The organism is Vibrio sp. Vb1018 (assembly GCF_033338775.1).
Classification (GTDB): Bacteria; Pseudomonadota; Gammaproteobacteria; order Enterobacterales; family Vibrionaceae; genus Vibrio; species Vibrio alginolyticus.
Map to the genome: position 1 here is coordinate 1 of NZ_JAWOTI010000032.1, position 41,441 is coordinate 41,441.

General features: G+C 44.7%; 36 protein-coding genes and 1 tRNA gene. 28 read left to right on the plus strand and 9 right to left on the minus strand.

All coding sequences use genetic code 11. The annotated features are described in order from the left end of the window. Positions 1-132: 132 nt before the first annotated feature. From R7Z10_RS22265 to R7Z10_RS22315, 11 genes are all read left to right on the plus strand, one after another. Positions 133-209, plus strand: a tRNA-Met gene (locus tag R7Z10_RS22265). 225 nt (positions 210-434) lie between these two features. Further along, a complete protein-coding gene (rimP, locus tag R7Z10_RS22270) occupies positions 435-890 on the plus strand; it encodes a ribosome maturation factor RimP (RefSeq protein ID WP_005386424.1) in 456 nt (151 codons plus the stop codon). A gap of 36 nt (positions 891-926) precedes the next feature. Continuing rightward, on the plus strand, positions 927-2,414 hold the full coding sequence (nusA, locus tag R7Z10_RS22275; protein WP_005380084.1) for a transcription termination factor NusA: 1,488 nt from the start codon (positions 927-929) through the stop codon (positions 2,412-2,414). Positions 2,415-2,436: 22 nt separating this feature from the next. Further along, the gene (infB, locus tag R7Z10_RS22280; protein ID WP_005380086.1) at positions 2,437-5,148 is read left to right on the plus strand and encodes a translation initiation factor IF-2; all 2,712 of its coding nucleotides are present in this window, start codon (positions 2,437-2,439) and stop codon (positions 5,146-5,148) included. A gap of 114 nt (positions 5,149-5,262) precedes the next feature. Then, positions 5,263-5,658, plus strand: coding sequence for a 30S ribosome-binding factor RbfA (rbfA, locus tag R7Z10_RS22285; RefSeq protein ID WP_005380087.1), 396 nt, complete (start codon positions 5,263-5,265; stop codon positions 5,656-5,658). Continuing rightward, the gene (gene truB, locus R7Z10_RS22290) at positions 5,658-6,611 is read left to right on the plus strand and encodes a tRNA pseudouridine(55) synthase TruB (RefSeq protein ID WP_213872700.1); all 954 of its coding nucleotides are present in this window, start codon (positions 5,658-5,660) and stop codon (positions 6,609-6,611) included. The genes rbfA and truB overlap by 1 nt, the downstream gene beginning before the upstream one ends. A 141-nt stretch (positions 6,612-6,752) precedes the next feature. Then, the gene (gene rpsO, locus R7Z10_RS22295) at positions 6,753-7,022 is read left to right on the plus strand and encodes a 30S ribosomal protein S15 (RefSeq protein WP_005380094.1); all 270 of its coding nucleotides are present in this window, start codon (positions 6,753-6,755) and stop codon (positions 7,020-7,022) included. Between the two features lie 292 nt (positions 7,023-7,314). Continuing rightward, positions 7,315-9,450, plus strand: a complete 2,136-nt coding sequence (gene pnp, locus R7Z10_RS22300; protein ID WP_005380098.1) for a polyribonucleotide nucleotidyltransferase — start codon at positions 7,315-7,317, stop codon at positions 9,448-9,450. 178 nt (positions 9,451-9,628) lie between these two features. Next, a complete protein-coding gene (gene nlpI, locus R7Z10_RS22305) occupies positions 9,629-10,549 on the plus strand; it encodes a lipoprotein NlpI (RefSeq protein ID WP_005380101.1) in 921 nt (306 codons plus the stop codon). A 98-nt stretch (positions 10,550-10,647) separates the two neighbouring features. Next, complete coding sequence (locus R7Z10_RS22310; protein ID WP_005380103.1) at positions 10,648-11,070, plus strand: MarR family winged helix-turn-helix transcriptional regulator; 423 nt, start codon at positions 10,648-10,650, stop codon at positions 11,068-11,070. A gap of 124 nt (positions 11,071-11,194) precedes the next feature. After that, entirely contained in the window at positions 11,195-12,541 is a 1,347-nt protein-coding gene (locus R7Z10_RS22315) for an MATE family efflux transporter (RefSeq protein ID WP_115386272.1), read from the plus strand. Positions 12,542-12,592: 51 nt separating this feature from the next. Here R7Z10_RS22315 and R7Z10_RS22320 read toward each other — a convergent pair whose 3' ends face one another. The 3 genes from R7Z10_RS22320 to R7Z10_RS22330 form a co-directional block, all read right to left on the minus strand. After that, positions 12,593-13,471 (minus strand): U32 family peptidase, encoded by an 879-nt coding sequence (locus tag R7Z10_RS22320; RefSeq protein WP_318105981.1) that lies wholly within the window; start codon positions 13,469-13,471, stop codon positions 12,593-12,595. Positions 13,472-13,491: 20 nt separating this feature from the next. Beyond that, positions 13,492-14,505 (minus strand): peptidase U32 family protein, encoded by a 1,014-nt coding sequence (locus tag R7Z10_RS22325; RefSeq protein ID WP_318105970.1) that lies wholly within the window; start codon positions 14,503-14,505, stop codon positions 13,492-13,494. A 133-nt stretch (positions 14,506-14,638) separates the two neighbouring features. Continuing rightward, positions 14,639-16,678: a bifunctional diguanylate cyclase/phosphodiesterase gene (locus R7Z10_RS22330; protein WP_005380112.1), complete on the minus strand. Its 2,040-nt coding sequence runs from the start codon at positions 16,676-16,678 to the stop codon at positions 14,639-14,641. Between the two features lie 363 nt (positions 16,679-17,041). On the opposite strand from R7Z10_RS22330, the gene R7Z10_RS22335 reads away from it, so the two are divergent. Then, entirely contained in the window at positions 17,042-17,569 is a 528-nt protein-coding gene (locus tag R7Z10_RS22335) for an SCP2 domain-containing protein (RefSeq protein ID WP_005394645.1), read from the plus strand. Then, positions 17,553-18,056, plus strand: coding sequence for a GNAT family N-acetyltransferase (locus R7Z10_RS22340; protein WP_005380119.1), 504 nt, complete (start codon positions 17,553-17,555; stop codon positions 18,054-18,056). Before R7Z10_RS22335 ends, R7Z10_RS22340 begins: the two co-directional genes overlap by 17 nt. Positions 18,057-18,118: 62 nt before the next feature. Here R7Z10_RS22340 and R7Z10_RS22345 read toward each other — a convergent pair whose 3' ends face one another. Continuing rightward, the gene (locus tag R7Z10_RS22345; RefSeq protein ID WP_318105975.1) at positions 18,119-18,565 is read right to left on the minus strand and encodes a hypothetical protein; all 447 of its coding nucleotides are present in this window, start codon (positions 18,563-18,565) and stop codon (positions 18,119-18,121) included. Positions 18,566-18,724: 159 nt separating this feature from the next. On the opposite strand from R7Z10_RS22345, the gene R7Z10_RS22350 reads away from it, so the two are divergent. The 6 genes from R7Z10_RS22350 to R7Z10_RS22375 all read left to right on the plus strand — a co-directional run bounded on the left by R7Z10_RS22350 (position 18,725) and on the right by R7Z10_RS22375 (position 24,009). Further along, positions 18,725-19,126: a DNA polymerase III subunit psi gene (locus R7Z10_RS22350; RefSeq protein ID WP_005380121.1), complete on the plus strand. Its 402-nt coding sequence runs from the start codon at positions 18,725-18,727 to the stop codon at positions 19,124-19,126. A 12-nt stretch (positions 19,127-19,138) separates the two neighbouring features. After that, the gene (gene rimI / locus R7Z10_RS22355) at positions 19,139-19,594 is read left to right on the plus strand and encodes a ribosomal protein S18-alanine N-acetyltransferase (protein WP_005380122.1); all 456 of its coding nucleotides are present in this window, start codon (positions 19,139-19,141) and stop codon (positions 19,592-19,594) included. 285 nt (positions 19,595-19,879) lie between these two features. Further along, positions 19,880-21,469: a peptide chain release factor 3 gene (prfC, locus tag R7Z10_RS22360; protein ID WP_005380123.1), complete on the plus strand. Its 1,590-nt coding sequence runs from the start codon at positions 19,880-19,882 to the stop codon at positions 21,467-21,469. Between the two features lie 94 nt (positions 21,470-21,563). Further along, positions 21,564-21,761, plus strand: a complete 198-nt coding sequence (locus R7Z10_RS22365) for a DUF5363 family protein (RefSeq protein WP_005380125.1) — start codon at positions 21,564-21,566, stop codon at positions 21,759-21,761. Further along, positions 21,748-22,521, plus strand: a complete 774-nt coding sequence (locus R7Z10_RS22370; protein ID WP_005380129.1) for a TatD family hydrolase — start codon at positions 21,748-21,750, stop codon at positions 22,519-22,521. Before R7Z10_RS22365 ends, R7Z10_RS22370 begins: the two co-directional genes overlap by 14 nt. Before the next feature lie 204 nt (positions 22,522-22,725). Continuing rightward, the gene (locus R7Z10_RS22375; RefSeq protein WP_005380131.1) at positions 22,726-24,009 is read left to right on the plus strand and encodes a NupC/NupG family nucleoside CNT transporter; all 1,284 of its coding nucleotides are present in this window, start codon (positions 22,726-22,728) and stop codon (positions 24,007-24,009) included. A 358-nt stretch (positions 24,010-24,367) separates the two neighbouring features. On the opposite strand, the gene R7Z10_RS22380 is transcribed toward R7Z10_RS22375, so the two are convergent. Continuing rightward, the gene (locus R7Z10_RS22380) at positions 24,368-24,502 is read right to left on the minus strand and encodes a hypothetical protein (protein ID WP_005391675.1); all 135 of its coding nucleotides are present in this window, start codon (positions 24,500-24,502) and stop codon (positions 24,368-24,370) included. Between the two features lie 90 nt (positions 24,503-24,592). Here R7Z10_RS22380 and deoC point away from each other — a divergent pair, with 90 nt between their 5' ends. The 4 genes from deoC (at position 24,593) to deoD (ending at position 28,947) form a co-directional block, all read left to right on the plus strand. Next, the gene (gene deoC, locus R7Z10_RS22385) at positions 24,593-25,369 is read left to right on the plus strand and encodes a deoxyribose-phosphate aldolase (protein WP_005380133.1); all 777 of its coding nucleotides are present in this window, start codon (positions 24,593-24,595) and stop codon (positions 25,367-25,369) included. 97 nt (positions 25,370-25,466) lie between these two features. After that, positions 25,467-26,795, plus strand: coding sequence for a thymidine phosphorylase (gene deoA, locus R7Z10_RS22390; RefSeq protein WP_025768209.1), 1,329 nt, complete (start codon positions 25,467-25,469; stop codon positions 26,793-26,795). A 68-nt stretch (positions 26,796-26,863) separates the two neighbouring features. Then, positions 26,864-28,084 (plus strand): phosphopentomutase, encoded by a 1,221-nt coding sequence (locus tag R7Z10_RS22395; RefSeq protein ID WP_054700480.1) that lies wholly within the window; start codon positions 26,864-26,866, stop codon positions 28,082-28,084. Between the two features lie 143 nt (positions 28,085-28,227). Next, positions 28,228-28,947, plus strand: coding sequence for a purine-nucleoside phosphorylase (gene deoD / locus R7Z10_RS22400; protein ID WP_005380140.1), 720 nt, complete (start codon positions 28,228-28,230; stop codon positions 28,945-28,947). A gap of 95 nt (positions 28,948-29,042) precedes the next feature. On the opposite strand, the gene R7Z10_RS22405 is transcribed toward deoD, so the two are convergent. Continuing rightward, complete coding sequence (locus R7Z10_RS22405) at positions 29,043-29,648, minus strand: YtjB family periplasmic protein (RefSeq protein WP_005391677.1); 606 nt, start codon at positions 29,646-29,648, stop codon at positions 29,043-29,045. 91 nt (positions 29,649-29,739) lie between these two features. Between R7Z10_RS22405 and serB the strand changes: the two genes are divergently transcribed. After that, the gene (gene serB, locus R7Z10_RS22410; RefSeq protein ID WP_005380142.1) at positions 29,740-30,720 is read left to right on the plus strand and encodes a phosphoserine phosphatase; all 981 of its coding nucleotides are present in this window, start codon (positions 29,740-29,742) and stop codon (positions 30,718-30,720) included. A gap of 63 nt (positions 30,721-30,783) precedes the next feature. On the opposite strand, the gene R7Z10_RS22415 is transcribed toward serB, so the two are convergent. Continuing rightward, positions 30,784-33,132 carry a PilZ domain-containing protein gene (locus R7Z10_RS22415; protein WP_005380143.1) on the minus strand — a complete coding sequence of 783 codons (2,349 nt, stop codon included), beginning with the start codon at positions 33,130-33,132 and terminating at the stop codon, positions 30,784-30,786. A gap of 136 nt (positions 33,133-33,268) precedes the next feature. On the opposite strand from R7Z10_RS22415, the gene radA reads away from it, so the two are divergent. Together radA and fusA are read left to right on the plus strand one after the other, a co-directional pair. After that, positions 33,269-34,648 (plus strand): DNA repair protein RadA, encoded by a 1,380-nt coding sequence (gene radA / locus R7Z10_RS22420; RefSeq protein WP_005386443.1) that lies wholly within the window; start codon positions 33,269-33,271, stop codon positions 34,646-34,648. Between the two features lie 215 nt (positions 34,649-34,863). Further along, positions 34,864-36,954 carry an elongation factor G gene (gene fusA / locus R7Z10_RS22425; protein WP_005386444.1) on the plus strand — a complete coding sequence of 697 codons (2,091 nt, stop codon included), beginning with the start codon at positions 34,864-34,866 and terminating at the stop codon, positions 36,952-36,954. 118 nt (positions 36,955-37,072) lie between these two features. On the opposite strand, the gene R7Z10_RS22430 is transcribed toward fusA, so the two are convergent. Next, positions 37,073-38,020, minus strand: coding sequence for a LysR substrate-binding domain-containing protein (locus R7Z10_RS22430; RefSeq protein WP_054579100.1), 948 nt, complete (start codon positions 38,018-38,020; stop codon positions 37,073-37,075). 106 nt (positions 38,021-38,126) lie between these two features. On the opposite strand from R7Z10_RS22430, the gene R7Z10_RS22435 reads away from it, so the two are divergent. Next, complete coding sequence (locus R7Z10_RS22435) at positions 38,127-38,327, plus strand: DUF1127 domain-containing protein (protein ID WP_224721253.1); 201 nt, start codon at positions 38,127-38,129, stop codon at positions 38,325-38,327. A gap of 68 nt (positions 38,328-38,395) precedes the next feature. Here the strand turns inward: R7Z10_RS22435 and R7Z10_RS22440 are convergent, their stop codons facing one another. Next, entirely contained in the window at positions 38,396-40,087 is a 1,692-nt protein-coding gene (locus R7Z10_RS22440) for an AMP-binding protein (RefSeq protein WP_318105978.1), read from the minus strand. 476 nt (positions 40,088-40,563) lie between these two features. Between R7Z10_RS22440 and R7Z10_RS22445 the strand changes: the two genes are divergently transcribed. Continuing rightward, a partial coding sequence (locus tag R7Z10_RS22445; protein ID WP_225466553.1) for a transporter occupies positions 40,564-41,441 on the plus strand: 878 nt, incomplete at its 3' end.

The window sequence follows — 41,441 nt, forward strand, 5'->3', positions numbered from 1 at the left end:
GGTGAAATTGGTAGACACGCTAGCATGAGGTGCTAGTGCCTTAGGTGTGAGGGTTCGAGTCCCTCTCTCGGCACCATGTATTTACAAACTTGTAAATCACTTGTTTGCGAGTATAATGCTCAGCAAGTCGGACGCGGGGTGGAGCAGCTTGGTAGCTCGTCGGGCTCATAACCCGAAGGTCGTCGGTTCAAATCCGGCCCCCGCAACCAATCTCTTTCCTTAAAAGGAAATCGTAGATTGGCAAGTTTGCGTAGTGCTAACCACACTACGAGTTAAGAAAAGCAATTGTTGGCTATTCTTAACGTATCAGGGTCCAGCAGCATAAAACCCCGACTATCGGGGTTTTTTGTTATCTGAGCTTTTTGAAATAGCTCAGATACTGCTTGGTTTTTTGATTGGGCTCTGAGCCCTTTTTTTGTTTCTGGAGTGGTTAAATGACTGGTTTAGAAAGACAACTTACTGAAATGCTTGACGCGCCAGTAGCGGCATCAGGTTATGAGTTAGTTGGATTAGAATTCATTCGTGCAGGCGCGCACTCAACGTTACGTATCTACATTGACCATGAAAATGGTATTAACGTAGACGACTGTGCAGAAGTTAGCCACCAAGTTAGTGCAGTTTTAGACGTTGAAGATCCAATTTCTGTTGCTTACAGCCTAGAAGTGTCTTCTCCAGGTTTAGAAAGACCACTTTTTAAAGCAGCACATTACGAGCAATTTATTGGTCACGAGGTCAGCATCGTATTGAAAATGGCTGTAGCAAACCGTCGTAAGTGGAAAGGTATTATCCACGGTGTTGATGGCGAAACAGTGACAATTACTGTAGACGGTCAGCAAGAAGAGTTTGCTCTAAGTAACATTTCCAAAGCTAACCTGATCCCTAAATTTTAGTTCCCTAAAAAAGTTTAAGCTTAGAGGCTAAATACAATGAGTAAAGAAATTTTAGCGGTAGCAGAAGCGGTATCGAACGAAAAAGCGGTACCTCGTGAGCGTATCTTTGAGGCTCTTGAGATTGCTCTAGCAACTTCTACAAAGAAAAAATACGAAATCGAAATCGACGTACGTGTTGCCATTGACCGTAAAACCGGTGAGTTTGTCACTTACCGCCGTTGGTTAGTTGTTGATGACGTTGAGAACCCTACAAAAGAGATCTCACTAGAAGCAGCGCAATACGAAGATGACTCAATCGAGCTTGGCGACTACGTAGAAGACGAAATCGAATCAGTAACGTTTGACCGTATTACGACTCAAACTGCTAAACAAGTTATCGTTCAAAAAGTTCGTGAAGCTGAGCGCGCACAAATCGTTGAACAGTTCATCGACAATGAAGGTGATCTAATCACTGGTGTCGTGAAAAAAGTAAACCGTGACACAATCGTGCTTGATCTTGGTAATAACGCTGAAGCGGTAATCCTGCGTGATGACCAACTTCCTCGTGAAAACTTCCGTCCAGGCGACCGCGTACGTGGCCTTCTTTACAAAGTCGCGCCTGAAGCACGTGGTTTCCAATTGTTCATCACTCGTTCTAAGCCAGAAATGTTGGCAGAACTTTTCCGTGTTGAAGTGCCTGAAATCGCAGAAGATATTATCGAGCTGAAAGGCGCTGCACGTGATCCTGGTTCTCGCGCTAAGATCGCTGTCAAAACAAATGACAAACGTATCGACCCTGTAGGTGCGTGTGTTGGTATGCGTGGTGCACGTGTACAAGCTGTTTCTGGCGAACTTGGTGGTGAGCGTATCGATATTGTGCTTTGGGATGATAACCCAGCTCAATTCGTTATCAACGCAATGGCGCCAGCTGATGTTGCTTCTATCATCGTTGATGAGGATGCACACTCAATGGACATCGCAGTTGAAGCTGACAACCTAGCGCAAGCTATCGGTCGTAACGGTCAAAACGTGCGTCTAGCATCTCAACTAACAGGTTGGGAACTGAATGTTATGACAGTTGCTGATCTTCAGAAGAAACACGCTGAAGAATCACAAGCATCTATTGAAAACTTCATGAAGTACCTAGATATTGAAGAAGACTTCGCTCAACTTCTTGTTGAAGAAGGTTTCTCAACGCTAGAAGAAATCGCATACGTGCCAGTTAACGAGCTACTAGAAATCGATGGTTTGAATGAAGAACTAATCGAAGAGCTTCGTGGACGTGCAAAAGATGCACTAACGACGATCGCACTAGCACAAGAAGAGTCTTTTGAAGGTCTAGAACCAGCTGAGGACCTACTTGCACTTGAAGGTCTTGAGCGTGAGATGGCATTTAAATTGGCAGCGAAAGGTGTAGCGACACTGGAAGATCTTGCTGACCAAGGTATTGACGATTTAGAAGGTATCGAAGGCCTGACCGAAGAACGTGCAGGTGAGCTAATTATGGCCGCACGTAACATCTGTTGGTTCGGCGAAGAAGCATAATTTTCGGCAAGGAGGAAGCGGCATGACACAATTAACAGTTAAAGCACTGAGTGATGAGATTGGTACGCCAGTCGACCGCTTGATTGAACAACTTGCTGACGCTGGCATTAAAAAGGCGAGCTCTGACAATGTTACTGATGAAGAGAAGCAGAAGCTTCTCTCTCATTTAAAGAAAGAACACGGTGATAAATCAGGTGATTCAGAGCCGACTCGCCTTACGCTTCAGCGTAAAACTCGTAGTACACTTAGTGTGAACGCGGGTGGTGGTAAGAGTAAGAATGTTCAGGTTGAGGTGCGCAAAAAACGTACATACGTGAAGCGCAGCACAATTGAAGATGAAGCGAAACGTGAAGCTGAAGAAGCAGCACAACGAGAAGCAGAAGAAGCAGCAAAACGTGCAGCAGAAGAAGCTGCAAAACGTGAAGCTGAAGAAGCTGCGAAACGTGAAGCTGAAGAAGCAGCAAAACGTGAAGCGGAAGAAAAAGCGAAACGTGAAGCTGAAGAAAAAGCGAAGCGAGACGTAGATACGAATGCACAACGTAATGCTGAAGAAAAAGCAAAGCGTGATGCTGAAGAGAAAATTAAGCAAGAAGCAGCGCGAAAAGAGGCCGACGAGCTTAAACGTCGTCAGGAAGAAGAAGCTAAGCGTAAGGCTGAAGAGGAAAGTCAGCGCAAGCTTGAAGAAGCTCGCGAATTGGCTGAAAAGAATAAAGAGCGTTGGTCTGCTGCAGAAGAGAAAAAGGGTGATATGGAAGATACAGATTACCATGTAACGACTTCACAATACGCACGTGAAGCCGAAGATGAAGCAGATCGCAAAGTAGAAGGCGGTCGTCGTAAGAAGAAAAAAGCAGCTTCGGGTAAAGACGACCAAGCTCGCGGTGGCCGTAACAACCAACGTGGCGGTAGAGGTCGTAAGGGCAAACTTGCTAAGCCGACTTCAATGCAGCACGGGTTTGATAAGTCAGCAACGGTTGCTAAGCAAGACGTTGTAATTGGCGAAACGATCGTTCTATCAGAACTCGCTAACAAGATGTCGGTTAAAGCGACAGAAGTTATCAAAGTAATGATGAAGATGGGCGCTATGGCGACTATCAACCAAGTGATCGACCAAGAAACAGCACAACTTGTTGCTGAAGAAATGGGCCATAAAGTAGTTCTTCGTAAAGAGAACGAACTGGAAGAAGCGGTACTATCTGACCGTGACACTAACGCGGAAGCAGTTCCACGTGCTCCAGTTGTTACTATCATGGGTCACGTTGACCACGGTAAAACGTCAACACTTGACTACATCCGTCGCACACACGTTGCTTCTGGCGAAGCGGGTGGTATTACTCAGCACATTGGTGCGTACCACGTTGAAACAGACAACGGCATGATCACGTTCCTTGATACTCCTGGACACGCAGCGTTTACTGCAATGCGTGCTCGTGGTGCTCAAGCAACAGATATCGTTGTTCTTGTAGTTGCAGCAGACGATGGCGTAATGCCACAAACAGTAGAAGCGATTCAGCACGCGAAAGCGGCAGGCGTTCCTCTAATTGTTGCTGTGAACAAGATCGATAAAGAAGACGCGAACCCAGATAACGTTAAGAACGAGCTTGCTCAATACGACGTTATTCCTGAAGAGTGGGGCGGTGAGAACATGTTCGTTCACATCTCTGCTAAACAGGGTACAAACATCGATGGTCTTCTAGAAGCAATCCTTCTTCAGTCTGAAGTTCTTGAACTTACAGCTGTAGCTGAAGGCATGGCATCTGGTGTTGTTGTTGAATCTCGCCTAGATAAAGGTCGTGGTCCAGTTGCAACAGTACTTGTTCAATCAGGTACACTAAACAAAGGCGACATCGTTCTTTGTGGTCAAGAATACGGCCGTGTTCGTGCAATGCGTGATGAGCTAGGTAAAGAAATTACTTCGGCTGGCCCATCTATCCCTGTAGAGATCCTAGGTCTTTCAGGTGTACCATCTTCAGGTGATGAAGCAACAGTAGTTCGTGACGAGCGTAAAGCGCGTGAAGTAGCTAACTACCGTGCTGGTAAGTTCCGTGAAGTGAAACTTGCTCGTCAGCAGAAATCTAAACTAGAGAACATGTTCTCTAACATGACTGCTGGTGAAGTTGCTGAACTTAACGTTGTACTTAAAGCAGACGTTCAAGGTTCTGTAGAAGCAATCGCTGACTCATTAGTTAAGCTATCTACTGACGAAGTTAAAGTGAACATCGTTGGTTCTGGTGTAGGTGGTATTACGGAAACTGACGTAGTACTAGCGGAAGCTTCAAACGCAATCATCCTTGGCTTTAACGTTCGTGCAGATGCTTCTGCTCGCCGTGCTGTTGAAGCCGCAGCTGTTGACTTACGTTACTACTCAATCATTTACCAATTGATTGATGAAGTGAAACAAGCAATGGGCGGTATGCTTGCTCCAGAATTCAAGCAAGAGATCATTGGTCTTGCTGAAGTTCGTGACGTGTTTAAGTCACCGAAACTGGGCGCTATCGCTGGTTGTATGGTTACAGAAGGTGTGATCAAGCGTAACAACCCAATCCGTGTACTACGTGATAACGTTGTTATTTACGAAGGTGAACTAGAGTCACTACGTCGTTTCAAAGATGACGTTCAAGAAGTTAAGAATGGCTACGAATGTGGTATCGGCGTTAAGAACTACAATGATGTTCGCGTTGGTGACCAAATCGAAGTCTTCGAAATCGTTGAAATTAAACGTACTCTAGACTAATTGACTAAAATTACTAATATTGTCTTTGAAAGATAAGTAGTAATTGGTTGTTGAATACACCATGGGGGGCTGGCTTTGACCAACCCCCCATTCTTTCTATATAAGAGTAAAGATATGTCAAAAGAATTTAGCCGCACGCAGCGCGTTGCACAGCAGCTGCAAAAAGAACTAGCGATGATCCTTCAACGTGAAGTTCGTGACTCTCGCCTTGGCATGGTGACGATCTCAGACGTAGAAGTCTCTCGTGACCTAGCTTACGCAAAAGTATTTGTGACCTTCCTGTGTGTGGGTGAGCAAACACCAGAATCATGTCTAGCAGCGCTACGTGAGCACGAAGTGCACATTCGCATGATGTTAGGTAAGCGTATTCGTCTACGTTTAACGCCAGAAATCCGCTTCCACTATGACAATACGCTTGTTGAAGGTATGCGTATGTCTAACCTAGTGTCTGAAGTCGTTAGTTCAGACAAACAAAAGCAAAAAGATTCTGGTCGTGAGGACGAAGAATAATGGCTCGTCGTCGTAAAGGTCGTCCAATTAATGGCGTTATACTGTTGGACAAACCAACAGGTATCTCTTCCAATGATGCACTGCAAAAAGTAAAGCGAATCTACTTTGCCGAGAAAGCAGGCCACACTGGAGCCTTGGACCCATTAGCGACAGGCATGCTGCCAATTTGCTTGGGTGAAGCGACAAAATTTTCTCAGTTTCTTCTTGATTCTGATAAACGCTACCGCGTGATCGCAAAGCTGGGTGAACGTACCAATACGTCTGACTCGGATGGTGAAGTTGTAGAGACGCGTCCAGTCGATGTTACGTTAGACAAGCTAGAAGCGTGCATCGATCAGTTCCGTGGTGAATCTGATCAAGTGCCTTCCATGTTCTCTGCGTTGAAGTATCAAGGTAAACCCTTGTATGAATACGCTCGTAAAGGCATCGAAGTTCCGCGTGAATCTCGTAAGATCACGGTATATGAGATTGTTCTTCACCGTTTTGAAGGCGATGAAGTAGAGATGGAAGTGCACTGCTCTAAAGGTACCTATATTCGTACTATCGTTGATGATCTGGGCGAAATGTTAGGTTGTGGTGCGCACGTAACTATGCTTCGTCGTACTGGTGTTGCTAAATACCCATACGAGAATATGGTAACACTTGAGCAACTAAATGAGTTGCTAGAGCAAGCTCACCGCGAGGAACGAGCGCCTCGAGAACTACTGGACCCACTGCTTTTGCCAATGGATACAGCGGTAGAAGACTTACCAGAAGTCAACTTGGTGCCTGAACTGGCGAATATGGTCCAACATGGGCAGCCCGTTCAAGTATTTGGTGCTCCGACTGAGGGCTCACTTCGCCTTACTATGGGTGAAGAACGCTTGTTTATTGGCGTTGGCGAAATGAACGAAGATGGCAAAATCGCTCCTAAGCGATTGGTCGTGTTCCGAGATGACGTTGAATCCAAGTAAATGATTGAAAATACCGACCTGAGTGTCGGTATTTTTATATTGCACGAGATAGGAAATTTCCCTATAATCCGCGCTTCGCGTAGCGGCTGAATCAGAGATTGGCTGCTACAACTTTAAACCTACTCTTATTAGGAGAGAATTATGTCTCTGAATGCAGAAACTAAAGCAGCAATCGTTGCAGAATACGCACAAGGCGAAGGCGACACTGGTTCACCAGAAGTTCAAGTAGCTCTACTTACAGCTTCTATCAACCACCTACAAGGTCACTTCAAAGCGCACAAAGGCGATCACCACAGCCGTCGTGGTCTTCTACGCATGGTTTCTCGTCGTCGTAAGCTTCTAGATTACCTAAAAGGTAAAAACCTAGCTCGCTACCAAGACCTAATCAAACGTCTAGGCCTACGTCGCTAATCAGCGACTGCATAGCAGTTTGTCTAAAAAGGGGCTTTATGCCCCTTTTTTGTTGCCTAAATTTAGCCAAATTAGACTTATGCCGTTATAATACTGGCGGCTAAACCTTGTAAGAGGTTTTCTCAAAAGCTCATAGCATTACAGTCAACCACGTCGACCAAAAGGTCGCGACTATTCAAAAGGAATTTCCGAGTTTCTTTTTACTAGTCGCGATTCGTAATGCCTTGAGTGTCAATTAACACATCTAAGATTTCTTTAAGCACTAAAGGAAGATTAGAAACAAGGAATAACAATGTTCGAAAAACCAGTTGTTAAAACGTTCCAGTACGGTAACCACACAGTTACTTTAGAAACTGGCGTTATTGCACGTCAAGCTACAGCAGCAGTTATGGTCACAATGGATGATACGTCTGTATTCGTATCTGTTGTAGGTAAAAAAGAAGCCGTTGCAGGTCAAGACTTCTTCCCACTAACGGTTAACTACCAAGAGCGTACTTACGCTGCGGGTAAAATCCCAGGCGGCTTCTTCAAACGTGAAGGTCGTCCTTCTGAAGGCGAAACGCTAACAGCTCGTCTAATCGACCGTCCAATCCGTCCGCTCTTCCCAGACGCGTTTAAAAACGAAGTTCAGGTTATCGCGACAGTAATGTCTGTAAACCCAGATGTTCAGCCAGATATCGTTACAATGATCGGTACTTCTGCTGCTCTTGCTATCTCTGGCATTCCATTCAACGGCCCTATCGGTGCGGCGCGTGTTGGTCATATCGATGGTCAGCTTGTACTTAACCCTAGCCAAACTGAACTAGAAACTTCTAAGCTTGACCTTGTTGTTGCAGGTACAGAGTCAGCAGTACTGATGGTTGAGTCAGAAGCGGACAACCTAACTGAAGAAGAAATGCTAGCGGCGGTTGTTTATGGTCATGACCAACAACAAGTTGCTATTCAAGCTATCAACGAATTCAAAGCAGAAGTTGCAACTCCTGCTTGGGATTGGGTTGCTCCTGAAGAGAACACAGCGCTTAAAAATAAGATTGCTGATCTAGCAGAAGCTAAACTTGTTGAAGCTTACCAAATTACTGAGAAAATGGCTCGTTACGACCGCATCCATGAGATCGCTGCGGAAGTAAATGAAGTTCTTCTTGCTGAAGATCCTGAAGCAGACACAAAAGAAATCCACACTATCTTCCATGATCTAGAGAAGACAGTAGTACGTAGCCGTATTATTGCAGGTAACCCTCGTATCGATGGCCGTGAAAAAGACATGGTTCGTGCACTAGATGTACGTACTGGTGTTCTTCCTCGTACTCACGGTAGCGCGCTATTCACTCGTGGTGAAACTCAGGCGATCGTTACGGCAACGCTAGGTACTCAGCGTGATGCTCAAATCATCGATGAGCTAACTGGTGAGCGTAAAGATCACTTCCTACTGCACTACAACTTCCCTCCATACTGTGTAGGTGAAACTGGTTTTGTAGGTTCTCCTAAGCGTCGTGAAATCGGCCACGGTAAACTGGCGAAGCGTGGTATTGCTGCAGTAATGCCTTCTGTTGATGAGTTCCCATACACAGTACGTGTTGTATCGGAAATCACTGAATCTAACGGTTCATCTTCAATGGCTTCAGTATGTGGTACTTCTCTTGCGCTTATGGACGCAGGTGTACCAATCAAAGCATCTGTTGCTGGTATCGCAATGGGTCTTGTTAAAGAAGGTGACGATTTCGTTGTACTTTCTGACATCCTTGGCGATGAAGACCATCTAGGTGACATGGACTTTAAAGTAGCAGGTACTAACACTGGTATCACTGCACTTCAAATGGACATCAAGATCGAAGGCATCACTAAAGAAATCATGCAAATTGCGCTTAACCAAGCTCAAGGCGCACGTAAGCACATCCTATCTGTAATGGATGAAGCAATCTCTGGTGCTCGTGAAGACATCTCTGAATTTGCTCCGCGTATTCACACGATGAAGATCAGCGCTGAGAAGATCAAAGACGTTATCGGTAAAGGTGGTGCAGTTATCCGTGCTCTAACTGAAGAGACTGGTACAACTATCGAAATCGAAGACGACGGTACTATCAAGATTGCGGCAACTGAAGGCACTGCTGCGAAAGAAGCTATCCGCCGTATCGAAGAGATCACTGCTGAAGTTGAAGTGGGCCGTATCTACACAGGTAAAGTTGCACGTCTAGCAGACTTCGGTGCATTCGTAACGGTTCTTCCAGGCAAAGATGGTCTTGTACACATTTCTCAAATCGCAGAAAAACGCGTAGAGAAAGTGTCTGACTACCTAGCTGAAGGTCAAGAAGTTCAAGTTAAAGTTCTTGAAATCGACCGCCAAGGCCGTGTACGTCTAAGCATGAAAGAAGCGGTAGAAAAGCCAGCTGAAGAAGCTGCTGCTGAAGCACCGGCTGCTAAAGACGAGTAAGACAAAATGAGACTTTCAGCCTTTTATTAGATTAAGGGCCTGAAAGCATGTTATAAAAGGGGAGCATTTTCGCTCCCCTTTTTTGGTTTGTTTCGATGTATTAACCTCAAACGAGGTTATCGCCTATATTGCATTAAGAGAAACAAATCTTGAGCGGTCCAAACAGGAGTATCAATTAGTGAAATGGTTTCAAACCGCAATTTTATGTGTTGCTATCGCGCTGACCGGTTGTGCAAATACTTCTCAACAATCAGCACAAAAGTGGTTATATCCACCGATGGCGGTGCCACTTCAGCCTAGTGTTCAACAAGAAGTACAAATCGCGCGTCTCTCGCAGTTGCTACAACGTCCCGACCTTAGTGATGAAGTGCGCGCTAAAATGCATTATGAGCGCGGTAGCTACTACGACAGCGTTGGTTTGCGTGATCTTGCCCGTTTGGACTTTAACCAGTCTTTGCAGTTGAATCCTGCTCAGCCGGACATCTTCAATCTTTTGGGAGTATACTTTACCCAAGTAGGAGAGTTTGATGCGGCATATGAAGCGTTTGACTCGACCATAGAGTTGGCTCCTGATAATACCTATGCTGAGCGCAACCGTGCGATTGCACTGTATTATGGTGGCCGAATCGATCTCGCTTTAGAAGATATGACCAAGCATTATCAAGAAATGCCTACGGATCCTTTTCGTTCATTATGGCTGTACATCATCGAAGCTGAGCAAAATCCAGAGCAAGCAAAAGCCAATCTTCAACAGCGTTATTTACGAGATCGTAGTGAAGAGTGGGGATGGGTTCTTGTTGCTATCATGCTACGAGACGTCTCGGACGAAGACGCGCTTAAAGCAATTATGGATGGAACGAGAGAGAACTATCGCCTAGCTGAACGATTGACGGAAACGTATTTCTACCTTGGAAAGCGTAATCAGCTTGAAGGTGATATCGCAAGTGCCATCTCACTTTATAAGCTCGCGATTTCGTTCAACGTTTACGATTATGTTGAGCATCGCTATTCTTTCTTGGAGCTGGCGCAAATTTACGATCAATTACAGCAAGATAGATTGGCCAAGTTAAAGGCTGCCAAGAAGCTGGAAATTGAATGATTTAGAGCCGCTCGATGAGAGCGGCTTTTTTTATGATTGAACTTGATGAGTGACTCATTTAAATTAGTTAGTCTTGCTAACTAAGTGGTGGTGGCTTTATGGCATTAGAAGAAAGCTTGATTGATTTAGAGCGTTTTTGCGCCAAAGCCTGGCGTGTCTATGCCAAAGAAGATCCATTATCACATCTAAGCTTTAATGAGTTCGATTATTTACGTGTGATTCAGGTTTACCCTGAGGGTGTGCGAATAACCGATCTTGCAGAAGAGCTGCAAGTGACTAAGCCTTCCGCATCGACAATGGTTGTGCGTTTGGAAAAAAAGGGTTTGGTGAAACGCATCGCATGTAATGAGGATGCTCGTGCTAAGCGTGTGTTGCTTACGGAAGAAGTCGCAGAAAAAATGTCTTTGGAGCAGGTAGTGTACAAAGATATCTCTGACCAAATGATGCAACAATTAAATCAGCAAGAAGCTGAACAGTTACAAGCTTTATTGAATAAAGCATTGAGTAATAAGTCATTTTAAACTAAAGCAAAGGCCTCAGCTGTATGGTTTAGTTTTTGTTGTTTCATCTTTCTTTTATTTAATTTAACCATTTAGTTAGTCTTGCTAATTAAATGGTTAGCTTTGCTAACTACTGGTGACAGTCATGCAAAACTCAATTTATAGACAGTTTTGGAAATATACGATTCCAACCGTCGCAGCAATGCTCGTAAACGGTTTGTATCAAATAGTTGATGGCATTTTTATTGGCCGTTATGTTGGCGCTGACGGATTAGCTGGGATCAATGTTGCGTGGCCTATTATCGGTTCGATCCTCGGTATAGGAATGATGATTGGGGTGGGGACTGGCGCGCTGACTTCGATCAAGCAAGGAGAGAACGATCATGAAGGCGCTAAGCGAATCCTAACGACCGGATTGACGTTGTTAGCGGCATTGATGCCGGTCGTTGCTACAATATTGTTCTTGTTTTCGGATGAATTTATTCGCTGGCAAGGTGCGGAAGGGCGAGTGTTTGAACTTGCGCTGCAATATTTGCATATTCTGATTGTCGCGTGCGTATTCACGTTGGGTTCTATCGCAGTTCCGTTTTTATTACGCAATGACGACAGCCCGAACTTAGCAACGATTTTGATGGTCATCGGTGCCGTTATTAACATTGTATTAGACTACGTATTTATTGCTTGGTTGGAGTGGGAGTTAACCGGAGCCGCTATTGCCACTGCACTTGCACAATTAGTGGTCACTGTGCTCGGTATTGGTTACTTCTTTACTTCAAAAGCAACATTACGCCTTCGTATCCGCGACTTCAAAGTTCAGGTTGATGCTGCACCAAAGATTATCATGATAGGTACATCAAGTTTCTTTATGTACGCCTACGGCTCTGTGATGGTGGCACTGCACAACGCGTTATTTGCTCAATACGGAAGTGCAATGTTGATCGGAGCGTACGCCATTTTGGGGTACATCGTGACGGTTTACTATCTGATAGCCGAAGGAATTGCGAATGGTATGCAGCCTTTAGTGAGCTTCAACCACGGTGCACGTAATCAGGAGAACATCAGAAAGTTATTAAAGGTCGCGATGGGGACATCTGTGCTTGGTGGGGTGGCGTTCGTTGTTTTGATGAACCTTTTCCCGTACGAACTGGTTGCGGTGTTTAATAATGCTGACCAACAGTTGATTGATAGCACCGTGATCGGGATTCGTTTACACATGTTTGCGTTGTTCTTAGATGGTTTTTTAGTTGTGGCGGCCGCGTACTATCAATCAGTAAACAAAGGCAGCAAAGCTATGTTTGTAACACTAGGCAACATGCTGGTCCAGTTGCCATTCTTGTTCATTATGCCGAAACTTTTCGGCGTGACAGGTATTTGGTTAGCTTTCCCATTGTCTAACATTGCATTGAGTTTGGTCGTGATCAGTATGTTGTGGCGAGATGTGAAAAAGCTGCTTAATGAGAGTTCTGTCGAACCAAGGGTGCAAGCCTGCTAACAAAAGCTAACAGATAAAAGCGAGGCTAGGCCTCGCTTTTATCTTTAAGGATTAAATGGTTTTTACTTCTAAGCCCGCTAGTTGATGCCAATAGCCATTGCATTGGTGGCTTTCGAGCTTTTCAGGATTATCGCCGTATTCGTTTGAGCGAAAACGCTCTAACTCTGAAAAAGTGTCGATACCAAGAGGGCTTAACCGGACCACATCAACCAGGCCTTGCATACTTGGTAAGTCATTGATCAGGTTATAACAATACCCTGATTGCGTTTGAATGCCGTTAAGGTTAAAGACTTCTTGTCCTTCTTGGCTGCTGACCTGGATACCCGTAGGGTATTTGATACAGCAGGTTTCGCAATCGTCTTTCGCTCGGTTTTCAGCTCGGGCTGTGAAACAGCGAGCGGAATACGCTAAAGGCAAATAACCGTGGCTAAATACCTCAACTTCAAACTTGTTACGAATACCAAGCTCGTCACACTGAACTAAAGTATCGTTTAACCATTCGCGAGATAGTTCGACAGGCATGCACCAACGCATCATACCTTGCTTCAAAAATAAGTTGAGCGTGTGTGCGTTATAAGTATTGATTGCAGGGCCAACGACGAAAGGCACTTTATGCTCTGATGCCAATTGAACAGCAGATACGTCATTTGCTTCAATCGCGAAGTCACCGTTGTCGATGTACTTCTTCATTATGTTTACTTCACTCGGAGCTTCTAGTAGTGCCATTGTTGATAGCACCACTTGCTTGCCAGATGCAGACAGCTCTTTTGCGATTTCAAGCCAATGCGAAGGCTTCATTTCTCGACGTTTTGAACATACGGTTTCCCCAAGATAGATGATGTCCGCGGAGCTTGATTTCGCTTGTTCATAAAACGCTTCGATATCTTGTTTTGGCCAGAAGTACAACAGCGGACCAAGCGCGTATTTCATTGAATTATCCATCTTAACCTCTACTGCCATTTGCGGTGATAAGCACCAAGTGTGGTCTGCGTACCTTCAGACACGTTTGCCAATGCGGCATCCCAAGCCGCTTCGACTTGATAAGCTTCTGGGTTTGCTTGGTAACGGTCAATCGCGGCTCGCCATGTTCGAGTGACTTGTTCTACGTAAGCTGGGCTACGTTGGCGACCTTCAATTTTTACAGACGCCACATTTGCAGCAAATAGTTCTGGCAGCATAGAGAGGGTGTTCAAACTGGTTGGTTCTTCCAGTGCGTGGTAGCGTTTTTTATCGCCTTCGATTTCTGCTTCGAAACGACCTTTACACAAGGTAGGGTAGCCCGCATTTTCACCGGCGCTGTAGCGATCGATCAAAATGTCGTTAAGGCGGGATTCCAGACCATTTTCTGTTTCTTGCCAGCGAACGTACTTAGCTGGAGAGCATGCTCCCACAGTGTTTGGAGACTCGCCTGTCATATATGACGATAGGTAGCAGCGACCTTCAGACATGATGCAAAGGCTACCAAAAGCAAAGACTTCTAACTCGACATCGCTAGTGATGTTGCGTGAAAGCTGTTTGACCTGATGAATCGATAAAACGCGAGGTAATACTACCCGTTTTACGTTGAAGTTTTGTTTGTAAAAATCAATGGCTGCGACGTTGGTCGCTGATGCTTGCACTGAAAGGTGTAGTTCTAGATCGGGATATTTGCGAGCCGCGTACTCCAGCACTGCAATGTCTGCAACAATCAGCGCGTCTACACCCAGTGCCGCTGCATTGTCTACTGCGTTCGTCCAGCGCTCGAAGCCATTGGGATGAGCGAAGGTATTCAACGCGACATGAATTTTTTTATTGCGGTCATGAACGTATTGCACCGCTTTTTCTAACTTTTTGCCGTTAAAGTTGAGGCCAGCAAAGTGACGGGCGTTGGTATCATCTTTGAAACCAATGTAGACGGCATCGGCACCGCAATCAATCGCAGTTTTTAACGCAGGCAGGTTACCCGCGGGACACAAGAGTTCCATATGCTCACAATCATTGAGAATAAAAAGGTGTCCGCATTTTATGAAGAATTATGAATAGCGAAATTGACCTAAGTTAGGTTTAGCTCAATAAAGTCGATATTTACCCCTTGCGAGTAAGGGTATCGGGTCGGGGTTAGTTCTTGTGACGACGATTCTGTACAAACAGCTCTTCAATTTCATGTTTTGGCTGCGGGCGATAAAAATGGAATCCTTGAATCGCATTACATTGAAGGTTAGAGAGCAGGGTCGCTTGCTGGTGGGTTTCCACCCCCTCGGCAACGACAGTTAAGTCGAGCGACTTACCCAGATTAATGATGTTTTCAATCACAGTGACTTGTTTCGGTAGTGTGTCGATATCATTAATAAAAGCGCGGTCGATTTTTAGCTCGTCAATAGGAAAACGCGCTAAGTAGGAAAGAGAAGAGTAGCCGGTACCAAAGTCATCGATAGAGAGAGCGAAGCCAAGCTTTTTAATCGCATTCAACATTTGCAGTGTATGTTCGCTATCACTCATCACGGCACTTTCGGTTAGCTCGAAGGTAATGCAGCTTGGATCAAGCTCGGTAGTGCGAAGCAGCTTTTCCATAAAGTCGATCAGCTGTGGGTTGCCAAATTGCTCGGGAGAGAGGTTGATGGCGACACGGCCTGGCAGTATGCCTTGTTGCTTCCAACGTTTTACCGTATTGAAAACATCACGCATCACGACACGTCCAAGGTGTTCTATTAACCCAGCGCGCTCGGCGACAGGAATGAATGAGCCAGGACTAATGTACCCTTCGACTGGATGCTTCCAACGAACGAGCGCTTCTGCGCCGTTGATACTGAAGTCTCGCGCGTTAACCTTAGGTTGATACCACACTTCCAAACCGTTCTGCTGCAATGCTTTTTGCAGTTCAATTTCAAGCCACAAACGCATACGCGCTTCTTTGTTCATTTGATCGTTAAATTTGATCAGACGATTTCTACCACGATCTTTGGCTTCATACATCGCAGTATCGGCATTTTGTAGTAGGATTCGCGCATCTTGTCCGTCTTCAGGGTATCGAACGCTACCAATTGAACACGCAAGGCGTTTACTGAAGTGGTGCAAGTCGAAAGGTTGGTTGATCAACGAGATAATGCGATCGGACAAAATTTCAGCCATGCGGGTGTTTTCTGGCTCCGGCAGAATGACGCCAAACTCATCGCCACCCAAATGACCAATAATCGCTTGGTTTGGCAGTAACCGTTTAAGACGGGCCGATACCTCTTGAATCACTTTATCGCCAATATGGTGACCAAGTGAGTCATTAATGTTTTTGAAGTTATCGATATCCAAATAGAACACCAGAAGCGGTGTTTGCTTTTTGATCAGCTGTTCCAAACGTTTGGTGAAGCCAAAGCGGTTGTAGAGTTTGGTGAGCGAGTCAATGTGTATGTCTTCATTCGATGCAGAAGACAGGTTTTTGGGCGCATCATCAGCATCTTGGATTAGGATAATTTGAGATTCGCTACCTAATATCGCCGTGGAATCCGCGTGTAGCTGAACTTTCCGTTCAAAGCCGCATCTTGCGCTGGTTAAGCAGACAAAAGGTTTGTCAGAAATTAATGTACTCAATCGATGACTAAATACCTTTTTACTGTTTTCATCGATGAATAAACGACTTAGCTCTTCGCCCAACAATTCATGAGGAGAGTTAAGTCCGAGAAGGCGCGCTGATGCGGGGTTCGCAGAGATGACAATATCATCTTCGATAAGCAGTAAGCCGTCTGGTAGCAGTTGTGTTAACTTCGCAAACTTACTTTCGGACTCTTCTAAGGAGCGAACGAGTATCTGCTTTTCTGAAGTATCGACAGCGTGAAAAACAACAAAGCGAATGTCGTTACCTTCAAAAACTGGCGAAAGACTAAAGTGAAGACTGGTTTCAAGGTCGGTTTCATCGAGCGTGATTTCGGCTTCGACATGTGCCCCTTTGAACGCGCGCTGATAGTATGGTGCAAGCTTCTTATAAAACTGTTCACCCAGCACTTGGCAATCGTTTAAGCCGACGATTTCCTCATGACTTAAACCTGCGATATCGCAGTAACGGTCACTTACCATTCGATAATTGTGTTTTTTATCAAGAATGGCAAAGAAGAAAGGGCTATTTGAGGTTAGCGTGGCAAACCAATGTTTTAATTGCTGGGAAGGCATTAGGGTATTACCGATCTCCAATGAGCCAGATTATTCGTCCGTGTATAAAAAGCGACACCCTGATAAGCCTGCGGCGGTCTACCACCAAACCAAAGTGTTACTTGCCATTAAAGGGCTCGCGGTTTTAGCTGTGCAGTCGACAATCACATGGATACGCTCAGATAACTATAACTTTGAAAATACGGTTGTAAAAGTGTTTATCCACCTGTTCGCATCAATAATACACGTAAGTTCAAAAAAAGAAGCGTTAGTGAACAATAAACCACCAATCTAAAATAAGCACTTTATTGATACATAACAGTAATCTCATCGCCACTATTGCTTAATATAAGCAACCTAATGACAAAGTAACGGATAATGAACGTGTTAAACAAGATTCGCAGTCAACTAGTAAAGAACGCAGCTAACATTTTGCGTTCTCCAGTCCAGTTATTACCACAGCCAATTCAGCAAAAAGCGTTGCTGGAAGGGCTAAAAATGGTGTTTAAAGAAGCCTTGGAAGATGGTGACTTTGAGTTCCTTGAAGACAAGTGGTTAAAAGTTGCGATTAAAGACTTGAACTTAGCATGGTACATCAGCTATCAAGACGAAAAATTGGTGGTAGCTGAAAAACCAGTTCAGGAAGATGTGAGTTTTAGTGGTAATCTAAACGACCTAGTACTGATTGCTGGTCGTAAAGAAGACCCTGACACACTGTTCTTCCAACGTCGCCTTTCAATTGAAGGTGATACTGAGCTTGGCTTAGAAGTGAAAAACTTAATGGACAGTGTCGACTTAGAGCAGTTACCGAAAGCAATGCAAGTCGCTTTGAATCAATTGGCTGATTTTGTTCAGAAAGGAGTTCAAGCGCCTGCACAACCAACCGGAGTAGCGAATGCTTATTCGAACTGAAGCCCCAGCGGACATTCTTACCATTGACCGCTTATTGAAACACGCCTTCCCGACGGAAGCTGAAGCTGAGCTTGTGATGCGTTTGCGCGAAAACAGCAAATTCACGCTTTCCTTAGTCGCGTGTACAGATGAGGGAGAGGTGATAGGCCATGCTTTATTTAGCCCTGTGACCTTAAATGGTGAAGATTTGTCATGGCAAGGGCTAGCGCCATTAGCTGTTCATGAAGATTACCGTCGCCAAGGCATCGCTGCAGAGTTGATCAAAGAAGGTTTTGATTCACTGCGTGATTTTGGCTACCCAGTGTGTGTGGTGTTGGGCGATCCTGATTATTACGCGCGCCAGGGTTTTCAATCATGCGACGAGATGGGCTTTGAATGTGCTTGGGATGTCCCTAAAGGTGCATTTCGAGTCGCAGAGTTGGTCGAAGGTCAATGTGCTGGACGCTCCGGACGCATAGACTATGCGCCAGAGTTCTCTGAACTGTAAATGAAAGAAGCCCACGACTAAGTGGGCTTCTTTCTTATTCACTGAAAACTGAGATAGGGAGGTTAGGATGACTGGTTACTTTTCTTTTTGCCCCAGATCTCTATTTTCGCTTTTTTACTTACCCCTAGCAGGCTGAGTTTTGTGCTCCCCCAGCTACTGTAAGTCATTTCAATCTGTTTTAGCTTGGCTTCTTTTGTACCTGGAAGGCTCCAGGCACGAGTCGACAATCCGCTTGTTAGTACGCCCATAGAGGAAAGCTTTTTCTCACTACCATCTGTCATGACGACTTTTAAACCATTCATGTCTACCGTTCCTTGCACACATTTTAGTTTTATTTTACTGAAGCTTCGGTTTCGGAATAGGCTATTTGGTGTCACGGTATCTGTTTCTGTATGAAAGTTAACGGTTTTCGTTGCAATCAGCTCCCACTCATCGCTGTTATTAGCAAAAACACTCATGCTGGTGGCGGCTACCAGTGTGCAAAGTAGTAGCGTATTTAAGAATTTCATAATGTACCTCATATGTCATACCCAATGTGTGGCCGTTGGCAAAACGCTATGTTCAGGAATATCCAAATCATCTCATTGTGTTCAGGTGTTCCTTGAAGTCCTTTAGGTATAATCGCGATAATTTGATAGGATTGCCCTCGTTCAAATAGGTGACGGAAAATGTCAATTAACGAGAAACAGTATTTACGTGAAATGGGGATCAGCACATGGGAGCTGGTACACCCTGAAAGACTGGAAGGCTATCAATCGCCATTATTGGATTTGCAAAGTTCATGTAAACTCCTATTGGTATCGCCAATATGTCCAGAAAACGAGACGGCATTGATGTTTGAGCGCGTATTAAAAAGCATTAAGCTCACGCTTGATGATGCGCTACACCTAGAGCCTGAGCGCTTATCCATGCTGGGTGAACATCAGCTAGAGTGGGTGTGGTTTGCAGGCTGTGAGGCTGATCAAAGCATCAAGGCAAAGCACCTGACCTCGCCACTATTACAAGATATTGATGGTAATAACGAACAGCGCCGCGCATTGTGGCAACAAATCTGTTCGTACTCTTCTTAACGGAGCTAATGCGTGACAATTGAAATTACGCCGATGCGTGCAGAGCACCTCGACCAAGTTTGGCAAATCGAGCAGCAAGCACATTCTCACCCTTGGGCCGAATCTTTGGTTCGTGACTTATCCAGTCGCGGTGCTTGCCATCATGTGATGCTGGAAGGCTCTCAAGTGGTTGGTTACTTCTATGGACAGAATATTGTTGGAGAAGTGACACTATTAAATATTGCAGTAGCGCCTTCTCAACAGGGCAGAGGGCTAGGGCAAAAATTGCTGGACGCGTTTATTGAATACTGTGAACAAGCCAAAGCAGAGAGTGCTTGGTTAGAAGTGCGTGAAAGTAATCACCCAGCTATCCATATTTATGAGCAAGCAGGTTTTAATGAAGTGGACCGTCGTTACAACTATTACCCAGCTAAATCGGGAAATGGTAAGGAAGACGCCATTATCATGAGTTACTTATTTTTGAGTTAGTTTTAGGCCGTTACTAATTACCTCATCAACACTTATGCTTTAAATGCGTATCCGGATTCGAGGCTTTTGAATATGTAATAATAATTTTTTGAATTTTTACATCTCTTTGTGTGGAGCTGGCTTTCCCTTGTTAGTTGCAGGTAAAGGCTGGTGAGCCGAGTAAATTCAGTTCATGTCTTTCCAGTTTGCTAGCACAGCGATAATAAGCGAGAATACCGCACAATATCGAATAGTAGATATGCTTGCCTATTTTGTGAGCATGAAAGTAATTTAGAAGATTAACTAATGTCAAATCCCCTTTTTTTAGGCGAAGTGTCTAAGCGCAGAACGTTCGCTATTATTTCTCACCCGGATGCGGGTAAAACCACCATTACTGAAAAAGTACTGTTATTCGGAAACGCGATCCAAAAAGCAGGTACGGTTAAAGGTCGTGGTAACGCACAGCACGCAAAATCAGACTGGATGGAAATGGAAAAGGAACGTGGTATCTCGGTTACTACTTCTGTAATGCAGTTCCCTTACAACGATTGTCTGGTAAACCTACTTGATACGCCTGGACACGAAGACTTCTCGGAAGATACTTACCGTACTCTAACGGCAGTTGACTCATGTCTGATGGTTATCGATGCAGCGAAAGGTGTTGAGGACCGTACTCGTAAACTAATGGAAGTTACACGTCTACGTGACACGCCAATCGTAACCTTCATGAACAAACTTGACCGTGACGTTCGTGATCCAATGGAAGTATTGGATGAAGTAGAAAACGAATTGGGCATGATGTGTGCGCCAATCACATGGCCAATCGGCTGTGGTAAAGAGTTTAAAGGTGTTTACCACATTCACCGTGATGAAACGATTTTATACGAATCAGGTCACGGTCATGAGATTCAAGAAGTTCGAATCATCAAAGGTCTCGATAACCCAGAGCTTGATGAAAAAGTTGGTGCAGGCCTTGCGGAAAGTGTTCGAGAAGAGCTTGAGCTTGTCATGGGTGCTTGCCCTGAGTTTGATTTGGAAATGTTCTTAACAGGTGACCTGACGCCAGTTTACTTCGGTACTGCATTAGGTAACTTTGGTGTGGATCATATGCTAGACGGTCTAACTGAATGGGCTCCAGCGCCGAAAACTCGTCAAGCGGTTGAACGTGAAGTTGAAGCGACTGAAGAGAAGTTCTCTGGTTTCGTATTTAAGATCCAAGCGAATATGGACCCAAAACACCGCGACCGTATCGCATTCATGCGTATTGTATCGGGCACTTACACGCAAGGTATGAAGATGAACCACGTTCGTCTTGGCAAGCAAGTGAGTATCTCTGATGCAGTAACCTTTATGGCTGGTGACCGTGCACGTGCAGAACACGCTTACGCCGGTGACATCATTGGTCTACACAACCACGGCACTATTCAGATTGGTGATACCTTTACGCAAGGTGAATCACTGAAGTTCTCTGGTATTCCGAACTTCGCTCCGGAACTATTCCGTCGTATTCGCCTGAAAGATCCATTAAAGCAGAAGCAGCTTCTCAAAGGTTTGGTTCAGCTATCAGAAGAAGGTGCGGTACAGGTATTCCGTCCTCTACAGAACAACGATCTGATCGTTGGTGCCGTTGGTGTACTTCAGTTCGATGTTGTTGTGGCTCGTTTGAAATCTGAGTATAACGTTGAAGCGATTTATGAAGGCATTAACGTTGCAACTGCTCGTTGGGTTGAGTGTGGTGATGCGAAGAAACTGGATGAGTTCCAACGCAAGAATCAAGCGAACTTAGCATTGGATGGTGGTGATAACCTAACGTATATCGCTCCAACAATGGTTAACTTAAACTTGGCGAAAGAGCGTTTCCCTGACGTTGATTTCCGTGCGACGCGTGAGCACTAATTTGCGCGGTTAGGGTAAGCCTTAACGCAAACTAGATTTTAAAACGCCCTTGGCTATAAACTTAGCCAAGGGCGTTTTTATATAAGGATAAGATATGAATTGGTTTAAACGTGGGCTAAAGCGTTACGACAACTGGTGTAAAGAGATGGGGTTAACTCCCGATCAGAAACGCAGTTGTGTCCCATATCGAAAAGACCCAGCCCATCAAACTGAAGAGAAGAGTGAAGCCCAACCATCCTCTGATTTTCTGCCCGCAGATACAGATAAAAAGCGTCAAGATGAAGCTCTTTGATACGCACTGCCACTTTGATTTTGATGTGTTTCAAGATGACTTTGCACATCAACTTGAGCTTGCTCAAACGCAAGGCGTCGCAAGAATTTTGATTCCTTCCGTCGGTCCGCAAAACTGGGCTCGTATTCAAACTTTGGCAGAGCAACATGCCAATTTGTATTATGCGCTCGGCTTTCATCCGTATTTTCTTGAAGATAACGTTGAGCAGCACCTTACAGAGCTAGAAGGCTATCTAAATCAAAAAGGGCAGCAGTGCGTGGCAATAGGAGAGTGTGGTTTAGATTTTGCCATTGATGTTGATCCACAGTTGCAAGAAAAGATACTTGAAGTTCAATTTGAGCTGGCTAGACGCTTCGAACTCCCAGTTATTTTACATAGCCGAAAAGCGCACAATCGCCTCATTCAAATGGTGAAAGCGGCGAATCTCCCTAGAGGTGGTGTGCTACACGCTTTTTCTGGGAGTTATCAGCAAGCCATGGAGTGGGTCAAATTAGGTTTTTTTATCGGTGTAGGAGGAACGATTACCTACCCAAGAGCCAAGAAAACACGCGACGCAATTCAAAAATTACCACTCGAAAACCTAGTAATCGAAACAGACGCACCAGATATGCCTATACTTGGATATCAAGGGGAGTCAAATCACCCAGCCAAACTCATTCACGTCTTTAATGAGCTCGTAGAGTTGCATAACGGCCGAAAGCAATCGATTGCCTCTCAGCTGTGGAAAAATAGCAATTTTGCTTTCTCGATATGTGAATAAAATCTAAAGATGTGGTTTGAAATCGAAAACGTTTTCCTGCTTATTGTGAATTAACTCACAAAGCTGGTTGAATCAATCATGAATCTTATAGGAAAGTGTGAGGCTGGCATTACTTTAATTGATTCTGCATGAGTATAATTGCCCCCGCTTTATAGCTCCATTTTGTAACACGCCAATAAATAACTTATAAGGAAGTCATAAACTATGAGCCTGTTTATGAGCCTAATCGGTATGGTAGTGCTTCTTGCGATTGCAGTGGCATTTTCTAACAACCGAAAAGCTATCAACTTTAGAACTGTGGGTGGCGCATTCGCTATCCAATTCGCATTAGGTGCATTTGTTCTGTATGTACCTTGGGGCCGTGATCTACTAAACGGTTTCTCTTCAGGTGTTTCTAACGTTATCAACTACGGTAACGATGGTTCATCATTCCTGTTCGGTGGTCTTGTTTCTGACAAGATGTTCGAAGTATTCGGCGGCGGCGGTTTCATCTTCGCATTCCGTGTTCTTCCTACACTGATCTTCTTCTCTGCACTGATTTCAGTTCTTTACTACATTGGCGTTATGCAATGGGTTATCAAGATTCTTGGTGGCGCACTACAAAAAGCGCTAGGCACTTCTCGTGCGGAATCAATGTCAGCGGCAGCTAACATTTTCGTAGGTCAAACTGAGGCACCTCTAGTTGTTCGCCCATTCGTTCCAAAAATGACTCAATCAGAGCTATTCGCGGTAATGTGTGGTGGTCTAGCTTCTGTTGCTGGTGGTGTACTAGCTGGTTACGCATCTATGGGTGTTCCACTAGAGTACCTAGTTGCGGCATCATTCATGGCAGCACCAGGTGGTCTACTGTTCGCTAAAATCCTTCACCCAGAGACTGACCAGCCTCACGAAAGTATCGAAGAAGCGATGGACGGCGGTGACGACAAACCAGTTAACGTAATCGACGCAGCTGCGGGCGGTGCGGCTTCTGGTCTACAACTTGCGCTTAACGTAGGTGCAATGCTAATCGCATTCGTTGGTCTAATCGCGCTAATCAACGGTATGCTAGGTGGCATCGGTGGTTGGTTCGGCATGCCAGAACTAACACTAGAGCTAATCCTAGGTTACGCGTTCTCTCCACTAGCATTCCTAATCGGTGTTCCATGGGCAGAAGCTGTAACAGCTGGTTCATTCATCGGTCAGAAAATCGTAGTGAACGAATTCGTTGCTTACTTGAACTTCACACCATATCTAGGTGAAAACGCTCAAGTAATCGCGGCAACTGGTGAAGTAATGTCTGAGAAGACAACAGCTATCATCTCATTCGCACTATGTGGTTTCGCGAACCTTTCTTCTATCGCGATTCTACTTGGTGGTCTAGGTAGCCTTGCACCAAACCGTCGTAGTGACATCGCTCGCATGGGTGTTAAAGCAGTTCTTGCAGGTACGTTGTCTAACCTTATGGCAGCGACAATTGCAGGCTTCTGCTTAAGCCTTGCAGCACTATAATTAGAATCGGTTCTTAATATATAGACGCCGTTTTACATCATGCCCTGTAGCAAGAGATTGCTGCGGGGCATTTTTCGTTTTTCGGGCTCCAAAATTTCATCGGGTGTTTGCCTTAGTCGAGGTATTACGCAGTCAATGGAATAGGGGCTAGGAAATTTTGAGATACAAACCGTTTGCGCTCTATTTGGTGCTACAGTTTTGCGGTGAAACTCTATAATGTATTAATCACAGGATAGTGGTTAAGCTTGATTCTTAATCACGTAATGAATATTACATAATCGATGGGCAAATGAATTGCCCTGCAATATCAGATCTAATAGGCGTTTTGCTTTGTGATGTGATATTAAAGACACCGCAATCATAGATTGTTGTGCCATAGGCCAAACTGGTACTGTGCGGTGACAAGGATAGCAATTGGCATATGATAAATTTTCGCTGTATATGCCGAGTCTTCAGGGAACCAAGTCCGTTCATTAATAGACTGTTTAGCCATTTACTCACATTGTCTCGACTTGTTGATTATAGTTAAAGACGTGATGTAAGGCTGAGTAGTGAATTTTTTGAATATTGATCGGAGATAGAAATGAGCGATTTAAAAGCAGCAGCGCTACGTGCACTTAAACTTATGGACCTAACTACGTTGAATGACGATGACACTGATGCAAAAGTGATCTCACTATGTCATGACGCGAAAACAGCAGTAGGCAACACAGCTGCAATTTGTATTTACCCTCGCTTTATTCCTATTGCTAAGAAGACACTTCGTGAGCAAGGTACGCCAGAGGTTCGTATTGCAACAGTAACGAACTTCCCACATGGTAACGACGACATTGAAATCGCAGTTGCTGAAACAAAAGCGGCGGTTGCTTACGGTGCAGACGAAGTTGACGTAGTTTTTCCTTACCGCGCGCTAATGGCGGGTGATGAGAAAGTAGGCTTCGAACTAGTTAAGCAATGTAAAGAAGCTTGTGGTGACATTCTTCTTAAAGTGATCATCGAAACAGGTGAACTAAAAGAAGAAGCACTAATCAAGAAAGCATCTCAAATCTGTATTGAAGCAGGTGCTGACTTCATTAAAACTTCAACTGGTAAAGTGCCAGTAAACGCAACACCAGAATACGCTCGCATGATGCTTGAAGTTATTCGCGACATGGGTGTTGCAGAAACTGTTGGTTTCAAACCAGCAGGTGGTGTGCGCACTGCTGAAGACGCAGCAGCATACCTAGCAATGGCTGACGAAATCCTAGGTGACAACTGGGTTGATGCTCGTCACTACCGTTTTGGTGCGTCTAGCCTGCTAACCAACCTACTAAATACATTAGAAGTATCGGACGACGTCGCTGATCCAACAGCGTACTAATTCCAATAATACGTCTGAACGGTAGCACCTAAACGGGTGCTACCAAACCTCTTCTATCCTACTACAACCATGGCTCAAAAGAGCTTGGGAGGCACTAATGTATTTACCACAAGAAATCATTCGTAAAAAACGTGACGGTGAAGTACTTACCGCAGACGAAATCAACTTCTTTATTCAAGGCGTAGCGAACAACACGGTATCTGAAGGTCAGATTGCGGCGTTTGCTATGACGATTTTCTTTAATGAAATGACCATGGATGAGCGCATCGCCTTAACGTGTGCAATGCGTGATTCGGGCATGGTTATCGACTGGAGCCACATGAACTTCGGTGGTCCAATTGTCGACAAACACTCAACCGGTGGTGTGGGTGACGTAACTTCTTTAATGCTTGGCCCAATGGTGGCAGCGTGTGGCGGTTTCGTACCTATGATCTCTGGCCGCGGTCTTGGTCATACAGGCGGTACGCTGGATAAACTTGAATCTATCCCTGGTTACAACATTACGCCGAGCAACGATGTTTTTGGTCAAGTAACCAAAGACGCTGGTGTGGCGATCATCGGTCAAACTGGTGACCTTGCTCCTGCGGATAAGCGTGTTTACGCGACTCGTGATATTACCGCAACGGTAGACAATATCTCCCTGATTACGGCGTCGATCCTTTCTAAGAAACTGGCGGCGGGTCTGGAATCGCTAGTGATGGACGTAAAAGTGGGTTCAGGTGCATTTATGCCAACTTACGAAGCGTCTGAAGAGCTAGCAAAATCAATCGTTGCGGTAGCAAACGGTGCTGGCACTAAGACTACGGCAATTCTTACGGACATGAACCAAGTACTGGCGTCTTCAGCGGGTAACGCAGTAGAAGTTCGTGAAGCGGTTCGTTTCTTAACGGGTGAATACCGTAATCCTCGTCTACTTGAAGTGACCATGGCTTCATGTGCTGAAATGTTAGTACTTGGCAAGCTTGCTGAGAACACAGAAGACGCACGCGCAAAACTGATGGAAGTGCTGGATAACGGCAAAGCGGCTGAGTGCTTCGGCAAGATGGTTGCTGGCTTAGGCGGCCCTGCGGACTTCGTAGAAAACTACGACAACTACTTAGAAAAAGCAGCAATCATTAAGCCAGTTTACGCAACAGAAACGGGCATTGTCTCTGCAATGGATACACGTGCTATCGGCATGGCTGTGGTTGCTATGGGTGGTGGTCGTCGTGTTGCTACTGATGAAATCGACTACGCAGTTGGTTTCGACGAGTTCATCCGCCTAGGTGAGGTCGCAGACAGTGATAAACCTCTTGCGGTCATCCACGCTCGCACTGAAGAGCAATGGGAAGAAGCGGCAAAAGCACTGCGCAGTGCAATCAAAGTAGGTGGTGAATACACACCAACTCCAGAGGTTTACCGCCAAATTCGTGCAGAAGATATCTAATAGAACAAGTAATTACACAAGGCCTACTCAACCATAATAAAAAGCCGAGTGGGCCTAAGGAACGAGCAATGAAAAGAGCATTTATTTTAGTACTAGACTCATTCGGTATCGGTGCAACTGCCGATGCTAAAGAATTTGGTGATGTAGGTTCAGACACACTAGGTCACATCGCTGACCAATGTGACAAAGGCTTAGCAGATAACGACAATCGCCAAGGTGCACTTCGCCTTCCAAATCTATCGAAACTTGGTTTGGCAATGGCGCATAAAGAATCGACAGGTCGCTTCGCACCTGGACTAGACGCAGACGCTGAAATCATTGGTGCATACGGTCATGCAGCAGAGCTTTCTTCAGGTAAAGACACGCCGTCTGGTCACTGGGAAATCGCAGGTGTTCCTGTTCTGTTTGACTGGGGTTACTTCACTGACAAAGCAAACAGCTTCCCGAAAGAATTGACTGACCGCATTCTTGAGCGTGCAGGTCTTGACGGTTTCCTAGGTAACTGTCACGCGTCTGGTACTCAAGTTCTTGACGATCTTGGTGAAGAGCACATGAAGACTGGCAAACCAATCTTCTACACGTCTGCTGACTCTGTATTCCAAATCGCATGTCACGAAGAGACTTTCGGTCTAGACCGTCTACTAGAGCTTTGCCAAATCGCACGTGAAGAGCTAGAAGATTACAACATTGGTCGTGTTATCGCGCGCCCATTCGTTGGTGCTGGTAAAGGTCAATTTGAGCGTACAGGTAACCGTCGTGATCTTTCTGTAGAGCCACCATCAGCAACGGTTCTTCAGAAGCTCGTTGATGAGAAGCAAGGCAACGTGGTTTCTATTGGTAAGATTGCTGATATCTACGCAAACTGCGGCATCACTAAGAAAGTGAAAGCGACAGGTATCCCTGCATTGTTCGAAGCAACGCTAGAGCAAATCAAAGAAGCGGGCGACAACACGATCGTATTCACTAACTTTGTAGACTTCGACTCAGCTTACGGTCACCGTCGTGACGTAGCGGGTTACGCAGCGGCACTTGAGTACTTCGATGATCGTATCAACGAAGTGCTAGAGATTATGGAAGAAGACGATGTGCTTATCCTAACGGCAGACCACGGCTGTGACCCAACATGGCCAGGTACTGACCATACTCGTGAGCACATCCCAGTATTGGTTTATGGTCAAAAAGTACCAGCTGGTTCTCTTGGCCGCCGCGAAACATTCGCAGATATCGGTCAAACATTGGCAAGTTACTTCGGTACTTCTCCAATGGATTACGGTAAGAACTTCCTATAATTAGTTAGGTTTTTGAAAACTAGGAGCTTGATAGCTCCTAGTTTTATGTTTGCAGTATGTAAATGCTGCTTGTCGGAAATGAGAATACTCTGGCTTATATCGCCTTAAGCGCGGAGCGCTAGAGAAAGGTTAAGGAAAAGAAAATGGCAACTCCACATATCAATGCTGAAATGGGTGCATTTGCAGACGTCGTACTGATGCCTGGTGATCCACTACGTGCAAAATACATCGCAGAGACTTTCCTTGAAGATGTCGTTCAAGTGTGTGACGTTCGTAATATGTTTGGTTACACAGGCACATACAAAGGCCGTAAGATCTCGGTAATGGGCCACGGTATGGGTATCCCATCATGCTCGATTTACGCGACTGAACTAATCAAAGACTTCGGCGTGAAGAAAATCATCCGTGTTGGCAGCTGTGGCGCAGTGAATGAAGACATCAAAGTGCGTGATGTTGTGATCGGCATGGGTGCATGTACTGACTCTAAAGTGAACCGTATCCGCTTTAAAGGTCATGACTTCGCGGCAATCGCAGACTACAACATGGTTCGTGCGGCAGAAGACGCTGCAAAAGCTCGCGGTATTGACGTTAAAGTTGGTAACCTATTCTCAGCAGAGCTTTTCTACACGCCAGATCCAGAAATGTTCGATGTAATGGACAAGTACGGCATTGTTGGTGTTGAAATGGAAGCAGCTGGTATTTACGGTGTTGCGGCAGAATACGGTGCAAAAGCTCTGACAATCTGTACGGTTTCTGATCATATCAAGACTGGCGAACAGACTACATCTGACGAGCGTCAAACGACATTCAACGACATGATGCTAATCGCACTAGATTCAGTATTGCTTGGTGACGAAGAGTAAGCGACGAAGAGTCATTCTATTTTTCGCTCTCAAGAGCTAAAAAAACAGCCCGTACATTGCGGGCTGTTTTTATATGAGTTGTTAGCGCTACCTAGTTACTTGGTTAGCAGCAGGTTTGGCGCTTTTTTACGACGTATCGGTTGTCGACGTAAAATCAAGATGAACAACATACCACAGACAAAGCTCATTAAGACCATCATGTACATATAACGATCGCTCTTGCGATAGTGGTGGTCAGAAATAGCCGTCACCCGGCCCGTCTCAAAGGTCACGCGAACAAAACCGATAAGCGCACCATCTGCAAAAACTGGTTCAACCAACTGCTGGCGACCAATGGAAGCTGTTGCCAAAGGCGTATCCAGGCCAAGAACTTCGCGTACCGATAATGCCTCTTCACTAGACGCTAAACGTACACCCTGTGCATCGTAGATTGTTGCATCAAACACTAAACGGTCTTGTGCTAGCTGGTTTGTTAGCTGAAGTAATCGTTCTTGATCTTTAGTTAAAATCATCTCACTGGCAGAAAGAGACGCCTGTGAAATCAAAACTTTGGTGAGCGTTTCAAGCTGTTGTGCTTGAATTTTCTCATTACCCTTACTGATCACAACACTGTTTTTTATTGTGATAAACAACATCACACACAGTAGGATTAGTGCCAGAATTCTTAGGGCATTCCTTACTGAGAACAAAGATTCACTCATGCTCTTTACTCATCCATTTAAAATAAAACAAAGACTTGCCTTTTTAGTTTGTTGAGGTAACGTTTTAGCAAAGTCATAAGGGATTATATACATGGACGCGTCAAAAAGCTTGCCTATCAGAAAACATACGACACTTTTAAAACGATTACCCGAGACTCGATTTGCCTCCCAATTAGATAAAGCAAAAGCAAACTGGATCGTATTTGCTGAGTACCTTTCGCCAAGTCACTTCGAAGACATTGATTTCTTCACCGGCTTTTACAACCCAATACTAGAAACGTGGAAAGTTGGCCAATATGAAGTAGCCCTGATGGCCGGAGAGTTGACTCCTCAACATGAAACGATCTTACAAAGTCTCAACCTAGATTACGCCTCGCTTAATGAAGTGCCCGATCTATCAACCCAAGGGTTGATTGTATTTGATATGGATTCAACGGCGATCCAGATAGAGTGTATTGATGAAATCGCGAAACTGGCAGGAGTAGGGGATGAGGTCGCTGAAGTCACTGAACGTGCCATGCAAGGTGAGCTGGATTTTGAGCAAAGTTTACGTCAGCGAGTTGGTAAGCTCAAAGGTGCCGATGAATCAATTCTTGAACAAGTTCGTTCCCAGTTACCATTCATGCCGGACTTTGAAGCGCTAATTGCGACGTTGAAAGCCTTGGGCTGGAAAACAGCGATTGCCTCCGGTGGTTTTACTTACTTCTCTGATTACATCAAAGATAAAGTCGACTTAGACTTTGCTCGCTCCAATCAATTAGAAATTATTGACGGCAAACTCACGGGTAAAGTACTTGGCGATGTGGTAACGGCGCAGATGAAGTCTGACATTCTAGTGGAACTGGCGGATGAATATGAAATTGAGCAGCACAACACGGTTGCTGTCGGTGATGGCGCTAATGATCTTGTGATGATGTCGGTGGCAGGATTAGGGATTGCGTATCACGCAAAACCAAAAGTGGAAGCTCAAGCGCAATCAGCGATTCGCTTTGCAGGGTTGGGCGGTGTGCTCTGTATTTTATCTGGCGCATTGGTGAAGCAGCAAAAGGTCAGCTGGAAAGCTAAACCTTAACCATCCATTCAAAAACACCGCCAGAAAGGCGGTGTTTTTTTTCAATTTGGTATGACTTTGAATTTACTCGGTTAACTCCAATCTAATTACAACCTCTTCAGTAATGTCTTCAAATTCACTGTAACCAACGAGCGCTGTTAACTCTTTTTCTAACTTGCTCGCTTGATGTACGCCAAATTGGGTTAAGTCACTTAAATCTTGTTGCAGTAATGATGTCATCGGATCGAAAATTGGCGCAGTAGAAAGGCGAATCACGTAAAAGTCACCCATCATTCGCGCTTTCTTTATAAATTGAATCCGCTCTTTTACGCTGTTGAACTCTTGATGAAGCTTTGACTCAATGCCTGTAATTTTATTGCCTACTTTTGCGGCGCTTATATAGATATCCTGATGTCTGGCTTGAGCACCTTCTACACGTTTTATTGGCTCTGCAATTAATGTGCTTGTCCGGCCTTTAAAGATAGGTTCAAGTGACAACAGTTGGTCATGCCCAAGACGGGCAAAAAGCTCAATGTGTTTAGGTAGCGGCAAGTTCACCCCGATAACGGGGGTTTTGATTGAAGATGACGTACTCTTACTGATAAAAATGGGCGTGCTCAGCGTACGCGAGAGCAACATGCAGTGCAGCCTTTCAAGTAGAGCATTACTTGGTAGCGTCTCTTTTTGCGGGATTAGCTTGTCTTGATTGTGCTCGATAATGCTGTTGAAAAAAGCGATTACCTTCATGGTTTGGCTGCTTTCATCAATAACTAGCTGCACGCTACAACCGTCTGGGCTTACACGAATTACTCGGTATGGCACCGACATTAACGGCAATTTTTTATCGTAGAGTTGTAATTCTCGAAAGTTGATTCTTACCTCTTGCCCAGAACGTAACATCGTAGGCTCACTTAGCCTAATTCCGAGTCCTCGTTTGGAAAGGTCAACAGTACAGCCGCCTGTTTTAGTTTGTCCTGAGTACAACTCTAAAGGTGTTTTAAAACGATAACGAGGCTCTTTTCGACGAGACTTTGCATCAAAATAAATGCCCTTTGGATTGCCGATAACTCTTCTCGGATGACGAAACGCGTTTAACGTATTAGCGGGTAAGCGCGGCTTTTCAGTTAGCAGGTAATCCTGCCCTGATTTTTCGTCAGCAATTTCTTGCAAAATACCAATATGAGTCAGTGATTGAGACGTTTCTGCTAACTCTGGAGAGAAAGCTGCTAGGTCTTCCTGTTCTTGCTCAGATAGTTCAAAGATTGAAATTCTAAAGGCGCGCCAACTCTCTCGTTTGCCACCTAAATGCCAAAATAGCTGGCGCTGTTCGCGAGTTGCTTCAGGGCGAAACATCGAATAGAAATAGGTTCGATTCTCGTGCTCGTGAGTAAATGAATAAAGGACATTGGTTGTTCCTTTCACACCAGGCTTAATGAGTGACGCGATGCGTTGCTCGTTGAATAAGGAACCAAACATTTGCTGGTTTCTCTCATCGTGCCAGTATTGCCAAAGCTTTTGATTGTTTGGCGTTAACATTGCTAATTTTAGGTCACTACCATCAAAGAATAGAGGCAAGCTGCTGGTGTGCTTTAGTGCGATGTGCTCATAACCGCGAGTTCGAGCTCGAATAATCTTGTCTTGATTGTCGTGACGAGCCCTTTTAGCAGCACTGTTGAGCGCTTCATCTATCACTCTGGTGACGACATTGGTGTCAGTTAAGCGTATGGTTCTGAGGTATCGAACTGAGTCATTTTCGTAACAGTCATCAACCGCGAGTATGCGGTATGCAAGCGGTTTCTCTATACCTGCAACGTTAGATTTGCTGGCAAATTCAGTAAACGTGACCTGAATAATTTCCCCAAGGTTATATTTAAATGCACTAGGGACTTTGAACTTTGCGCCAGAGCTAGACAAATCAATGCTTAATCCATGAAGAAGCTGTCCTTTAGAACGGCAAATTTCAACTTGAGATTGGACTTTCAAGCGTTTTTCTTGGCGCTTTAAATCGTAGCCTAGGTGAACGGGTTCTGCTAAGAACGGGCTTTTAGGATCCGTTAACGATTGCGTTTTTTGCTGAGTAAGGCGCTTGCTCATTACGCGAAAGTTATTTCGCGTGTTGACCAATGCTTCCCACATTCCTTCCGTGTAGCAGCCAAACTTTTTGATGTTTTTATGGTAAGCGTTGAAAGCAACATCATCCAACCAATGTGGAATGCCATCCAAAATATACTCGCGACATTCGCCTTGAACGCGACCTCGCAAATCAATGCTTTTTTTGCATGGAGCCATTAAGCGGTTAAGTTCCATTTTAACCAAAATTTTGGCCGAAGGCGGCTCTTCCTCGGTCAGTTGGCCAAGGACAAAGTCAAAGTCATTCGTACCGTAAACGGGAATGAGTCGTTCTGCGAGCGAGAGAATTTCAGATTGCTGCATTATTTCTGTTAGAGTATGTCGTTACTTTAAATTGTATCGGCTAAGCGAAGTAATACTTAAGTATATCAATAGTTCATTTCAGTTCAGGTCTGACTTGGCTGTGCTTAGTCACATTTGTAGAAAAAATTGAGGCATCATGGCGAAAGCAAAACGAGCGTATGTTTGTAATGATTGTGGCGCGGACTTTCCCCGTTGGCAGGGGCAGTGTAACGCATGTGGTGCATGGAATACGATAACAGAAGTACGTATCGCTGCATCGCCAACCGTTGCTCGCAATGAACGCTTAAGCGGCTACGCTGGTTCCGCAACAGAAGCAACGGTTCAAACGCTATCCGAAATTGATCTGCAAGAAGTACCTCGCTTCACCAGTGGGTTTAAAGAGCTTGACCGCGTCTTGGGTGGTGGTGTTGTGCCAGGTGCCGCAATTTTGATTGGTGGTAACCCTGGTGCAGGTAAATCAACCCTTCTGTTGCAAACCATGTGTAGTTTATCTGCGCAAATGCCAACGCTTTACGTAACCGGTGAAGAGTCGTTACAGCAGGTGGCAATGCGTGCTTCCCGATTGGGCTTGCCGAAAGATCATTTAAAAATGCTATCGGAAACGAACGTCGACAAAATTTGCCAAATCGCCGAAAAAGAGCAGCCTCGTATAATGGTAATAGACTCGATTCAGGTGATGCACGTTTCTGATGTTCAATCGTCGCCTGGCAGTGTTGCTCAGGTACGTGAATCTGCGACGGCTCTGACACGATACGCAAAACAGAATAATGTTGCGGTATTTATTGTTGGTCACGTAACAAAAGATGGTACCCTTGCGGGCCCCAAAGTTCTTGAACACATTATCGACTGTTCGGTACTACTCGATGGTGGAACGGATAGCCGATTCCGCACTTTGCGTAGTCATAAAAACCGTTTTGGCGCTGTGAATGAGCTTGGTGTCTTTGCTATGACAGGCCAAGGATTGAAAGAAGTGAGTAACCCATCAGCGATCTTCCTTTCTCGTGGTGAAGAAGAAACATCAGGCTCTTCCGTCATGGTGGTTTGGGAAGGCACGCGCCCTCTGCTAGTAGAGATTCAAGCGCTGGTGGATTACTCGCAGTTAGCCAACCCTCGTCGTGTTGCGGTCGGCTTGGAGCAGAACCGCCTATCACTTTTGCTTGCGGTGTTGCATAAGCATGGTGGCTTACAAATGGCAGACCAAGATGTCTTTGTTAATGTGGTTGGCGGTGTTAAGGTGACGGAGACGAGCGCTGATCTTGCTTTAGTTATGGCGCTTTTATCGAGTTTTCGTGACCGTCCACTCCCTAAAGATGTGGTGATTTTTGGTGAGGTAGGGCTTGCGGGCGAAATCCGTCCAGTGCCAAGTGGGCAAGAGCGTTTGAATGAAGCGTTCAAACATGGTTTCAAGAAAGCCATCGTGCCAGCAGCCAACATGCCGAAAGGTGGCATCCCTGGCATGCAAATTCACGGCGTTAAGAAATTGTCGGAAGCTATAGAGGCTTTTGACGAGCTGTAATGCTCATAAGAATGGTATTTGTGCAATCACAAACTGTTCTATCCGTCCTCAATAAAATGCGAATAAAGTACATAAATTGCTGTGTTTGACTATGCTTTGGGGACGGAAATTTCACGTTAAAATTTTTTTTCTTCCATCCGCACGCAAGGGTATCAGTATTGACAGAATGTGATATACTCTGCGCGCACTTTATACCTTATTAACAGAGTAAGACAATGACTGATTTATCAAAATACAGAAACATTGGTATTTTTGCTCACGTAGACGCGGGTAAAACTACCTCTACAGAGCGTATCCTAAAGCTAACTGGTAAGATCCATAAGATCGGTGACACTCACGACGGTTCAACTACTACTGACTTCATGGAGCAGGAAGCTGAGCGTGGTATCACAATCCAGTCTGCAGCAACAACTTGTTTCTGGAACGATCACCGTCTAAACATCATCGATACTCCTGGACACGTTGACTTCACTATCGAAGTTTACCGTTCTCTAAAAGTACTTGACGGTGGTATCGGTGTATTCTGTGGTTCTGGTGGTGTTGAGCCTCAGTCAGAAACTAACTGGCGTTACGCTGACGAATCACACGTATCACGTCTGATCTTCGTTAACAAACTAGACCGTATGGGCGCAGATTTCTACAAAGTTGTAGATCAAGTACAGAACGTACTAGGTGCTACACCTCTAGTTATGACTCTACCTATCGGTATCGAAGAAGATTTCGTAGGTGTTGTAGACGTACTAAGCCAACAAGCTTACGTATGGGATGAGTCTGGCCAACCAGAGAACTACGAAGTTCAAGATATTCCAGCAGACATGGTAGAAAAAGCTGCTGAATACCGTGAAATGCTAATCGAAACTGCTCTAGAGCAAGACGAAGATCTAATGATGGCTTACCTAGAAGAAGGCGAAGAGCCATCTCTAGAAGACATCAAACGTTGTATCCGTAAAGGTACTCGTGATCTAGCATTCTTCCCAACTTACTGTGGTTCAGCGTACAAGAACAAAGGTATCCAACTTATTCTTGACGCGGTAATTGATTACCTACCATCTCCAACAGAAGTTGATCCACAGCCTCTAACTGATTCAGAGACTGGTGAGCCAACTGGTGAAGTTGCGACTGTATCTGCAGACGAGCCACTACGTGCTCTTGCATTTAAGATCATGGATGACCGCTTCGGTGCTCTAACCTTTATCCGCATCTACTCTGGTAAGATGAAGAAAGGTGACACAATCCTTAACTCTGCAACTGGTAAAACAGAGCGTATCGGCCGTATGGTTGAGATGCACGCGGACGAGCGTAACGAGATCGATTCAGCACAAGCTGGTGACATCATCGCTGTAGTTGGTATGAAGAACGTTCAAACTGGTCACACTCTATGTGATCCTAAGCACGAATGTACTCTTGAGCCAATGATCTTCCCAGATCCAGTAATCTCTATCGCAGTTAAGCCTAAAGATAAAGGCGGTTCTGAGAAGATGGGTATTGCGATCGGTAAAATGGTTGCAGAAGATCCATCATTCCAAGTTGAGACTGATGAAGATTCAGGCGAAACTATCCTGAAAGGTATGGGTGAACTTCACCTAGACATCAAGGTAGATATCCTTAAGCGTACTTACGGCGTTGAGCTAGAAGTTGGTGCTCCACAGGTTGCTTACCGTGAAACTATCACTCAAGCAATCGAAGATAGCTACACGCACAAGAAACAGTCTGGTGGTTCTGGTCAGTTCGGTAAGATCGATTACCGCATCAAACCAGGTGAGCCAAACTCTGGCTTCACGTTCAAATCAACAGTTGTTGGTGGTAACGTACCTAAAGAATTCTGGCCTGCAGTTGAGAAAGGCTTTGCGTCAATGATGGAGCACGGTGTTCTAGCTGGCTTCCCTACTCTAGACGTTGAAGTTGAACTATTCGACGGTGGTTTCCACGCAGTTGACTCTTCAGCTATCGCTTACGAAATCGCAGCGAAAGGTGCATTCCGTCAGTCTATGCCTAAAGCTGGCGCGCAACTTCTTGAGCCAATCATGAAAGTTGACGTGTTCACTCCAGAAGATCACGTTGGTGACGTAATCGGTGACCTTAACCGTCGTCGTGGTATGATCAAAGACCAACAAGCAGCGTCTACTGGCGTACGTATCAAGGGTGATGTACCTCTATCAGAAATGTTTGGTTACATCGGTACTCTACGTACTATGACTTCTGGTCGTGGTCAGTTCTCTATGGAGTTCTCACACTACGCACCATGTCCAACAAACGTTGCAGAGCAAGTAATTGCTGACGTTAAAGAGCGTAACGCTAAGAAGTAATTCTTAAGTTAACTCTATAACTTGAAAGCCCCGCTTAGTGCGGGGCTTTTTGTATCTAGCAGTCTTATACGCAGAGCGTTTTTGTTTTATTCCTATTTAGCGTTTGTTTTGACGATTGTTATGATGTCGTTCTAGTGCTGTTGCCTTTTAGGTCAATGGTCTTAAAGTCTGGTACCACTGACTTTTCAAATATTTCTATTTCTTCCTTCAACCATTGCGCAAACAATTGAGCTTTAGGTCTTTTTAAGTAGCCTTTTGGCGCACACAAGTAATACGCAAAGTTGGGCTTGATAGCGATATCTCCAATTCGGACCAATTTGCCAGAACGAAAATATTGATGAGCTAAACTGTGTTTTACTAATGCCACGCCTTGAAGTGATAGTGCAGCCTCAAGCACGAGATGTGATCCACTGTATTTTAAGGTAGGCTTTGCTGCGCAGTGACCCAAGGTTGCTAACCACATATTCCAATCAAGATCAGGCCAAACATCTTCAATCAGCTCAGCTTTGCTTAAATCCTCGATGTTATAGATCCCGTGCTCTTTCTGGTACACCGGATGACAAGCTGGATAAAAAGCTTCGTCCATTAGCCATTGTGATTCTAAATTGGGGTACTTTCCTAAACCGTAACGAACACATAAATCTATCTGGCTATCTTGAAAAGACACCAAATCATTGGTTGGTTCTAATAGCAAGGCGATATCAGGGTGACGCTGACGAAAAGCCGTAATTTTCGGGACTAACCAATGATGAGCGAAAGAGGGGAGTGTTGATATCGAAAGGTGGTTCGGGTTTGGATCTTGATTGACTAATCTAACCCCTTGCTGCAAATGAGCAAACCCTCTTTCTGCCTGACTAAACAGTAGCTCTCCCTCAGGTGTGAGCACGATTTTTCTGTGCTGACGAACAAATAGGTCCGTGCCTAAGAACTCTTCTAAATGACGAATTTGCTGACTAATGGCCGCTGGCGTAACAAACAGTTCTTTTGCTGCCGTTTTAAAGCTTCCTTCCTTTGCTGCAACGAAAAAGTAATACAAGCCCTGTAAGGGAGGCATTCGATCTTTCACATTAGTTTTCCTTAACTCTATGGCAGATTCTATCGTTTGAGGATATCAGCGTAGTCGCTGATTATTAAGTGGTCAACATTGTATAGGGATCTTTGAAATGGAAAACATGACACACACTTGTGAGCGTACTATACCTACTGCCCATCAGAGCGGGTTACAGTTAATTTATTCTAAACTGGCGGCTTGGAGAAGGAACTATAAGACACGTCGTCACTTGAGAGAGTTACCAAAGCACCTTTGGGACGATATTGGGTTAGGTGAAAGGGAGATTAGTTGTGAAGTGAGTAAGCCATTCTGGAGAGAGTAGTTTATGAGTTTGATTCAAGCTCAAAGTTAAGTTGCACTCCCCAATGGTGTTGAGGAGTGCAAGCAAAATTACAAGTCTTCTTCCCACACGACCAATTCATCTTTTGGCCAATTGTGGCCTATCTCATGATACTTTTGTTCGAGCACATGACGTTTAATTTTAAGCGTTGGCGTCAGTACGCCATTTTCTATACTCCAAGGTTCTTTAATCATTAACACACCTTTGATTTGCTCATGAGAGGCGAGTTCTTGATTCATCCTGGCAATAACTTTACGTGTGGTACGTGCGTATCGCTCTCGATCAAAGTTAGGGAAGTCATGTGGCACAACCAAAAGAATCGGAGCGGGTAGCCCTAAACCGATGAGACACATCATCTCTACGCGACTGTACTCGAAAAGCTTTTTCTCGATAGGTACCGGAGAGACAAATTTACCTTTGGCGGTTTTGAAGTTATCTTTTTTACGGCCTTGAATCGTTAGATAACCATCTGAATCGATAGCGCCGATATCGCCTGTGTGTAGCCAGCCCTCTGAATCAAAAGACTCTTGGGTGGCAATATCATTTTTGTAGTAGCCAGAAAATAGCCCTTTGCCACGCACCATGATTTCATCATCGGCTGCGATTTTTAACTCAATGCCTGGCCCTGCATTACCGACACTACCAATTTTGTCAGCTCTAAATGGGTAGTTGAGCGTGCTGTAGGCAAATGATTCCGTCATCCCCCAAGCCTCTGTGATATCAAGGCCCACTGAGTGGTACCATTCCAACAGCACTGGCGAGACAGGTGCAGAGCCACAGCCTAATACTCGAGCCTGATCTAAACCTAGACCATCTGCTAGCTTTTTCTTGATCAAAGAATTGACGAATGGGATTTTCAACAGAATATTGAGCTTCTTCTGTGGAAGTTTGTCTTGAATACGTTGCTGGAATAGCGTCCATAATCGTGGGACGGAGATAAACAGAGTTGGTCGGTGCATCTTCACATCTTCGATAAAAGTGTCCAGTGACTCTGGAAATGCTGTTGGCACGCCACCCATAATCGATGAACCGAAGATATAAACACGCTCTGTAATATGAGCGAGCGGTAAATAAGAGAACAATCGGTCGTTTTCTTGGATACCAATATGATTGATCAGTTGCTGAACAGACCAACTGAATGCGCCGTAAGTTAGCATCGCGCCTTTCGGTAACCCTGATGTGCCTGAGGTATACACCAACGACATTAGCTTGTTATCGTAATGCTGCGGACGCTCTTCACTTGGCATTGCATCAGCAATGAGCGCTTGGTATTCGTGCTTACACTTAGGTGCCGTGTCATAAGGTAGAGCGATGCTAATGAGTTCAGGCATAGCATCAATGACTTGCTGAGTTGCTTTGGGATCATCGAGTTTTCCGCCAATGATCGCTTTACTTTCACTATGAGTCACACAGTATTCGATGGTGTCTGCACCGGCGGTAGGAAAGATTGGCACACTGACATAGTCACCAAGCATCATAGCAAGATCGCAAATAAACCATTCTGCACAGTTTTTAGATACTAACGCAACTTTGTCGCCAGGCTTTACACCAAGCGAGCGTAGTGCGCTGACAAGTTTTAAGGCTTGATCTGCAACATCAGAGAATGTGTACTCAACAAACTGTCGGTTAATAATTTGTTTTAGGTAGACCTCTTTTGGACGCTCTTGAGCCCATTTGAGGATCATTTCATTTGGTGGTGGGAGAGCGCAACCAGCAGCGCTATTTAGATTCGGCTGATTCATTTTAAGTGACTCCATGTCTTCTCATTGTATTTATAATTGTTAACGCATTGTTAACTTTAGCATGTTAAATCGCGACACGGGAATGCATTTTGATGAAATATGTGGGGAAGATAGCGTTAGTTATGGTTGAAGTCGGAGCGACTCGATCTAAAAAGCAATGTGATTGATGCTACGCAAAAGAGAACAGGCTTTTCAGCTGTTATGTCATACCGACTTCATACTAAGAGCACAGGTAAGCAATTTATTTTATTAATAATATTGCGAAAACATAGAATCTATCCTAATTATTTATTAACTAGTGGCTTAGTGTTGAAGATAAGTATAAATGTCTCCTAATTTCTTCAAAGCGCCAAACTTAAAGGTATGTCGTGGTTTTGAAGTAGCTATACTAATCTTACTTTGGAAAGTTAGGAGCTTCACCTCAAGCTATTGCCTGAGATTACTTGGGTACGATCATCAGCAAAAGGAAAGATGTGATGTTACGGAAGACTTTACTGGGTACCTATCTTTGTAGTTTATTCATTGCGGGGAATGCATATGGTGCTGAAGGAGATGATATTCCTCAGCGCGCCCAAACGGTTGGTGATGTTATTGAGCGCCCAGGCGTTCTCACACCTAAAGGTAAATGGTCATTTGATTCGTCTTTAAGCTATACACAAAACTCTTCAAACAAAGTATCTGTTGTTGGGTATACAGTCTTACCAACTCTGATTGTTGGGCGAATTGAAGTGAGTGATTCGGATAGGACTACAGTAACCGTTGGATTAACTGCTCGGTACGGTTTAACAAACGCCACAGAGTTAGAAGTTAGAGTGCCGTATGTGTATCGTAATGACCAAGTTTCTACGCGCCCCATTCAAGATGGTTCAAACAGTGAAGTAGTAAACACAACGGTGGATGGCGGAGGGCTTGGTGATGTAGAGTTCGCATTGAGGCACCAGTTTAACTTTGAGTCTGCGCCATACTGGGTAGGTGGCCTTAGAGTAAAGTCGGATACAGGACGATCGCCTTATGATGTTTCTATTGAAGATGGAAGCAACTCATTTAGTGATGTCCCTACAGGTTCGGGTTTTTGGAGTTTTGAGCCTAATTTATCTCTTATTCACCCTGTTGATCCTGCGGTCTTGTTCGCTAGTCTAAGTTATATTTATAACTTAGAGGATACTGTTACAGTTGGCGACACAAAAGCTGATGTTGAACTTGGAGACACTATTTCTCTTTCAGGAGGAATGGGGTTTGCGGTGAATCCTGATCTTTCATTCTCTTTAGGACTTAGCCATAAAACTATTTTAAAAAGCAAAGTAAATGGCAGATCGGCAGATGATGCTAAGTTGCTTCAATTAGATGCATTAAC

Coding starts and splice junctions, on each gene's coding strand:
- rimP (WP_005386424.1), top strand. CDS start 435: ATGACTGGTTTAGAAAGACAACTTACTGAAATGCTTGACGCGCCAGTA.
- nusA (WP_005380084.1), top strand. CDS start 927: ATGAGTAAAGAAATTTTAGCGGTAGCAGAAGCGGTATCGAACGAAAAA.
- infB (WP_005380086.1), top strand. CDS start 2,437: ATGACACAATTAACAGTTAAAGCACTGAGTGATGAGATTGGTACGCCA.
- rbfA (WP_005380087.1), top strand. CDS start 5,263: ATGTCAAAAGAATTTAGCCGCACGCAGCGCGTTGCACAGCAGCTGCAA.
- truB (WP_213872700.1), top strand. CDS start 5,658: ATGGCTCGTCGTCGTAAAGGTCGTCCAATTAATGGCGTTATACTGTTG.
- rpsO (WP_005380094.1), top strand. CDS start 6,753: ATGTCTCTGAATGCAGAAACTAAAGCAGCAATCGTTGCAGAATACGCA.
- pnp (WP_005380098.1), top strand. CDS start 7,315: ATGTTCGAAAAACCAGTTGTTAAAACGTTCCAGTACGGTAACCACACA.
- R7Z10_RS22310 (WP_005380103.1), top strand. CDS start 10,648: ATGGCATTAGAAGAAAGCTTGATTGATTTAGAGCGTTTTTGCGCCAAA.
- R7Z10_RS22315 (WP_115386272.1), top strand. CDS start 11,195: ATGCAAAACTCAATTTATAGACAGTTTTGGAAATATACGATTCCAACC.
- R7Z10_RS22320 (WP_318105981.1), bottom strand. CDS start 13,471: ATGAAATACGCGCTTGGTCCGCTGTTGTACTTCTGGCCAAAACAAGAT.
- R7Z10_RS22325 (WP_318105970.1), bottom strand. CDS start 14,505: ATGGAACTCTTGTGTCCCGCGGGTAACCTGCCTGCGTTAAAAACTGCG.
- R7Z10_RS22330 (WP_005380112.1), bottom strand. CDS start 16,678: ATGCCTTCCCAGCAATTAAAACATTGGTTTGCCACGCTAACCTCAAAT.
- R7Z10_RS22340 (WP_005380119.1), top strand. CDS start 17,553: ATGCTTATTCGAACTGAAGCCCCAGCGGACATTCTTACCATTGACCGC.
- R7Z10_RS22345 (WP_318105975.1), bottom strand. CDS start 18,565: ATGAAATTCTTAAATACGCTACTACTTTGCACACTGGTAGCCGCCACC.
- R7Z10_RS22350 (WP_005380121.1), top strand. CDS start 18,725: ATGTCAATTAACGAGAAACAGTATTTACGTGAAATGGGGATCAGCACA.
- prfC (WP_005380123.1), top strand. CDS start 19,880: ATGTCAAATCCCCTTTTTTTAGGCGAAGTGTCTAAGCGCAGAACGTTC.
- R7Z10_RS22365 (WP_005380125.1), top strand. CDS start 21,564: ATGAATTGGTTTAAACGTGGGCTAAAGCGTTACGACAACTGGTGTAAA.
- R7Z10_RS22370 (WP_005380129.1), top strand. CDS start 21,748: ATGAAGCTCTTTGATACGCACTGCCACTTTGATTTTGATGTGTTTCAA.
- R7Z10_RS22375 (WP_005380131.1), top strand. CDS start 22,726: ATGAGCCTGTTTATGAGCCTAATCGGTATGGTAGTGCTTCTTGCGATT.
- R7Z10_RS22380 (WP_005391675.1), bottom strand. CDS start 24,502: ATGGCTAAACAGTCTATTAATGAACGGACTTGGTTCCCTGAAGACTCG.
- deoC (WP_005380133.1), top strand. CDS start 24,593: ATGAGCGATTTAAAAGCAGCAGCGCTACGTGCACTTAAACTTATGGAC.
- deoA (WP_025768209.1), top strand. CDS start 25,467: ATGTATTTACCACAAGAAATCATTCGTAAAAAACGTGACGGTGAAGTA.
- R7Z10_RS22395 (WP_054700480.1), top strand. CDS start 26,864: ATGAAAAGAGCATTTATTTTAGTACTAGACTCATTCGGTATCGGTGCA.
- deoD (WP_005380140.1), top strand. CDS start 28,228: ATGGCAACTCCACATATCAATGCTGAAATGGGTGCATTTGCAGACGTC.
- R7Z10_RS22405 (WP_005391677.1), bottom strand. CDS start 29,648: ATGAGTGAATCTTTGTTCTCAGTAAGGAATGCCCTAAGAATTCTGGCA.
- serB (WP_005380142.1), top strand. CDS start 29,740: ATGGACGCGTCAAAAAGCTTGCCTATCAGAAAACATACGACACTTTTA.
- R7Z10_RS22415 (WP_005380143.1), bottom strand. CDS start 33,132: ATGCAGCAATCTGAAATTCTCTCGCTCGCAGAACGACTCATTCCCGTT.
- radA (WP_005386443.1), top strand. CDS start 33,269: ATGGCGAAAGCAAAACGAGCGTATGTTTGTAATGATTGTGGCGCGGAC.
- fusA (WP_005386444.1), top strand. CDS start 34,864: ATGACTGATTTATCAAAATACAGAAACATTGGTATTTTTGCTCACGTA.
- R7Z10_RS22435 (WP_224721253.1), top strand. CDS start 38,127: ATGACACACACTTGTGAGCGTACTATACCTACTGCCCATCAGAGCGGG.
- R7Z10_RS22440 (WP_318105978.1), bottom strand. CDS start 40,087: ATGAATCAGCCGAATCTAAATAGCGCTGCTGGTTGCGCTCTCCCACCA.